The following is a 54519-nucleotide window of genomic DNA, read 5'->3' as shown; positions in this document are numbered from 1 at the left end:
GGCCAGCGTGACCGCCAGCAGCGCCAGCCCGGTCCGCAAGGCAGGAAGCAGGTTCGCAATGCCGATCTGCATCCCCGTTTCCAGCAGCAGCGGCTGGGATGCACTTCCAAGTGCCCGCGCAAACCGGATCGTCTCGGGAGCGGCGCCCCGATGGAACAGGGCGGGACCATCCGGCAATGACAGGGTCAGCGCGACATCGGGCCGCGACCAGAATGTTCCCGCCTCGTCCACCAGCTTCTCGGCATCGATGCCCAGCATCAGCCCATAGCGGGCCGCATCGGTATTCGGGCTGCGCTTGACCATGATGTAATGCTGCGGCCGCTCCGGATGCGGCAGCAACGCGATATGGCCGGTCGAGGCCTGTGCAGACGCGCGAATGGTATCCGCCAGCGCCGGGGCAAGCGGCAGCGTCCCGACCGCCTTGCCCCGCGCATCGAACGGCACAAGCTGAACCTCGTCGATGCGCGGATAGAAACGAGAAATCGTCTGGGCCACCTCAAGGAACAGGCCGTTCTGCTCGGCCTCGCCGGCGACTGCAATCGCCGACAGCGCCGTCAGGTGGGCATCGTGCTGGTCCGCGCGCTGCGAGGCCAGCCGCAGCAGGACCGAGCTTTCCTGTTCCAGTTCCACCATCAACGCGTGGCGCTGAAGGATCGCAACCGCCCCCGCGGTCGCCAGCAGCAGCAGGCAGCCGATCGCGATCAGCTTCAGCGGGCTTTCAAGGATCGGGCGGTTCGGGCCTGTCATGGGTCCATTCTTGCAGGTTTCACGCGTGGCCTAAATGCGGCTCGTCAGGTTTCTGCGCCGTGCATCAATCACGGCCCAGCGGTTGCGAGCGCGCGGCCATCACCCCTCGCATGGCCCCAACCAGTTCCGAGACCGGGCCGGTCTTTTCCCAAGAGTAAAGCGAGACCGAAATCGGCGCCTCCATCCCAAAGGGCGCATATTGCCGCACGCGGTATCGCCCCGCCGCGCTGACCGGAAGCAGGGAAAGGCCCAATCCCGCCTCGACCGCGACCAGGACGTTGTGCAGGTTGCTGCCCGCAAAGGCGACATACCAGCCTAGCCGCTCGCGCTCGGCCCGCTGGAACATCGTGTCGCGGTAAAGACCATCGGGCGGAAAGGCCACCAGCGGCAGCGGATCGGGCCATGTGGCGGGCGCCTCGGCGCTTTCATACCAGGCGACCGGCTCGGGGAAGGATGCGCGGCAATCCGGGCCAGGCCGCGCGTCCTTGACGATCACGATGTCGAACTCGCCACCGCGATAGCGCCGCGTCAGGTCGCGGCTAAGACCGGCCGTCACATCAAGACGGATCTCGCGGTGGCGACGGGCGAAATCGCCGAATGTCTTCGCCATCGCGGCATCGACGATATCCTCGGGCAGGCCGATGCGGATCGAGGCAGAGCCCGCGGGATCTCCAAGCGCGGCCTCGGCCTCGGCCTGCAGGGCCAGAAGCCTGCGGGCATAGCCCAGAAGCCGCTCTCCACTCGCGGTGGGCCGGACGGGGCGCGCCGTCCTCTCGATCAGGGGGGAGCCGACCAGAGTTTCCAGCCGGGCAAGCTGCTGGCTGATCGTCGATTGCGTCATGTGCAGGCGTTCGGCCGCCAGCGTGAAACTGGCCGCATCGACGATGGCAGTGAAAGAACGAAGCAGGCGCGGGTCAAGCATGGCGATTGCAAAGGATGAGGCCGCCCCCATGAGTATTCATGTTTGCGATGAAAGTCATCCTGATATTTAATTTTCAAATGCCAGCCGTCCTGCCTATCTGGGCGAGAACCACTAGACCGGGGGCATTCATGCCGTCACGCCAGTCGAAGCCTTCGATCGGGAAACGCGCCATGCCACGCCGCGCTTTCCTTGTCGGAACCGCCTTCCTGTCGCTGCTTGCGGCCCCCGTCTCTGCGACAGGAAAGACCATGAACGGAACCCGACTGCATCAGGCGGCAGGACAGAACGACGCCGCGGCGATCACCCGGCTTCTGGCGGCAGGCGCCGAGATCGAGGCGCGCGACCGCAACGGTGCGACGCCGCTGCTGGTTGCGACCCACGCCAATGCCGTCGAGGCGGCACGGGTCCTTGTCCAGGCGGGGGCCGACGTCAATGCCGAGGATCTTATCCAGGACAGCCCCTATCTTTACGCCGGGGCGCGCGGGCATCTGGAGATCCTCAAGTTGACGCTGGCACATGGCGCGGACCTGAAAAGCACCAACCGGTTCGGCGGCACCGCCCTGATCCCCGCCTGCGAACGCGGGCATGTGGAAACCGTGCGCACGCTGATCGAGGCCGGCGTCGATGTCGATCACGTCAACAACCTGGCCTGGACGGCCCTGCTTGAGGCGATCATCCTGGGCGATGGCGGGCCCCGTCACCAGCAGATCGTCGACCTGCTGGTCAAGGCGGGTGCCGACGTCAACCTTGCAGATGGCAACGGAGTGACCCCGCTGGGTCATGCTCGCGCCGCCGGCTATGACAAGATCCAACGCATCCTGGTCGCCGCTGGCGCAAGATAGACCCCGATCTGCCTCTTGCATCCAAATATGCAGGTAGGTGCCTGCATATCTTGACATGCAGGTATTTACCTGCATAAATGGTCGCGATACGGATGGAGCGGCCCATGGATGACAACAAGGTCTTCAAGGCGTTGGCCGATCCAAGCCGCAGGAAACTGCTTGATGCCCTTTGCGAACGGAACGGGCAGACGCTTGGCCAGCTATGCGAAACGCTGGACATGCAGCGCCAGTCCGTGACTCAGCATCTTGGACTTCTGGAAGACGCGAATCTGATCAGCACCGCCCGTCGCGGGCGAGAGAAGCTGCATTTCATCAACCCCGTCCCGCTTTACGAGGTCTATGAACGGTGGATCCGCAAGTTCGAGGAAAGCCGTCTCAGCCTTCTCCACGACCTCAAGCACGAACTTGAAAGGAGCAAGCCATGACCGACAAATCCGCCAGTTTCGTTTACGTCACCTATATCCGCACCACCCCGGAAAAGGTGTTCGAGGCGATCACCAGACCCGATCTTGCGCGCCGGTATTGGGGGCACGAAAACGTCTCGGCCGACTGGCAGACCGGCTCTGGCTGGCAGCATGTCCGCGCCGATGCCGCGCGAACCGTGGACCTTGTCGGCAAGGTCATCAGCAGCGATCCGCCCAACAAGCTGGTCATCAGCTGGGCGAATGAAAGCCAGCAGGACGATCCCGACCCATACAGCCGCGTGACCTTCGACATCGAGCCGCAGGACGACATGGTCAAGTTGACCGTCACGCATGACGACCTGCAACCCGGCAGCGGCATGTGCAACGCGGTCGGCAAAGGCTGGCCGCTGGTGCTGTCCAGCATGAAATCCTTTCTGGAGACTGGGCGCGGCTTTGACCTGTGACCACAGGCCGCCCGGCACATCGGAGCAAGATCATGAGCCAGACCACCTATTGCGGCGGCTGCGCCTGTGGCGCCGTCCGCTATGAGGCGACGGGAGCGCCGGTCGCCGAGCTTCACTGCCAGTGTCGCCATTGCCAGATGCGCAGCGGCACCGGCCATTCGTCGTATCTCGTCTTCGCGGGGGTGGACGCGGTCAGGGTGGCAGGACGGTTGCAGGGCTGGAGCGTCGCCGGCGACAGCGGCAACGAAAAGACCCACGCCTTCTGCCCCACCTGCGGCACGCCCGTCCTGCTGACCTTTGTCGCCGCCCCCACAATTACGGCGATCCACCCAGCCAGCCTGGATGCGCCCGAACGGTTCCACCCGACCCTTGTCGCCTATGGCAGCCGGGCGCTTGGCTGGGACCGCCATGATCCGGCGCTGACGGTGCTGGCGAAGGGCCCACCCGCCTGATCCGGCAGGCCGATGCTTCGCGCGTTGCCCGCAGGTGACGGCCGTTGCCCGACGATACACGGCGCAGTTGAGACGACCTCACCCCTGCTGTTAATCCTCGTTCTCATGACAAGAGCGTGTTCGCGCGCCAGGAGGGACCGAGATGACATTTCAAAGCCGGAAGCTGCGGTTCGCGGTATTCCTTGCCCCCGCATTGCTGATGCTGGCGGGCTGCGGGTTTCCCCGCCGCCACAGCGAACAGGAATGCATGGAGCGCGCGATGTATTTCGAATCGAACCGCTCCAGCCGCGATGGCATGATCGCGGTGGGCAGCGTCGTCATGAACCGCGTGCAGTCGGGAAAATATCCCAATACCGTCTGCGGTGTGGTCGCGCAGAAGAACCAGTTCGCGTCCGGGATCATGACGCGCAAGATGAACCCCAGGGAACTGCCGAAGGTGCGCGAGGCCGCACGCTCGGTCCTACGGGGGGAGCGTCACCCGCTGATCGGAAACGCGATGTTCTTCCATCAGGCAGGCTACAGCTTTTCCTATGACAACATGCACTACGTTCTGGTGACGGGCGGCAATGCCTTCTACGAAAAGCGCAAGAATTTCCTGGTGACGCAGCCGGTCCCGCCGCGACCGATCGAGGGCATCACCGGCCGCTGAACGCGGGCCGTCCCGGCTCAGCCGTAGCGGCGCAGGACGTCAAGGCGCGCCCGTGCGGCAGTCAGGATCGGCTCTGCCACGCTGGCGGGGACATCCGCCGCCACGCGTGCCGCCGCATCGTCCAGGACGGCATCTCCGGCGTTCCGGAACCGGGCAAAGGCCTGCTCGATGATCGCGGGTCCAAGCCCCGCCTCGCGCGCGGTCCGCTCGAAATGGCGGGGATGGATCTGGTCGATGCGGTAATGCCGCCTGCTGCCGGTCACGGCCATCGCCATCTGCATCTGCTGGTGGCGGATGTGACCCGCGGCGCGCGCAGGTTCGGCACTGAGGATGTCGTAAAGCGGGGTCATCCTGAACCCGCCCGGCGCGTGGAAGATCGAGAAGTTCTTGGCGTGGCCATCGGTCGCGCCGATCATCCAGAAGAAGATCTGCGCCGCCAGGAAATCCGCGCGGTCCCGCAGGCCGTCGCTGGATCCGGACAGCAGATGCAGGGCCTGGGCGATCCCCGGCCCGCCATCTTGTTCGTATTTCCGGGCCGAGGGAACCCCCAGCGCCTGGCACAGATCCTCTTGCGGCAGACGCAGGCGGCGGCCACGCGACAGGCTGCGGTCGAAACGCTCGACCACCAACGCGTCGATACCGTCGAAATGCTCGATCCGGGTCCGGGGCACGGAAAATCCGAAAGCCTCGGCCAGATTCAGGCACAGCAACTCATTCTCAAGGCTCGAACTCATGTCGATGCCGTTCTGAAGCTGGCCCATCCGGGTCTTGAGGATATGTGTCGTCGCCGTCATGCCCAACGGCAGGCGCCAGCCGCCGTCCCACAGCAGCGCCGTCTTTTCCTGCGCCCCCGCGACCGAGACGCGAAAAGCCTGATCCCGGTCCAGCCCCAGCGGATGACGGCCAAGATCGCGCAGCATCCGGGCGATCTGGTCCGGGACCAGCGCCTCGCTTACGTCGGAAAAGCCCGGGCCGGGATCCTCGCCCTGGGGAAGGAACTGCATCGCACCGACGCAATCGCGCCCGATCGCCGCCAGCAGCGAATGCGGATCGTCGCCACCGGCACCCATGCGTTCCGCCAATGCGCGGCGCAGGTTCATGCTGTCGGGCAGCAGGTTGTCAAACACCGCCAGCACAGCCTGACCGCGCTGCCGCTGATCGGTCAGCGGCAGGGAAAGCGACAGGCGGAAGCGATGCTCCCACTCCAGCCAGTCGGGGTGATAGGTGAAGCTGGTCGCGCCATCCGCTTCCCGCGTCAGGGTGCCGGCGCGCCTGCCATTGACATGGACCGCCAGCGGAACCGACCTTGGCCGACGCCCCATCAGAAGATATCCTCGATCCGCGCACCCGTCGCGCGGGGCACGACCTGCCAATCCAGCTCCAGCGCGGCGAACAGCGACAGGATGGTCGCGGCCGTGGGATTGGTGACGCCATTCTCGATATTCGAGATATGGTGTGCCCGTACGCCCGCCCTGTCTCCCAGTTCGGACTGCGTCAGGCCCTGGGCACGGCGCGCCTCGCGCAGGATCTGCGCCAGATCGTCAAGCGAGCGGGCAAGAGGCATATATACACTCCGGTGTAAATCTCGGACTTTTACACTATGCTGTATATCTACGGAATATACACTTCACTGTAAACAGCCTTCGCCACTGGAGACCCGGACATGTCGACACCCGCCTTGGCGGAGGCGGGTGTCTGGGCCGTGATCGACGGGCGCCGCCTCAGGAGTGGCGGGGACCGTCGTCGCGACCGTGGCCACCACGATCGTCGCCCTTGCGGTCGTCGGCGCCGTGGCGGGCAACCTGAACCGGTGCGGGGATTACGTTCTGGCTGTGGTTCGCACCATCATCGCCCCCTCGTCCGCGACCGCCGCCGCCATCGCGGCCCCCGCCCCCGTGATCGTCCCCGCGATCATGGCCACGGCCGTCGTCACCGCCACGACCGCGTCCGCCATGATCGTCTCCGGCATCATGGTTCGGACCGTCATCGCTGCCACGGCCGCGGCCGCCGTGATCGTCCCCGACGTCATGGTTTGGGCCGTCATCGGCACCGCGACCGCGACGCCCGTGATCGTCTCCGACGTCGTGGTTCGGACCGTCATCCGCGCCGCGGCCCCGCCGGGCCAACTGTTTCGCGGGCATCTTCGCCAGAAAGATCGTCGCAGGCGCAGCCCGGACGCTTGCGGGAGAGGCAGTGGCCGCAAATGGCGCGATGCCGAACAGGGACAGGGCGGCGATCAGGGGAAGGCTGGTCAGGGTCTTCATGAAATGATCCTCCTGGATGGGCGGGCGTAAAACCCGGCTGACCCCATCTGGCATCGCCGCGCGCATCCGCTCCAGCCTGTCCCGACCCATGCGCAGGCCCGTCGGACCTGATGCGCAGGGGGTGACGGGCCAAGGGTCCGAAAATCGCGTCAGACCTTGGTCCGAAAGGCCGATCCCACCTTGGCGGATGCCGTCCGGATCAGCAACAATCCGCCCAAAGCGGAGTGAAAGAATGATCGCCACAACCCAGACCGGACCGGCCCATTGGCGCCGGCGCATTGCGGCGATTCCCCTGCATCACCGCTTTGCGATCGTCGGCAGCATCGTCACGCTTCTGGGCATGGTCGCGGTCGGCAGCCTGGTCAGCGACAGCATCAAGACCAGCGTCGTGCGCAATGCCGCCCTGTCCAGCGCCGTCTATATGGAAAGCTTCATCGCCCCGATGTCGCAGGAATTGACGAACAGCCAGACGCTTTCCCCCGCCAGCATCCAGCGCATGCGCGATTTGCTGGACGAACCCCCGATGTCCGAGCGCGTCTTGTCCACCAAGATCTGGCGCAAGGGCGGGTTGATCGCCTTCAGCAGCGATGCCGACCTGATCGGCAAGGTTCTGGAACCGGGGGAAAAGCTGCGCCGCGCCTGGGCGGGTGAACTCAGCGCCTCGTTCGACGATCTGGACGAGGCTGAAAATGCGCGCGAGCAGATGAAGGGCATCCCTTTGCTTGAGGTCTATAACCCCATTCATTCGATCCTGACGGGCAAGATCATCGCGGTGGCCGAATTCTATCTGGACGGGTCGGAGCTGAAGGCCGACCTGCGCGCGGCGCAGGCCCGCGCCTGGGCAGCCGTCGCCGGGGTGATGGCGCTGACCTTTGCCGCGCTGTTCGGCATCGTCCGCGCGGGCAGTCGCACCATCGACGCCCAGAACCGCGAACTGACGGGGCGGTTGGCGGAACTGGCCCGTGTCTCGACCCAGAACAAGGCGCTGCGGGAACGGGTGCAAGCCGCCTCGCGCGGGGTCAGCGAGACGAACGAACGTTATATGCGCCGCATCAGTGCCGAACTGCATGACGGGCCGGCGCAGGCCCTGGCGCTGACCTCGTTGCGACTGGATGCGCTGATGCGCCGCGCCTCGGTTCCCCCGGACGACCCCGAGGCACGTGGCCTGCGCGCCTCGCTTGACGAGGCGATGGGGGATGTGCGCGACCTGTGCCGCGGGCTGACGCTGCCGACCCTGGAGGGGCGCAGCGTCGCCGAAACGCTGGAGCTGGCAATCAGCGCCCATGAGCGGCGGACCGCGACCACCGTGCAGCGCCGCTTTTCAGGCGATGAGCGGATCGACCGACCCGCCCCACACCCGATCCTGATCTGCGCCTATCGCTTCACACAGGAGGCGTTGATGAACGCCTGGCGTCACGCCAATGACGCGCCCGTCACTGCGTCCTGCGGGCTGTCCCCCGACGGCAGGCTTGAAATCGCGGTCGAAGACGGCGGCCCCGGCTTCGACCCTCGCACCCTGAACGGGCACGGGCTTGGCCTTTCCGGCCTGCGCGAACGCGTCGAAAGCATCGGCGGCGAATTTGACATCCGCACCGCGCCCGGCCAAGGCACCCGCCTGACCATCACCCTGTCGCCAGAGGCCCTCGCATGACAGACAAGATCCAGATCATCGTTGCCGACGACCACCCCCTGCTGCGCGGCGGCGTGGTGCTGTCCCTGCAGGAGCATGGCCATTTCGATGTCCAGGCACAGGTCGGCACCGCTGCCGAGGCCGTCGCCGCGGTCGAGGCCCATCTGCCGGATGTCGCGCTTCTGGACATTTCAATGCCCGGCTCGGGCCTGAACGCCGCGGCCGAGATCGCGCGCCGATTTCCCGCGGTCGGGATCGTGATGCTGACAGTATCGGAATCCGATGACGACCTGATGGCGGCGCTGAAGGCGGGGGCGCGCGGCTATGTCCTGAAAGGCGTTTCGGCCCCCCAGCTGATCGAGGTGCTGCAAAGCGTGGCGGACGGGGCGTCCTATGTCTCGCCTTCGTTGGCGGCGCGGGTGCTGGCAACGATGCAGGCGCGCCCGGCCCCCGACGTGCAGGCCGTCAGCGAGGATCTGACCCAGCGCGAAGCGACGATCCTGCGACTTGTCGCCACCGGTCTCAGCAACAAGGAAATCGCGCGCGAACTTGATCTGCAGGAAAAGACGATCAAGCACTACATGACCAACATCCTGCAGAAGCTGCAGGTCCGAAACCGGGTCGAGGCAGCGCTGAAAGCCCGCGACATGGGGCTTTAGCGCGGCAAGTGACGCGACAGGTCAGTAGCTGATTTCGGCGACCGCGCGCAGTTCATCCGGCGTCGTCGTGCCGAAGCCGAAGAACTCCAGATAGGCCGGGATCTGTTCGAACAGCATGTCGGTGCCGACCTGGAAGCGGCAGCCGCGTTCACGCGCCGCGGCCAGGAAAGGGGTAATCTCGGTCTTCATCACCACTTCGCCGACGAAGGTTTCGGGCGCGATGCGGGACACGTCCATCGGCAGCGGATCCCCTTCGTTCATACCCAAAGGCGATGCGTTGACCACGACTTCGAACCCCGCCGGATCCTTCGAGCCGGTCTGGACCCGCAGTTGCGGATAGGCGCGGCGCAGGCGATCCGCCAAAGCCCCGGCCATTGCGGCATTCGGGTCGAAAAGCGCAAGCTCGGCGACGCCGGCCTTGGCAAGCGATGCCGCGATGGCGGAACCGACGCCACCCGCACCGACGACCAGCACGCGCGCGCCGTCCAGCTTCTGCCCCTTGCGCAGGACGCCGCGCACGAAGCCTTCGCCGTCGAACATGTCGCCTTCCAGCTTGCCATCCGCGCCCAGGCGGACGGCATTGGCCGACCCAGCGACCTGCGCGGTGGTCGAAAGCCGGTCCACCATGCCGACCGTCGCGACCTTGTGGGGCATGGTGATCAGTGCACCGTGGATGTTCGACAAGCGGAAGACCAGCGGCAGGAAGGCCGCGTAGTCCTCGGCCTTGCAGCCCATAGGCATGACGACCGCGTTGATCCCCTGTTGGCGGAACCACGGGTTGTAGATCATCGGCGCCTTGAACGAGTGGGTCGGAAAACCCAGATGCGCGATCAGTTTGGTGTGGCCGTCGATCATGCCGTCACCTGCGGCAGTTCGACCATGCGGCCTGTGCGCGCGCTGGCAGTAATGGCGTCCAGCATCATCGCGATGTCCAGCGACTCTGCCTCGGACGCTCCGGTCCAGCGGTCGGGACCAAACGCCACGGCGTCGGCAAAGGATTCGGCCTCGGCCCGGAAGCCGTTCACACCGGCGGACGGGATGGTCTGGACCTCGGTCAGCATGGCGCCGCCCTGCCACATCTGCATCGGTTCGGCCTCCGCACCGGGGGCATGGTTGCGATAGGTGGTGGTGATGCTGCCGCCGCTGCCACAGATCAGCGCCCGACGCTGATACAGGGCCGAGAAGCTGCAATTCAGCGTCGCAGAAACCCCATTCGGGAACAGCAGCGTCGCGACCATGCCGCGATCGACGCCGGTATCGGACCAGTCGGCCTGCGCGGTGACGGAAACTGGCCGGGTGCCCGCGACGACCCGCAGCATGCTGACGCAATAGCTGCCCAGGTCCAGCAGCGCCCCACCGCCATTCTCGGGCTTCAGGCGAATGTTCGTCGGGTCGCTGAACGGGGCCACGAACGCGGCCGAAATCTGGCGCACCTCGCCGATCTCACCCGCCGCCAGCATCTCGCGCAGACGTGCGGTCTGGGGCTGGGCAAGCCAGGGATATCCCTCGACCAGCAGGCGACCGGCGCTGCGTGCCGCATCGAACATGCCCGCAACTTCATCCGCATTCATCGCCAGGGGTTTTTCACACAGAACGTGCTTGCCCGCCTGCAGCGCACGGATCGCCCATTCCGCATGCATATTGTTCGGCAGCGGGATATAGACGGCATCGATTGCGGGATCGGCCAGCAGCGCCTCATAGCTGCCATGAGACCGCGGGATGCCGTTTTCGGCGGCATAGGCTGCGGCCCGATCGTCGCTGCGGCTGGCGACGGCAGCAACCGTCACCTTGTCCGAACCGGCGACCGCGGCGGTGAACTGGCGCCCGATATTGGCGGCCCCCAGAAGGCCAAGGCGCAGGGATTGGGTTTGCGTCATCGCATCGTCCTTAGTGATGGGCCAGGATTTCGCCCAGGAAGGCGCGAGTCCGCGCATGGCCCGGATTGTGGAAGAAGGTTTCGGGGTCGTTTTCCTCGACGATCTCGCCATCGGCCATGAAGATCACGCGGTCGGCGACCTGCCGGGCAAAGCCCATTTCATGCGTCACGCAGATCATGGTCATGCCGTCGCGCGCCAGCCCGATCATGGTATCAAGCACCTCCTTGACCATTTCGGGGTCCAGCGCGCTGGTCGGTTCGTCGAAAAGCATGGCTTTCGGCTCCATGCACAGCGCGCGTGCAATGGCCACGCGCTGCTGCTGGCCGCCTGAAAGCTGCGCCGGATACTTGTCCGCCTGGTTCCCGATGCGGACGCGCTCAAGATACTTGCGCGCCGTCGCTTCGGCCTCGGCCTTGCTGGCCTTGCGCACGCGCATGGGGGCAAGCATGCAGTTTTCCAGCACCGTCTTGTGCGGGAACAGGTTGAACTGCTGGAAGACCATTCCGACTTCGCGACGGACGGTGTCGACGGCTTTCTGGCTGTCGGTCAGCGCAGTGCCATCGACAACGATCCGGCCGGACTTGATAGTTTCCAGATGGTTGATGCAGCGGATCAGGGTGGACTTGCCCGACCCCGACGGCCCGCACAGCACGATCTTTTCGCCCCGCCGCACGGTCAGGTTGATATTCTTCAGCGCGTGGAAACCAGCATACCATTTTTCGACGTTTTCCATGCGGATCAGGGCGTCTTCCATCGGAACCTCCTACAGGGTGACGCGACCGCCACTGGCGGCGGAACGCTTGACGGCTTCAATCACGCGCAGAGTCTCAAGCCCTTCGCGGCCCGAGACCAACGGCGGCTCCTGCCCCCGGATGACGCGTGCGAACTGGGTGACCTGGCGGGCCAGCGGATCTTCGTTCGGGATACCGGGACGCTGCAGGTCGAAGGGGGAATACCAGCTGCGCGCACCCTGCGCCGTGCGCAGGTCCAGCGACGGCAGGGCCAATGAACCATGCGTGCCCCCAATCAGATAGCAATGCTCTTCCGAGCGGGGATAGGCCGGGTTCTCGCCGGTCGTCATCTCCCAGCTCCAGGGGGCGACGGTGCTGTCGCAGACCGAGGCGGTGGCCAGCGCACCTGAGGCGAATTCCAGCAGGATGACGGCCGTTTCCTCGACCGCGTTGCCGCGCACCGCGTTCGATTCCCGTGCCGTCACCGCAACCACGTCGCCCAGCAGATAGCGCAAGTTGTCGACGTCATGGATCAGGTTCAGGAAGACCGGGCCCGCGCCCTTTTCGCGCCGCCAGGCGACGTCGAAGTAATCGTCGGGCTTGTGCAGCCAGAACATCGCGTTCGCCACGATCGGGGTGCCGATGGCGCCGCTGTCGATAATTTCGCGCGCTTTTTGCATCAGCAGGTTGTGGCGGCGGTGATGCCCCGTCAGCAGCACGACTCCCGCAGCTTCTGCAGCCGAAACTAGACGCTCGGCATCGGCGACACTGTCGCAAAGCGGCTTCTCGACAAGGGCGGGGATGCCCGCCGCAATGCAGTCGAGGCCGTTCTGCATGTGGATCTGGTTCGGGGTCGCGACAATCACGCCTTCGGGGCGGGCCTTCTGCAGGGCATCGTCCAGATCGCGCGCCCAGATGCTGCCGAATTCGCGGGCCACCGCCTCACCCGCGGGGGTCGGATCGATGACACAGACCAGCTCGGCTTCGTCAGAGGCGTGGACATGCATCGCATGGCGCTTGCCGATCAGGCCAGCGCCCATGACGGCAAGGCGGACGGGCGCGGTCACGCCGCGGCCCCTGCGATCAGACTGGCCACGCGGCGCAGGCCAAGAAGATAGCCTTCGGTCCCGCAGCCGGCGATGACGCCATCGGCTCGCAGGCTGACATAGGAATGGTGGCGGAAGCTTTCACGCTTGTGGACGTTCGAGATATGAACCTCGATCACTGGTCCTTCAAAGGTGTTCAGCGCATCAAGGATCGCGACCGAGGTATGGGTGAAGGCGGCGGGATTGATGACAATGCCGGCCCCGGTCCCACGCGCCTCGTGGATCCAGTCGATGATCTGGCCTTCGTGGTTCGATTGCAGGAAGCGGATGCCGACGCCCAGGGCTTCGCCCAGCTCCGAGCAGGATTTCTCGACATCGGCCAGCGTCGTGTGGCCATAGATATGGGGCTGGCGCTTGCCGAGAAGGTTCAGGTTCGGGCCATTCAGGATATAGACGGTATTCGGCATCTGCTTTTCTTTCAGGTGAGGCCGGGGCGAGCGGGCCCGCCCCGGCGGTCAGTCATTTCTGGACGGTGAACTGCACGCCCTCGATCGAGGCCGGCAGTTCCGGCGGGTCCATGTGCATCCACTTGTTGTAGATCGCCTTGAACTCGTCGGTCTTCATGAACTCGGTCAGGAAGCCGTTCACCGACTCGTTCCAGTCGGCTTCGCCAAGCCGCGTGCCGACGCCGTTGTAAAGCGCAGTCAGCGGCAGCTTGTTCTCGAACTTGCCGGGGGCAGCTTGCTCGATCCGGGTGATGTAGAACTGGTTGCCACCAACGCCCTCGACCTGGCCCGACAGCAGCGCCTGAATCGTCGCGGCGTCGTCGTCAAAGCGACGGATCTCGGTTCCTTCGGGGGCCAGCGCAGTCAGGGCGGTGTCCTGTGCAGCCGCGCGCGGCACACCGAAGACATGGCCCTTGAGGCTTTCCGGCGTCGACATGTCCACGTCCTTGGGACCGACAACCGAAATCTGGTTGGCGGCATAGGGCACGGAATATTGCATGGATTTCGCGCGCTCTGCGGTGATGCCCATGGTCGCGAACAGCACATCGACCTTGTCCGTGGTCAGCGCCGGAATCCGGTTCGCGACGGCCAGCGGCACGAATTCTGCCTTGACGCCCAGGAACTTGGCGAAGGCATTGCCCATGTCCGCGTCATAGCCATCCGCCGCGCCGGACGAGTTGATGCAGCCCCAGGGGCAGTTGTCGCCCTGGATGCCGATGCGGATCGTTCCCGCGGCCTTGGTGTCTTCGACGGTGCGCGCCTGCGCGCCTTGCGCGAACAGCCCGGCCAGCGCCAGCCCGGCGACCAGCGCCACGCGCGACAGCCCGGATGCGTATTGTGCCAACATGGTTATCTCCTCCTCAGTTGGTCGGTAACAAGGCGGATTTCTGCGCCCGCCCTTTGGTAAATCAACGCGGCGCCTCGGCCAGCCGCCGTTCCATGCGGCGGCCCCAATGCGACAGGGGCCAGCACATGGCAAAGTAAAGGGCGCCCACCAGGCCAAAGACGAAAAGCGGCTGATAGGTCTGGTTCGAAATGATCTGCCCCGCCCGCGTCAGCTCGATGAAGCCGACGATCGCGGCAAGCGACGTGCCCTTGAGCAACTGCACCAGGAAACCGATGGTCGCGGGCAACGAGATCTTCAGCGCCTGCGGCAGCACGATGTCGAACATGCGGGCGCGGTAATGCATCCCAAGCGCGTGGGCCGCCTCGGACTGCCCCTTCGGGATGGCCTGGATCGCGCCGCGCCAGATCTCGCCCAGGAAGGCGCTGGCATGGGCGGTCAACGCGATGGCGACTGCGGCCCAGGCGCTGACATTCAGGCCGAACAGCGGCAGGCCGAAGAAGACGACAAACAACTGCATCAGCAGCGGGGTGCCCTGGAACAGGGCAATCCATGCCATTGCCAGCACGCGCACAAGCCGGTTCTGCGCAACCCGCGCAAGGGCCACGATCAGGCCGAAGAGGATGCCCCCTACGAAACCGATGGCAGTCAGGAACAGGGTCCATTTCAGGCCCTGCGCCAGGAAGGTGATCTCGTTGATTCCAAGATGCGGCATGATCCCCCCTTTCAGCGCGTCGGATAGGCGAAGGCACGACTGCCGATGAACGCCAGCAGGGCCATGATGACCCAGGACAGCAGCAGGTAAATGGCCGTGACGGTGAAATAGACCTCGAAGCTGCGGAAGGTGTCGCCGTCGATGCGCTGCGCCACCTGCGTCAGCTCGAACGCGGAAATCGAGGTGCAGATCGAAGTCGTCAGCGTCAGCAGGATGAACTGGCTGCAAAGCGAGGGATAGATCGCGCGCAGCGCGGGTTTCAGCACGATCGTGCGGAAGACCTCGCCCGGATGCAGGCCAAGGGCCAACCCGGCCTCGGTCTGGCCCTTCGGGATGCTTTCGACGCCGCCGCGGATGATCTCGATCGCATAGGCGCCGCCATTCAGCCCCAGCGCAACGATCGCGGTGACGGTCGGGTTCAGCCGGATCCCGGCCAGCGGCAGCGCGAAGAAGATGAAGAAGATCTGGACCAGGAAGGGCGTGTTGCGGATCAGCTCGACAAATCCCACCACCACGGCCGAACCGAAACGGTTGCCCGATCGACGGATGGTGACGCCCGCAATGCCGATGACCATGGCCAGCGCCATCCCGGCCAGCGCCAGGCCCAGCGTGGACAGCGTGCCGCGCAAAAGCTCGGGCCAGCGCTCAAGGATCACGCTGAAATCAAGCGCGTTCATCTTCTTTTCCTCCCTCGCGCCCCCTTCCCTTGGGGACGTTCTTCGCGGCAATCCCCCGGCAAGCGGGTTCCGGCCAATCCTTCCGCATGATGCTTACGGCGAATTGCGCGTAACGCAAATTGCCAAATCGTTCATAGATTTAACATCATGTTAATACCAGCCCACGGGCGCAAACTTCGGACGAGCGCGACCGTATTCTGCCCCTCCGCAGCGCGAAGTTCGACCGAAATCGGGTTGCGCGATGCTGCTGACGAGTCATGACCGCACCGAACCCGGATCACCCCCAGCTTGGCACACCGTGGTATTCGCTGCATTACACCTGTGTCATGGAACCGGGCGAGGCAAAGCTGCCCCGCGCCCCATCAAGTGAGGCTAGATGCTGACCGAGACCGAACGCCGCGCCGCGGCCGATGCAATCCTGGATGCCGAACGCTCTCGGGTGCCGATGGTGCAGCCATCGAAGCAATGGCCGGGCATGGAAATCGAGGATGCCTATCGCATCCAGGACCTTTGGGCCGAGGCACGGATCGCGGCTGGTGCCCGGGTGGTGGGGCACAAGATCGGCCTGACATCGCGCGCGATGCAGCTTGCCTCAAAGATGACCGAGCCGGATTACGGACGCATCCTTGACGACGCGCTTTTCAACGACGGCGCGCGCATACCGGCCGGGCGCTTCATCAAGCCCCGGATCGAGGTCGAGCTGGCCTTTGTCATGGGCGAGGATCTGTCGGGAACCGGCACCCTTGTCCATGACGTGCTGCGGGCGACAGAATTCGTGGTGCCCGCTCTTGAAATCATCGACTATCGGACGGAACTGCCGCGCGCCATCACCGATACCATCGCCGACAATGCCGCATTCGGCGCGATCGTGCTGGGTGGGCGGCCGGTCAGGCCCTTCGATGTCGACCTGCCCCGCGTCGGGGCCACGCTGGCGCAGAACGGCATCATCGAGGATACGGGCCTTGCCGCCGCGATCATGGGCCATCCCGCCGCGGGCGTCGCTTGGCTTGTCAACAAGCTTGCCGCAGTGGGTGGCGGTCTGAAAAAAGGCCATATCGTGCTTGGCGGTTCCTTTACCCGGCCGCTAGACATCACCTCGGGCGACGTGATCCAGGCGGATTACGGTCCGCTGGGCGCCATCGGCGTCAGTTTCGCATGAGGGAGAGCAGAATGGATATGCCGGTTAACCGTTTCAAGCGCGGCCTTGCCGAAGGCCGCAGCCAGATCGGGCTTTGGTGCACATTGCCGGGTGGCTATGCTGCGGAATGCATGGCAGGGTCCGGCTATGACTGGTTGCTGTTCGATACCGAACACAGCCCAAGCGACCCGCTGACCGTGCTGGAGCAGTTGCAGGCCGCAGCACCCTATCCGGTATCGGCGGTGGTGCGACCGGCGGCGAATGACCCCGTGCTGATCAAGCGGTTTCTTGACGCGGGGGCGCAAAGCCTGCTGATCCCGATGGTGAACTCGGCCGCCGAGGCGCGCGCCGCGGTGTCCGCCACCCGCTATCCTCCCGAAGGCATCCGGGGGGTGTCGTCCCTGACGCGCGCCACCCGTTTCGGCCGCATCGCCGATTACGCCACGCGCTGCGCCGATGAACTGTGCCTGCTGGTCCAGATCGAAACGCGCGAAGCGCTGGACCATATTGAGGAGATCGCGGCGGTCGATGGCGTCGACGGCATCTTCGTCGGCCCCGCCGATCTTGCCGCCAGCCTTGGCCATCCCGGCACCTCGGGCCATCCCGAGGTCGTCGCGCGCATCGAGGACGCCATTGCCCGTATCCGCGCTGCTGGCAAGCCGGCGGGCATCCTGACCCCCGACACGGATTTTGCCGCGCGCTGCATCGAACTTGGCACGACCTTCACCGCCGTGGGCGTCGATGTCGGGATCCTCGCGCGCGAGACCGAGGCGCTGCTGGCGAAATTCCGGACGTAACCTGCGGGGCCGTGCCAGCACCAAGGCACGGCCCTGCCCTAGACGCTGCTCAGCATGATGCTGGTCTCGCTGTTCAAGACACCGTCGATCAGGCGGATCTCGCGCAGGACCATGTCGAAATCGGAAAGCGAGCTGGCCCGGATCTCTGCAATGAGATCCCAGTTTCCGTTGGTGGTGTGCAGGGCCTGAATTGCGGGAATCCCGCGCATCTTGCGGATGACCTGGGTGGTCGATCGCCCCACCACTTCGACCAGCATGATCGCGCGGACCATGTCCACGTCGTAATCCTGCCGCACCCGCACCGTGAACCCCAAAAGCGCGCCGGAATCCAGAAGCCGGTCCAAACGGTTCTGGACCGTCCCGCGCGATACCCCCAGCGCCTCGGCGATCTTGTTCAGGGGTGCGCGCCCGTCGACGCGCAGGTGACCGACGATCCCACGGTCCAGATCGTCAAAGATATGTTTCGCTTCGTTCTGTCGGATCATGTGAAAACTTGTAAAATGGTTAGCATATTGATCATAAAATCGTAGAATTTTGCAAGTCGATTGTATTTTTTTGGATATTCGACCGCCCTAACCTGTTCGATACTTCGTTCCTGCTGACAGGTGGCCCATGCCCGCATCCCCTCCCTCTGATCTGGCTTTCGTGCCCTTCGTAAGCGTCCAGAACATGATGCGGCTGATCCATCATCGCGGCATCGAGAACGCCCTGCGTGAACTGGCCGAGTATATCGAGGAAGATTTCCGCCGCTGGCCCAGCTTCAACAAGACACCTCGCGTGGCCAGCCATTCGGCCGACGGCGTGATCGAACTGATGCCGACCTCGGACGGGGAAAGCTACGGCTTCAAATACGTCAACGGCCATCCCAAGAACACCGCCGAAGGATTGCAGACCGTGACCGCCTTCGGCGTTCTGGCCGAGGTGTCATCGGGCTATCCGGTCCTGCTGTCGGAAATGACGCTGCTGACCGCGCTGCGCACCGCCGCGACTTCGGCCATGGTCGCGCGGCGGCTTGCGCCCGGCGGCGCCCGCTGCATGGCGATGATCGGCAATGGCGCGCAGGCCGAATTCCAGGCCTTGGCCATGAAGGCAATCGTCGGCATCGACGAGGTCCGCCTTTACGACATCGACCCTGCTGCGACCCGCAAGGCCCAACGAAACCTGGCATCGACCGGGCTGACCGTCACCGCCTGCGCCTCGGCCCAAGAGGCGATCCTGGGCGCGCAGATCATCACCACCTGCACCGCCGACAAGCAATATGCGACGATCCTGACCGACAACATGGTCGGGGCGGGCGTCCATATCAACGCGATCGGCGGCGACTGCCCCGGCAAGACCGAACTGCATCCGGGCATCCTGGCGCGTTCGGAGGTCTTCGTGGAATATCCGCCCCAGACCCGGATCGAGGGCGAGATTCAGCAGATGCCCGAGGATTTCCCGGTGACCGAGTTCTGGGAAGTCCTTGTCGGGACCGCCAAGGGCCGGACCTCGGACCAGCAGATCACGCTGTTCGACAGCGTCGGCTTTGCCGTCGAGGATTTCAGCGCGTTGCGCTGCCTGCGCGACTGGTTGAAGGGCACCAGCTATTTCGAACGGCTGGACATGATCGCCGACCCCGACGATCCCCGCGATCTGTTCGGAATGCTGCAACGCGCCGCCCCGTCCGAGGACGCGGCATGATCCCGGCCCGATCGAGGTCCATCCAGGCCCCCGCGGCCGTCGTCATGGTCCGGCCCCACAACTTCACCGTCAATACCGAGACGGCGGCGGACAATACCTTTCAGCGCATGGACGAGGACAGCGGCGGCCTGAAGTCCCGCGCCTATGACGAGATTTCGCGCGCGGTCGATGCGCTGCGCAGCCACGGCGTCACCGTGCACCTGTTCGAGGACGAAGGCACCGACACGCCGGATTCGGTCTTTCCGAACAACTGGTTCTCGACCCATGGCGGCGGCCATGTCGCGGTTTACCCGATGAAGGCCGTCAGTCGCCGTCGCGAACGGCGCTGGGACGTAATCGAGATGCTGAAGCGCGAATACCGCGTTCAGGACGTGATCGATTATTCCGGGCTGGAAATGGACGGGCTGTTCCTAGAAGGAACGGGCGCGATGGTGCTCGATCATATCGACCGCGTCGCCTATGCCGTCCGCTCGGACCGGACCGACCCCATCGCGCTGGAACGGTTCTGCACCCATTTCAATTTCGAGCCAATGGTGTTTGACGCCCGTGATGAAAATGGTGTTCCGATCTATCACACCAATGTCCTGATGTGCGTGGCCACCGATGCAGCACTGGTCGGGCTGTCGATGATCGACGACCGCGTCCGGCGCGAAGAGATCGTATCCCGGCTGGAGGCGTCCGGGCGTGACATCGTCGAACTGGATGCACGGCAAGTGTCCCATTTCGCGGGCAATGCCATCGAGTTACAAGGCAGCTCGGGTCGGGTGCTGGCCCTGTCCCGCACCGCCCATGACGTCTTGCGACCCGAGCAGGTCGCCCAGATCGAACGCGGTTGTCGCCTGCTGCCGCTGGACATCCCGACCATCGAACGCGCGGGCGGATCGGTCCGCTGCACCATCGCGGGCGTGCACCTGCTGCCGCGCGGGGGATTGCGCAGCCCCGACATTCCCGCTAGGCAACCCGCCGTCGCGCGACAATGACGATCAGCCGGGACTCTCTGTCGCCACGCCGTCCGCGATCAATGGAACAATCAGCCAAGCAATTGGAAAAACTCATGTCTAATCCCGCTGTCTATCGCTTCAACTCGGTCATCGTGCGCGAACCGGCGCGCTCGGTCGTGAACGGCCTGCGCGCCGACGATCGCGGCGATCCGACCTATGAAGGCGTGGTCGCCGAACACACCGCCTATATCCAGGCGATGCGCGATGCCGGCGTCGAGGTGACCGTCCTGCCCGCGCTTGAGGAATTCCCGGATTCGATCTTCGTCGAAGATCCGGCGCTGGTCTTCCCGGAAGGCGCCATCGTGCTGCGCCCCGGAACCGAAACCCGACTGGGCGAGGCCGAAGTGACGGCGCCCGTTCTGCGCGACATGTTCGAGACCGTGATCGATCTGCCCGAGACCGGCTTTGCCGATGGCGGCGACATCCTGACCACTCCGAAGGCCGTGATGATCGGCCTGTCCGCCCGCACCAACCAGGCCGGTGCCGAGGCCCTGCAGGCCTGCCTGGCCCAGCTTGGCCGCAAATCCGAAATCGTGACGACGCCCGAAGGCGTCCTGCATTTCAAAACCGACTGTTCTCTGCTGGACGACGAGACGATGCTGGTCACGGCGCGTCTGGCGGCCTCGGGCGTGTTTGCCGGCTTCAAGACCATCATCGTCCCCGAGGGCGAGGAAGCTGCGGCCAACGCGCTGCGCGTCAATGACGTCGTCATGGTCGGCTCGGACTTCCCGCGCACCATCGAGACGCTGGAAAAGGCCGGCTACAATGTCGTTCCGATGAAGACGACCGAGATCGGCAAGGTGGATGCGGGCTTGTCCTGCATGTCCCTGCGTTGGTTCGATCCCCGCCGCTAATCAACAAGACGAACAGGGAAACCCAGATGAAACGCATCCTTCTTTCGGCCGCCTGCGCCCTTTGCGCGACGATCGCACATGCCGACGGCGCGCTGCGCCTGGGCATGACGCCCGAACCCTACATGCCCTTCACCTCGGTCGACGCGGGCGGGCAATGGACCGGGCTTGAGGCCGACCTGACGCGCGCCGTCTGCGCCAAGATCCCCGAGGGCTGCGAGTTCAAGCAGATGGCTTGGGACGGGCTGATCCCGTCGCTGAAGGAAAACAAGGTCGACTTCATCATCGGGGCCTTCTCGGTCACGGATGAACGCAAGCAGGTCGTCGATTTCAGCACGCCCTATTACACCGAAGGCACCAGCTTCGTCGGCATGAAGGACGACGATGTCGAACCGAAGCTGATCGATGCGGCAGACGGCTCGGGCAAGGTTCTTTCCGAGGAAGGCATCGAAAGCGGCATCATCGGCGTCCAAAGCTCCAGCGTGCAGGCGAATTATGTCGCGGCCTATCTGCCCAATGTAGAGGCCAAGGCCTATGACACCGCCGACAACTCGGTCGCGGACCTGATCGCGGGCCGCGTCGATTACCTGCTGGTGCCCGACATGTTCATCGACGGCTTCCTGAAAAGCGACGACGGCGCCGAGTTCGAGGTCAAGCTGGAAGTTCCCACAAACCCGAAGCTGGGTCAGGGCGTCGCCTATGCCGTGCGCAAGGGCGATGCCGCCACGCTGGACAAGGTGAACAAGGCGCTGGCCGAAATGCAGGCCGACGGTTCGCTGCAGAAGATGGTCGACAAGTGGATCTTCGGCCGCGAATGAGCCATCCGGGCGAAGCGCCAGTCGCTTCGCCCCACTAAAATCGGAAGCGGGGACGGATGGACTGGTTACGACTGCTCGCCTGGGGCGCGGACGGCTGGGGGGACGAGTTCGCGCATGGGCTTCTGCTCACGCTGGAAATCTCGGCGGTCTCGTATCTGCTTGCGGTGGTGCTGGGACTGCTTGGCGCGGCGGGCAAGCTGTCGGGCAACCGCGTCTGCCGCTGGCTGGCCGAGGGTTATACCACCGTCGTGCGGTCGCTGCCCGAACTGCTGGTGATCCTGCTGCTGTATTTCTCGGTCTCTACCGGAATCGAAAAGCTTCTGCGCCATTTCGGACTGGTCGGACCGAATTTCGAGTTCAACCCGTTTCTGGCTGCAGTCATCGCGCTAGCCTTTGTCTGCGGCGCCTTCATGACCGAGGTGATGCGGGCCGCGCTGCTGGCGGTGCCCAAGGGCCAGATCGAGGCCGCGGTTGCGATCGGGATGCCGCGCGCCAAAATGTTCCGGCGGATCGTGCTGCCCCAGATGATGCGTCACGCCATTCCGGGGATGAGCAACCTGTGGCTGTCGATTACCAAGGAAAGTGCCATCGTCAGCGTTCTGGGTGCCTTCAGCGAATTGCTTTACACAGGCTACCGCGCCGCCGCCGCAACCAAGGAATATGTCTTCTTCTATTCCCTGACCGCGGCACTGTTCCTTGCGATCTCGCTGGTCTCGGTCTTTGCCATCTCGCTTCTTGAAAAGCGCCTGAGCCGGGGGCACCACTGATGGGTTCGCTGTCGACCGTGCTGGGCTTTCTGCCCGACCTTCTGCGCGCCCTGCCCCTGACGCTGATGTTGACCGTCGTGGCCGGGATCTGCGGGCTGGTTCTGGGAACGCTGGTTGCGCTTGGCCGCCTGTCCGCGTGGAGGATCATCGCGTGGCCGTGCCGCGCCTTCAGCTTTGCATTTCGCGGAACGCCCCTGCTGGTCCAGCTTTACCTGATCTACTACGGGCTGGGCGAGATCCTGCCCGGAACCTGGGTGCGCCACAGCTTCCTGTGGCCCTATCTGCGCGACGGGCTGTGGTATGCGATCCTTGTCCTGACGCTGAACCAGGCGGCCTATAACTCCGAGGTGATCCGGGGCGCGATCCGTTCGGTCCCGGCCGGCCAGGTCGAGGCCGCGCTTGCCATCGGCATGTCGTCGCGTCGCGTCTTGCGCCGCATCACCCTGCCGCAGGCGCTGCGCCACGCCCTGCCGGTCCTGACCAGCGATACCATCATCCTGCTGAAATCGACCTCGCTTGCCTCGACCATCACCATCATGGAGGTCATGGGCACCGCGCGCGCACTGCAACGCCAGTCACTGCTGATCTTCGAGCCGCTGATCGCGGCCGGCCTCCTCTATTTCGCCGTCGTCTTCACCCTGACCCGCCTGATGAACGTCGCCGAGCGGCGCCTGACCGCGTTCCGGGCGCGCTGATGCCGCCGCGCCAGTCCAAGGAAATCCCATGACCGAGATTGCCCTTTCCGTCAAAGACATCCGCAAGAGCTTTGGCAATGTCGAGGTGCTCAAGGGCATCAGCTTCGAGGCGCGCCGGGGCGAAGTCATCTCGCTGATCGGGCAAAGCGGTTCGGGAAAAAGCACGCTTCTGCGCTGCATCAACCGGCTGGAGGAACCCGGCGGCGGTGAAATCACGCTTGAGGGCGAAACGCTGCGGACGATCACCGATCGCCACGGCAATGTCCGGGTCGCCGACAAACGCCAGCTGGAACGGATGCGGATGCGGCTGGGCATGGTGTTCCAGAACTTCAACCTGTGGTCGCACATGACCATTCTGGAGAACATCATCGAAGGCCCCCGCCAGATCCTTGGCAAAAGCCGCGACGAGGCGATTGCCGAGGCCGAGGCGCTTTTGGACAAGGTCGGGATCCGCGCCAAGCGTGACCAGTATCCCTCTCAGCTTTCGGGCGGCCAGCAACAGCGCGCCGCCATTGCGCGGGCGCTGGCGATGAACCCCTCGGTCATGCTGTTCGACGAACCCACCTCGGCGCTGGATCCCGAACTGGTGCAGGAAGTCGTGCAGGTGATCCGCGCCCTTGCGGCCGAACATCGGACCATGGTGATGGTGACACATGAAATGAGCCTTGCCCGCGATATTTCCAGCCAGGTCATCTTTCTTCATCAGGGCCGGATCGAGGAACAGGGCCCTCCGGCGGAGGTCATGGGCAACCCACGCTCGGCCCGGTTGCGCCAGTTCCTGCGGATGGAGGATCAGCAATGAACCCCGCACTGACCGATTTCCTGCCCGAACTGGTCCAGATCCGGCATCGCCTGCACGCCAACCCCGAACTCGGGCTGGAAGAGCACCAGACCTCGGAACTGGTGGCGGGCTACCTGGCGGAATGGGGTTTCCAGGTCACCCGCGGGCTTGGTAGCACCGGCGTCGTTGGAACCTTGCGGCGTGGGAATGGTCCCGGCGCCATTGGGCTTCGCGCCGACATGGACGCGTTGCCGATGGACGAGGAAACCGGCCTTGCCTATGCCAGCAAGAATCCCGGCCGGATGCATGCCTGCGGACATGACGGCCATACCGCGATGCTTCTGGGTGCGGCCTGGTTGCTGGCGCATGACCCCGAATTCTCGGGCACCGCACACCTGATCTTTCAGCCGGCCGAAGAAAATGAGGGCGGCGCCCAGATGATGGTCCGCGATGGCCTGTTCCGGGAATTTCCCTGCGACCGCGTCTATGCGCTGCACAACTATCCGGGTCTTCAGACCGGCAAGTTCGCGGTGCGGCGAGGCGCGATGTCTGCCTCGATCGACGCGGCGACGGTCACCATCCACGGCAAGGGCGGGCATGGCGCCTTTCCCGAGGATACGATCGACCCCATCGTCATCGCCAGCAGCATCGTCATGGCCCTGCAGACCGTCGTCGCGCGCAACGTCAGCCCGCATGACCGCGCCGTCGTCACCGTGGGCGCGATCCATTCCGGCACCGTCTGCAACATCATCCCCGACAGCGCCCGGCTGGAAATCTCGATGCGGGCCACCGATCCCGCCTTGCGCACCGCCCTGCGGGACAAGGTGGTGGCAATCTGCGAGGGTCAGGCCGCCAGCTTTGGCGCAAGCGTCGAATTCGCGTGGCAGACGGGCTATCCTTCGGTCATCAACGACGACGCTTCGGTCCAGTCGGTGCGCGAGGCCGCCATTGCAGCCTTTGGCCCGGACGCGGTCGAGGAATTGCGCGTGCCGATGATGGGCAGCGAGGATTTCTCGTTCTTTCTGGACGAGGTTCCGGGCGCCTATGCCTTCATCGGGAATGGCGATTCCACCGGGCTGCACACGACGACCTATGACTTCAACGACAAGATCCTGCCCATCGGCGCGACCCTCCTGCACCGGCTGGTGCGGGACCACGCCGCAAGACCGGTCCCGGCGGAAACCTGATCTCCGGCGCACGGCAAGTCTGGCCCAGTGAAGGCCGCCAGGCTCGCGATCTTCGCGCGCGGGACCGAACACCCCGCGCGGGCCGGGATCACAGAACCTGGCTCAGGAAGTTCCGCGTACGCGGGTCGCTGGCATTGGTGAAGAATTCAGCCGGCGCTCCGTGTTCGACGATGACACCCTTGTCCGTGAAATAGATGTGGTCGGCGACCTCTCGGGCGAAGCCCATCTCATGCGTGACAAGGATGCAGGTCATGCCTTCGGCGGCCAGATCCTTGATGGTGACCAGCACCTCCTTGACCGTTTCGGGGTCCAGCGCCGCCGTCACCTCGTCGAACAGCATCACGTCGGGCCGCATTGCCAGCGAGCGGGCAATGGCGACGCGCTGTTGCTGACCACCCGAAAGCTCACCGGGGTAATGGCTTTCCTTGCCCTCAAGGCGGACCTTCTTCAGCAGGGCGCGGGCACGGGTTTCGACCTCGGCCGGGTTTTCCTTCAGCACCTTGATGGGCGCCATCATGACATTCTGCAGTGCAGTCTTGTGCGGGAACAGGTTGTATTGCTGGAACACCATCCCGACCTTGCGGCGCAGCGCCAGCTTGTCCAGCCGCGCGTCATGGACCTCCTGCCCCTCGACCGCGATCGAGCCTGACTGGATGTCGTTCAGCGCGTTGATGCAGCGGATCAGGGTCGACTTGCCCGATCCCGACGGGCCGATGATGCAGATCACCTCGCCCTTCATGATGTCCATGCTGATGCCCTTGAGCACCTCGACGGGACCATAGGACTTGTGGACGTCTCGGATCCGGACGATGGGCTGGTCGGGGGTCCATTGGGTCATGGGAACACCTTTCAGTTCTTGACCGTGAAGCGACGCTCAAGCCGCATGGTCAGGCGCGCGATCGGGTAGCAATAGGCAAGGAACAACAGCAGCGCGAAGCCATAGAAGGGCATCAGCAGCTCGGGGCCGTTGCCCTCGGCCTCCATCGCCTGCCGGGTCAGGTTGATGATCTCGTCGACGCCCAGAAGCGAGCAAAGCGGGGTCGACATGGTCAGGATCGCATACCAGTTCATCCAGGGCGGCAGCATCCGCTTGACGCATTGCGGCAGGATGATCTGCCAGATGGTCTGGCGGCGGGTGAAGCCAAGGGATTCGGCAGCCTCCCACTGGGCTGTGGGGACGGATTGGACCGCGCCGCGCACGACCTCGGCGATATTGGCCGAGACGGGGAAGGCCAGACCGATCACTGTCTTGACCCAGCCGGACAGAGGAATCGTCACGCCAAGAATGGTGAACTGGAACGGCACCGCCAGCAGGATGATGAACAGCAAAACCAGCCAGGGCGCGTTGCGGAAGAACGAGACATAGGCCTGGATCACCCAGCGCAGGGCACGGTTCCGCGCGATCAGCCCCAGCCCCGCCAAGGCCCCGACCAGCGTGCCAAGCCCCATGGCAAGGGCCGAGATCAGCACGTTGAACAGGAAGCCCTGCTTGAACAGGAAGGGCATCCAGCGCACCAGCTTTTCGAAAGCGGATGCCGCAGCCGGCGCCCCGGACTGCGCCAGCACCGCCGCGGGGAACAGCATTGCCGCCAGCACCAGCCATTTGCCGGGGATCGCGCCCAGCCAGCGCGCCATGAAGAACTGGTCATAGGCCGGGCCGCGCGGGCGGAACGGCAGCAGGACGGGCATCGCACCCGCGACCTGCGCCATCGGGACGGGAGTATTACGCGCCATAGCCGGGGATCCTCAGTCTACGCTCCCACCGGCCCATGCCCAGGGACAGGAAGCCCACTAGGCCAAGGTAGCAGACCAGCAGCAGCAGCATCGTCGGGTTCTGGGCCGAGGGGTAGTCGTTCCAGATCGAGACGGATTGGTAAAGAAGCTCGGGCACCGCGATCGCGAATGCCTGGTTGGTCGTCTTCACGAGGTTGATCAGGTTCGCCGAAAGCGAGGGCATGGAAATGCGCAGCGCCAGCGGAAAGACCACGTTCGTATAGGTTTGCAGCCGGGTCATGCCAAGCGACTCGGCCGCCTCACGGGTGGAATGGGGCACTGCCTCGACCCCGGCGCGGAAGATCTCGATGTTGAAGGCGCCGGCGAAGAAGGACAGCGAGATGATGGCCCAGCCCACATTCGAGATGATCGGCACCTCAAGCCAGCCGTCCGGACTGTAGCTGGGCGTGAACTGTCCCAGCGCGAAATAGAAGAACAGCAGCTGCAGGATCGGCGGCGTATTGCGGAAGAACTGCACATAGGCCGAAACCGCGCCACGCAGGAGGCGGCTTTTCGCCCCCTGCGCCCAGGCACCAAGGATGCCGATGACGACGGAAAATACCAGGCAGAACAGGCTGAGCTTGATGGTCATCCACAATCCGGTCAGGACGCGGTCCATCTGGTGCGCATCATAAAGCCAGACGAAGTTCCAGCGCGGAGATGAGGCAGCAAGCTCCCGGAAGAAATCCTGAATTCCCGTCATCATCTTGTCCCGGACTTACTGCGCCAGCGGATCGGCCATCCGCTCGTGCATCTCGGCCAGGAAGGGGCTGGGACGGACGCCCCATTTCTTTTCCAGCTCGATCAGCGTGCCGTCGCGATGCCAGGCATATTGCAGTCCCGAGACCATCTCGCCCAGGGCGCAGCTCTCGTCCTCCTTGGCGACTGCCATGCCCCAGGGGGCAAAGTCTTCGACCGGCAGCGACATCTCGAAGTCGTCCCAGCCCCCGGCCGCGAAATCTGCACCGATGGTGGTGTCGTCATAGATGAAGGCCACGCATTTCTTGTCGCGCAGCGCCTGCTTGGCTTCGGCAGCATTGCCGAAGGCAACGATGGTCGCGCCGTATTTCTTCTCGATGTTCTGCAGATAGAACGAGCCCTGCACACCGCAGGCGGGCTTGCCGCGCAGGTCGTCCCATTTGGTCATTCCGACGGCCTTGGGCGTCAGGGCAGCGGTCCCCGAGGCATAGTAGTTCGGGCCCTTGATGCCAACGATCTCGCGGCGGTCGGGCATGTCGGTCATGGTCGCGATCAGCAGGTCGATCTGGCCCTGCTGCAGGAACTGCATCCGGTTCGACGCGATCACGGGAACCAGTTCCAGACTGACGCCCAGCGTATCGGCGACCTTCTGCGCCATGTCGACTTCAAGCCCGATGATCTTGCCATCGGTGTCCCGATAGCCCCAGGGCTTGTAGTCGGCCTTGACGCCGACGGTCAGCTTGCCGCGTTCCTGCACGCGCTTCAGCCCGGCATTCGTGCAGGCATCGCCAGCGGCGGCGGCAATGGGCGTCAGGGCCACGACGGCAGCCAGAAACCCGGTAATCGCTTTTTTCATGGATACAACTCCCCGTTCATTCGTGGCACGATTAGCAGGGCCGATCACCGCAGCGTGAGAGTCAAAAACCTTGCCCTGCGAGGGCAACTTTTCGTTCCGGCGTGGCCCGCGCGCCCGAACAGACCGAGGAACAGGATTTGGACGGCAGCGCAGGATCGAGCCGCACCCCCACGCGGATCGGACGCAGACAGTTCGTGCTGACGGCCGCGATGTGGCCGGCCTTGTCGGCCCCTGCGATCGCTCGCGGGACCGATCCGGCCTGGCGGATGGTCGCGATGGATTACTTCCCGCCCTATAACTATGTCTCCGGGGGCCGGTTCATGGGCATCGATGTCGACATCATGGCCGAGGCCGCGCGAGACATGGGTGTGCGGATCGAATTCGTGCCCCTGCCCTGGCGACGGTCGCTGATGGCGTTCCAGTCGGGCGAAGTCGATGGGATGTTCCAGCTTGCCCCGACGGCGCAGCGGTTCCGCGACTGGCAGATGGTTGGCCCGATGCGCTCGACGCGCGTTGTTCTTGCCACGCTGGCTGGGTCGGGTGTGCAGGATTTCACCGGTATTGCCGATCTGCGGGGCCGGGTAATCGGGACGGTCAACGGCTTTACCTATACGCCCGAGTTCAATACCGCTCCGCATTTCACGCGCGAAGGCTCGGTCGACGACGAAACCAGCCTGCGCAAGCTGCTGCTGGGCCGAGTGGAGCTGATCGTCGGCGGGCAACCGAACATCCTGCATGCTGCCGACAAGCTGGGCATGCGCGACGCGATCCGCATTCTGCCGACGCCACTGGATGTGCAGCCGCGCTATACCGGATTCCTGCGCGAACCGGCCCGGCTTGAAAAGGCGGCGCTGCTGCAGGACAGCCTTGCCCGGATGCAGATGGATGGCCGGATCGATGCCATCCTGCACCGGAACCTGGCCCAGTGAAAATGGCACGGCAGGGGCAGGGGATCGCAAGGCGGATCGCGCTTGCGGGCGTCATCATCAGCACGGCTTCGGGCATCGGGCTGGGCGGCGCCAGCGCAATCGGCGAATTCCGGCGCAGCTTCGATCTGGCGCTGCATAATACCGACCGCGTGCTTCAGGCGGCAGCACCACAGCTTGAGCGGACCTATTGGGACATTGACCTGATCGGGTCGCAATCGATCCTGGACCGGCTGGCCGAGGATCCGCTGATCCAGTCCCTTTCCGTCCGGGATCTGGTCCTTTCCCCCGAGCAGATGCAGCGCGCCCAGATGCCCCGGCTTGGCGCGGCCTCGGACGGAACGCAGCGTCTGGAATGGCCCGTGCGCTGGCTGGTACCGCAGGCCTGGCTGTCGGACCGGCGCGAGGTCCAACTGGTCGCGCCCCGCAGCGGGCAACCGATCGCGCAATTGCAGGTCACGCTATCCTTTGTCCGGCTTTACGATGACCTGTGGCGGCGCGCGCTTGGGATCATCGGCACGACTGTCCTGCAGGCGCTGCTGATCGCGGCGATCATGTTCGGGTTGACGCGGCGTCTGGTCATCACGCCCCTGAACGCGCTGAGCCGCGCCGCGCTGGCGCTGCGCGACGGCGGCAAGTTCGAACTGGCGGAGCGCTCGGCGCGGCATTTCTCGACCCGACGCGAGGACGAGATCGCAAGCCTTGCCCGCGACTTCGCCCTGACCGTCGACCGGATGGAACATTACCGCGACAACCTGCGCGACGAGGTTGAGCAACGCACGGCCGAGCTTGTCGTGGCCCGCAACGACGCGCTGGCCGCGTCGCGGGCAAAGTCGGCCTTCCTCGCGAATATGAGCCACGAGTTGCGCACCCCCCTGAATGCGATCACCGGGCTTTCGGAATTGATGCTGGCCGAGCGCCTGCCCGCAGCCTCGCGCCGGCATCTGGTCGACATGCAAAGCGCCGCGCGCCAGCTTCTGGGCAGCATCGACAACGTGCTGGATCTGTCCAAGCTGGAAGCCGGCCAGATGGTATTCGAGACCGTCCGCTTTCCGATCGAAGAAGTCTTCGACGAAGTCCTGGCCCAAACCCGTGCGCTGATCGGGTCGCGCCCCGTCGCGTTGGAGGGTGAGATCACGCCGGATGTTCCCGACCTTGTCTGGGGCGACCGGCAGAAGCTGACCCAGATCCTGCTGAACCTCGCCAGCAATGCCGTGAAGTTCACGCAAAGGGGCCGCATCCGGCTGCGCATGTGGCGACGCGGGCCGGTCCTGCGCCTTGCGGTGATGGACAGCGGCAAGGGTATCGCCCCCGGCGATCAGGAGATGATCTTCGCGCCTTTCTCGCAGGCCGACGATTCCACGTCGCGCCGGGTGTCGGGGACCGGGCTTGGACTGTCCATTGCGCGCCAGATGGCCGAAGGCATGGGCGGCAGCCTGACGCTGCGCAGCCGTCCCGGTCGCGGCAGCCTGTTCGTCCTGAACCTGCCGCTGCGCGGTGAGGTGCGGGACCCCTCCCCTGCCCTACCCAGGCCCCGTCTGGATCTATCTTCTGCCCGCGCACGACGGCGCCTGCGTCGGATGCTTGCACGCCTGCCCCTTGAGCCGGTTGAAAGCGACATCACGATCCGTGCCGCCGGGGACGGTTTCCTGCTGACCCGCCCTGACGGCTCTGAAGAGGCACTGCCGCAGGTGCTGACCCATCGCGAATTGAGCGACGCAGTGCAGCAGCTGCAGGCGGGTCCCGCGCTGGAGCCGGTCGAGGCCCTGGCTCTTCGCGAAAGGCGGGTGCTTCTGATCGAGGATCGCGAGATCAACCGCACCGTCATTGAATCTCTGCTGCGGCGCGCCCATGCGCGGGTTGCCAGCGCCCCCGACGGACGCAGTGCCCTCGCGGTTCTGGCGATGCAGCGCCCCGACGTGATCCTGACCGACCTGCACATGCCCGACCTGGACGGTCTGGCCACCCTGCGTGAAATGAGGGCACGCGGTTTCGGTGATATTCCGGTCGTGGCGTCCAGCGCGGATGTCTCGACCGAGACGCGGCTTGCCTGCCGCGAGGCGGGCTTTGCCGATTTTCTGCCGAAGCCGGTCACCGGTGCGGCGCTGACTGTCTGCCTGTCGACAGTTCTTGAACAGGCGGTGCCGGTACTCGACCACGGAATGCTGGACCGGAACACGGCGGGTGACGACAACCTGAAAGACCATTGGCTTGCCATGCTGCCAGCCGAGATCGAGAGCTGGCGCAAGCTTCTCGCGGGCGCCCTGCCCCTGCCCGAGGCCCTGCACGCAATCCGGGGGTCCGCCGCGCAGCTGGGCGCGGCCGAACTGCATGCCGTCTGCGCAGAGGAACCGGTTGACCGACGGCGCATCACCGCCGCACTGGATCGGCTGGAAGCCGGCGTCCCGCAGGTCGTGCATCATATGCCCGCGACTCTGGTCGAAGACCCCGCCCAGCTTTGCGCCGAATGTGTCGAGGCGCTGGGACGCAACGACATGCGCGGGTTCGACCTGCTTGACGCGCTGTTGCCGCATCTGCCCCAGCCGTTGGGCAAACGGCTGGCGGGCTGTGCCGAGCGGCTGGATTTCCGTCGGGCCACGGCCTTGCTGCAGGATCAGCCGATGTAATCCGCGATCTCGCGTTGCATCCGCGTCAGTAGGGCCTCGGCGCGTTCCAGCCGGTCGGCCCGACGCTCAAGCAGGGCTTCCAGCGCTGCGGTTGTCTTGCGCAGGTCCAGTTGCACCTCGATCCGGGCGAGCAGGACGGCGGGGGCAAAGGGGCGGGCAATATAGTCGCAGGCCCCCGCCGCAAAACCTTCGGTCTCGTCTTGCGGCGTGTCCAGATTGGTCAGGAAGATCACCGGCAGCCGGGCATGCTGCGGATCGGCCTTGAGCCTGCGGCAAAGCGCGTAGCCATCCATACCGGTCATGTGTACGTCAAGCAGGGCCAGATCGGCCCGACCCCCGGCAGCCAGCCAGTCCAGCGCATCCGGTGCATTCGTATGGGCCACCACCTCATAGCGCCCGCGCAGGACGTCATGCAGCCTGCGGATGTTGGCGGGCAGGTCGTCCACGACAAGGATGCAGGCTGCGTCCCCGTCATCCAGCGCCGGATCGGTCGCCGCATGAACGGTCGGCATTTCGCCACTGATCGCGCGGGATGCCTGTGCCAGGCTGTCCAGATGCAATGAGACCGCCTCATGATAATGCCGGCCCCAGTCCCGCAGCGCGGTGTTGTTCGCATTCCGCTCGAACAGGGACAGTCCCAGATGCGACTCCAGCGCGCGGATCTGGCGGCTGACAGCCTCTCGAGTCACGTTCAACTCGCGCGCGGCATCTGAAAAGCTGCCCAGTCGCCCGGCAGCTTCAAAGACCAGCAGGCTGGTCAGGGGCGGAAGGTCGTTCTTGAGTGTCATCGCCAGATTCAGCCTCCGCGACCTCTATAGCAGCGCGCGGACAGGATGGGCAGACGCGGGCTGATATTACTTTCCTCCCGTCCTTTGTAGACGCCGATCGATTCGAAGTTTCCGCAACATTCTTCGTATTCGCGGATTACTCGGCCGTGGTTCTGGATCGTCGCGCAATGGTCTTAGGCTAGTCTCGGCGCGCCACGATCTGCACGCGACGCAGACCCGAAAACTCCAGCCCCGCGATATCCTGAATGGCGTGCAGATGATGTGTCAGCACATACTGTGCCACAAAGGGTGAAGATGCTGTCAGCGTCAGAAGGCCGTGTTCATAGCCCTCATATGTCAGATGCGAGAACCAGTTCTGGTGAAGACCCGGAGACAGTTCGGCAAGACGCTCCATGCTGCGCGTCCACGGCCGCGTCACGCTGTCGTCGCCCCCTCGTGCACGGAAGTCGATGCGCACGACCTTTTCGTCTGCAGAGCCGGTTCCAGCCTGTCTGCCGGTCATCCGCTCGGAATAATCGGGGCCGACCTTTTCCCAAAGAGGGGCGCTCAGTCGATGGATCTCGACCTGGTTCAACCGGTATGCAGCCACCCTGCCCCGCCTACCCGGTCGCAATTGTAGCAGGATCGAGGCATCGGTCAGCTTCTTGATCTCGCGTTTGACGGTCCGTTCGTCAACCGACCACATCCGGGCCAGATCGCGTTGTCCGACGCTGAATTCATCAAGTTTCCAGTTATACCTTGCCGTGACGACGGCGATGAGACGTAACATCGAGGTCTGGTGCCCCGGTGTGCCGGCCAGCCCGGCGACGGCCAATGCCGTCAACAGGTCATACTTCTGCGATCCGGCCTGCGGCCCGGTATATCGCTTCAGATCCATCCCACGTCCCCACCGCTCGACAATCGGCTTCTGCGACCGATTCCATCCTGCAATCAGATTGGGCGAAATTCCCGTCGTTTGTCAACGAAAACCAAATTACGGGAAAATGTCAGCCAATCCCAGAATTCAAGAAAAACAGGTTATAATGGATAAGGGGGACAGACTGATGTCACTATAAATGGCTCCGTTTGTCACCTTAAACCATGTGAGCGACCATTCCCTGTCACCGAAATACGGCAATCCTCGCTAACCAATCCCGTTTTTCCCCGAATCGCGGCGAAATCGCGACTTTTACAATCTCTGCGATTTGCGTTTCCGGGTTTTCGCGTTATTCATTTGGTAGCGACATAAAACACGAGCAGTGAATATGCGAGACCATTCTGACCTTCAGTCGATGAACGAACGCAGCCTTGCGCAGCAGGCGGCGGTGCGGCGGGCGACATTCTCTCCGTCGGAAAAGAAGACGCTTAGGCCCTTTTCGATCTGGGAGATCAGCCAGTTCATGTTCGATGTGCCGGCCGACACCCTGCGCAAGCGGCTGGCGGACGATCCCTCGCTCCCCCAAGGCGTGGTGGAGGAGGATGGCAGGCAGCGCTGGTTCTCGCTTGCCGAGATCAACGAATTGCGGCGCAGGCTGAGGTTCAGGGGCAAGTCCCTGCTGCCGAAGCGACCGCCAGGACGCGCGGTCCGCGTGGCAGTGTCGAACTTCAAGGGCGGCGTCGGCAAGACCGTGGTTGCCCACCATCTTGCCAATGCCGCGGCCCTGGACGGATATCGCGTGCTTGCCATCGATTTCGACCCGCAAGCGACGCTGACCCATTCGATGGGACTGGTCGAGATCAAGGAGTGGAACACGGTCTGGGGCATCATGTGCCGCGACCTGTGCCGCGAGGCCGACCGCATTGTCGCGGCCTATGACGATCCCGCGGATTGCCCCTACCCTTCCTCGGACGAGCTACCGCAGGACGTGCAGTCGATCGGATCTCAACGCGCGCAGGACTTCATCCAGAAGACCGCCTGGCCCACGATCGACATCATCCCAAGCTGCGCCAATGCGGCATTCGTCGAATTCGCCAGCGCCCAGTATCGTGCGTTGCACAAGGCCTGGAGCTTCTTCGGCTGCATTTCGCGCTATCTGGATGAACTGCCGGAGGATCAATATGACATCATCATCTTCGATTGCCCCCCAGCGATCGGCTATCAGTCGCTGAACGCGGCATTCGCGGCGGATATCCTGTATGTCCCCTCGGGCCCCGGCTATTGGGAATACGACTCGACGACCAGCTATCTGGGCCAGCTGGGTGATGCGCTTGAGGATATCTCGACAGGCTTTTCCGCGATCGCCGAGGATGCCGGGATCCGCCTCCCGAAGCGTTTCGACGATATCCGTCTGCTGATGACCCGGTTCGAGGCGTCGAATTCGCTGCATGTCGCGATGATGGATGCGTTCCAGAACGTGTTTGGCGCCGATGTCTGCCGAAACGCGATCGAGATGACGCGGGCTGTCGAACAGTCTGGGCGGTTCCAGCAATCGGTCTATGAGCAGGACTATCGCCAGATGACGCGCGAGACCTGGAAGCGCGCAAGGCAAAGCTTCGACGCGGCATATTCCGAGTTCCGGGATACCGTGCTGCGGGCGTGGGAGAAGCGTGGTTCGGCCGAGGGAGGTGAAGAATGAGCGGCAAGAACAAGTTCGGGTTTGACCCAGTCGATGCGGCGCAGTTGAAGCCCCGCATGCGCGAGGTCGGACCTATGGGGGCCGCCGTGCGGGAGGCCGCGGGCAACCTTGCCGAAAGCACGGAAAGCCTGGTCGAACAGCGGCGTCAGAATGCGGCAGACGCCAAGTCGTTCCGTGCCGCGCAGGATCAGGGCCGCCTGCTGGAGCTGCTTCCGGTCGATGACATCCGTACCGACGAGTTGCCGCGGGACCGCCTGGACCTGTCTCTGGTTGCCAGCTCGGACGAGATGGAAGAGCTGAAAGCATCCATCCGCGAACGGGGCCAGAAAGAGCCCATCGAAGTGTTCATCTCCGGCGCGGCCTTTCAGCTGAAGAAGGGTTGGCGCAGGCTGACCGCGTTGAAGCAACTTTGGGCCGAAACCGGGGATGAGCGCTTTTCCAAGGTCGTGGCGCGAATTTCGAAAGAGCGCAGCAGCCGCATCGATCTTTACATCGACATGGTCGAAGAGAACGTGATCCGCGAGGATCTGAGCTTTGCCGAAATGGCCCAGGTCGCGATTGCCGCAGCCGAGGACCTGAACACCGACGGGCAGGGTGCCGATGCGCTGGTCGGGCGGCTTTACGCGTCGCTCCACAAGATGAAGCGGTCCTATATCCGCAGCTTCGTTTTTCTGTTGCAGCGGCTGGAGGGGGCGCTGCCTTTCCCAAAGGCCATTTCGCGGAACCAGGGTTCCGAGGTCGCGCGGAAACTTCAGGCCTCGCCCGACAGGGTCGACGATCTGCGGGCGCAGTTGGAGGGAGTGTCCACTGCGGAGGAACAAGCCGCGGTGCTTGATGGCTTCCTGAAGGACACGGTCGATCCGAACACGGTGGCCAGACCCGGACGCACCGCAAAAGGCGTGAAGTATGAGTTCCGCGTGGGCGCGGCCAAGGTCACTGCCCGCAAGGGTGAGTGCCGGATCCTGTCGGAGGTCGACTTTTCCGCCATCGACCGCAAGCGCCTGCAGGGAGCGATCGAGGCATTTCAGCGCGCTCTTGCGGAATAACGAGGCGAGTATTTCGGACGAAGGAAAGGGTAACCCGCGGGTTACCCTTTTTTGTTTGGGGAGGACGGCTGCAGAGGTGTAACCCGTGGGTTACTCGGCAACGTGCAACCGCGGGTGCGGCCGGTCCACGGCAAACCGAGATGCGGGGGAGGCGAGCGCTGGCGTTGAGATTTTCCCGACGCTTCGTTGAATGGCGATCAAACATTGCGGGTCGAAGGCATAGGGCGGCCTCCGATACCTGGGGTTGGACGGCGCAGAAGGGAGGGGGCGAGTGCCCGATCACAGAGTGTAGAAAGGGCGAATGGGCATTCTAGATAGCGCTCAGAAAATTGGGCGAGGTCACTCGCCTGTCCGTAGAGCGAATTCATCAAGGGCGATCATTGGATACCTGCGCCAACGTTCTATCGGCGAGGGAACCCCAATAGGAACCCGGCCCAGATATCGGACGCGACGTCAGCCTTTCCGCGCGGAAACTTGTGTGTTGGATGATCTTGCCGGCCAGTAGATCAGGCGCGGACCAATATCCTTTACTAATCCGCAAGTTATATATTAAATGCGGATATGACGCAGGAACAGCAAGACTGGCGCGGGCTGGCAAGTTGGCAGGATGCGCCATGCAAGACCCAATTGACGACCCGGCGCGCCCCCCTATGATCCATTGGAAGCTCTGGGGGAAAACAGCCTAATGGATCTGATGAATACGCTGTCAACGATGGCGGATCGCATCCGCGCGTTCCCTTGGTCGGAAACGGAATTGGGGCCTGTCGAAGGCTGGCCACCGTCCTTGTGCGCCGCAGTGGAGTTGATGCTGCCCGCTCAGGCGCAAATCGTGATCTTCGCGGGCGCGGATTATGTCGCGCTTTACAATGATGCCTATGCCCCGACCATCGGGCAGAAGCATCCCCATGCACTGGGCCGCCCGGCGCGCGAATACTGGGCGGAACTCTGGTCCGATCTTGAACCGCTTCTCGCCCATGTCCGGCAGACCGGGGAAACGGTGTCGGCCAAGGATCGGCCCTTCTATATCCATCGCGACATCCTGCCAGAGACCGTCTATTTCGACATTTCCTATTCCGCGATCCGTGACCCGGCCGGAAAGGTCCATTCCGTGTTCTGCATCGTCAGTGAAACGACCGAGCGGGTGCGCGCCTTTGCGACCGAAAGCAGGTTGGCGGCGATCGTGTCCTCATCCGACGATGCGATCCTCGGGACGGATACCGCGCAATGCATCACCGATTGGAACCACGGCGCCGAGCAGCTTTACGGCTATCGCGCCGAGGAGGTGATCGGCCGCTCCGTCACCATCCTTGTCCCCGCGCATCGCCCGCATGAGGAAGAGGAGATCATGGAGAAGATCCTTGCCGGAGAGCGGGTGGAACCGCACGAGACGCAAAGGGTCTGCAAGGATGGCACGCTGAAGGACGTGTCGCTGACGGTCTCGCCCATTCGGGACGAATGCGGTCAGGTCGTCGGCGCCTCAAAGATTGCCCGCGACATTTCCGGCCGGAAAGAGGCCGAGCGTCTGCAGCGCGTCCTGATGGGAGAGTTGAAGCATCGCGTCAAGAATATCCTGGCGAATGTTCAGGCCATTGCCCGGCAGACCTTTCGCGAGGTGGACCCGACCGCCGCTACGGTCTTCAGCAAGCGGTTGCAATCTCTGGCTACGGCTCATGACCTGCTGACCCAGGAAAGCTGGGAGGGCGCGCGGATATCGACGGTGGTGGCGAAAATCCTCAGCGTCTATGATCCCGGCCGGTTCAGCATGCAGGGAACGGATTTCACCATCCCGCCCCGTGTCGTGGTGGCGATTTCGTTGGCGCTTCATGAACTGGCGACCAATGCCGTGAAGTATGGCGCTTTGAAGGCGCCCGAAGGGCGCGTCGAGATTTCCTGGAACAGGACAAGTGAAGAGCAGGCCGGCTTCGAGCTTCGCTGGATTGAACGCGGCGGACCGGCAGTTACGCCGCCCGCCGCCGAAGGTTTCGGTTCGGTCCTGATCCGTGATGTCTTGGCCGCCGAACTGGGAGGCGAGGTCGAGTTGCATTACGACCCCGAGGGGCTGACCTGTATCGTCCGCGCACCGGGGGAGGCCGAGTGGGAAAGCTAGGCGGCCCCAAAGGCCATAGCTGAAACCAAGGCCCGGGTGGGGCAGGGGGCGGACCCCGGTGGTTGCCCTGTCCGATGAAGAACCTATTCCGAAATGCGGGCTAAACAGGTCGTACCGGACCTGATAGCACAGACAGATGATCCCAGCACTGGCCATCTTGCTGTCCTTCCAACTCGTCGGCGAGGTTGTCGCACGCGGGCTGGGACTGCCTTTACCCGGCCCCGTAATCGGGCTTCTGGCGCTGGTCGTCAGTTGCAGCCTGCGCCCGCCGCTTGCCGAGCGCCTGCGGCCGGTGGTGCAGGGCCTGCTGGGCAACCTGTCACTGTTTTTCGTGCCCGCCGGAGTCGGCGTCATCGCCCATGTGGGAGAGTTCCGGAGCGATGGGCTTGCCATCGCAATTGCCTTGACTGTGTCGACCGCATTGGCGATCGGCGTGGGGGCGATCGTCTTCAGGCTGGTTGCAAGGGGGGGCGACGAATGACCACGCCTGCGCTGATCTGGTCCTATCTGTCACAAGAGCCGCTGCTTTGGCTAACGGCCACCCTGATCGCCTATTGGCTGGGCGATCGCTTCTTTCGCGCGACCGGGCGGCAAAGCTGGGCCAATCCCGTGCTGTTCGCGGTAATCTTGCTGGCACTTGTGCTGCTCGTGACGGGAACCACCTATCAGACCTATTTTGAGGGCGCACAGTTCGTGCATTTCATGCTTGGCCCCGCCACGGTCGCCTTGGGGATGCCGCTTTACGAGAACCTGCACCGCGTTCGGCGTGCAGCGTTGCCACTGATCGCGGCGCTGGTCGCGGGATCGGTCACGGCGGTCCTGTCCGTGCTGCTGATTGCCCGGGGCTTCGGGCTGTCCCCGGTCATGCTGGCCAGCCTTGCGCCCAAATCCACGACCGCCCCCGTCGCCATCGGCATTGCCGAGAACCTGGGGGGTGAGCCGACGATCACCGCCGTTCTGGTGCTGCTGACAGGTATGTTCGGGGCGATCATCGCGACGCCGCTTTTGAACCTGCTAAGGATCCGGGATTGGCGGGCGCGGGGCCTTGCGGTCGGTGTCGCGGCGCATGGCATCGGGACGGCGCGGGCCTTTCAGGTAAACGAGACGGCGGGTGCCTTTGCCAGCATCGGCATGGGGCTGAATGCCGTGCTGACCGCGATCATTGCACCGCTGCTTCTACACCTGTTCCGCTGAGCGCGGGCCGTGCCTTGTTCCTGTCACTCCGCCCTGAACTTGCGATATCGATCAGGCGGTCGGGCCGGTGAACGATGACCGTCCTATGCCCGCTTGAGCTAATGATCCCTTGTGATCGCAGCCAGCTCATCTCGCGGCTGAACGACCAGCGGGTGATGCCAAGATGGTTGGCAACCATGCCCTGGGTGGCCGGGAAGGTGATCCGAACCGGCCCGGCATTGCCTTTGACCGCCCCGTCTTGCTGTTCGCACAGATGGACCAGGTAAAGGGTCAGCTTCTGCCGGGCATCGGGACCGGACAACCAGGCGATCATTTCGCGCGAGGCATCGATCTCCTTGATTAGGATGTCGCGAAGCTGTGCTTCCATCGCGGGCATTGCCTGCATCGAGTTCTCGAAGTCTTGCTGGTCGAAGGCGCAGACCCTGACATCCGTCTCGGCCCGGAAGCAATAGGGGACGGGTTGGCCGCCGGTTCGGCCAAAGAAATTGCCCTCTGTCAGGAACCGTACGATCCTTTCATCCCCATTCGGCAAGGCGAATCCGACCGAGACGGTGCCCTCGACAACAATGCCTGTGAAATGGGGGCGATCGCCAGGGCGGAAGATGGTCTCGCCCGCGGAATATTCCCGTTTGCCCTTTAGCTGGCTGATGCTACGCAACTCGGTCAGTTCGCAACCGCCGCACAGGGTTTTCTGCCGCGCACGGCAGTAAAGGCAGGCGGCCAGTTGAACCTCTGAGGCGTCCATCGGGATCGTCCGATCGTGCTTCATTGTGAATCCTTTCGTCATGGATTCTGTCAGGACCCGCGACCCCCAACCAAGATGCAGTCGACGCTGGCAGACAGGACAGTCCGTGGAAATTTCGCAGGATAGGCAGTCGGTGCAATGAAATGCGCAAACCGGGTTTCCCGATACCTAGATCCGGTGCCGTGCTGCGGCAACGGCGCTATCGGGAATGTGTGAATCAGCAACGCTGATGCCGACGTCGCGCGCTTAACTCAAGGTAATATATTGAAATTATGAAATAAAAATTACATCTGTGCCTGGCGGAAAGCGCGCAAAGCGGCCAAGCCAAGGGACCGTGACGCAGCGGCAAGTCCACGTGCAAGAAATGCGGCCCGCGCCGGGGGCGGGGCCGCTTCCTCATGTCGCAATGGCTGCGGTTTGCCCTTAGTTCAGGTCATCGCCGCGGCGCAGGGCGGGCAGGCCGACGCCCGATGCGTCAAAGCCGCCATCCGCGGCCAATGTCTGTCCGGAAACGAAACTCGCCTTGTCCGAGCACAGGAACACCACAGCCTCGGCGATCTCGCGCGCCTCGCCATAGCGGTTCAGCGGGATCGCGTCGTAATAGGCCGAGATGATCTCGGGCGCGTGGACGGCCATCGCCAGCTTGGTGCGGACAGGGCCGGGGGCCACGCAGTTGACGCGGATGCCCTGTTCGCCCAGTTCCGCCGCGAATTGCTTCGTCAGGTGGATCACCGCAGCTTTCGATGTGCCATAGGCCACCCGCAGCGTCGATGCCCGCAGACCCGAGATCGAGGCGATGTTCACGACCGCGCCCTTGGTCTTGGCCAGTTCCTCGGTGCAGGCTTGCGTGCACAGGAAGACACCATCAAGGTTGGTGGCCATGACTTCGCGCCACGCCTGAAAGCTGGTCTTGCCCACGCGCGAGAACAGCGCGACGCCCGCGTTGTTGACCAGCGCATCGATACGGCCGAAGGCGGCAACGGTTTGCGCGACCATGCGCTCGACCTGTTCCGGATCCGAGATGTCGGCTTCGACCGCCAGCACGTTTTCCATTTTCGAGGCGACGGCGCGCAACTCCTCGACATCGCGATCGACCATCGCGACGCGCCATCCCTGTTCAAGGAAGATTTCGGTGGCGGCAAGGCCGATGCCGCGGCATCCGCCGGTGACGATGGCGACTTTATTCATGGGGTCGTTTCCTCAGGTTCAATGATCAGTTCAAGCGTCACGCCAACGGGGTTGTCTCCCCGCGTCAGCGTGCCAGTCGCGATGCTGCCGTCGATATCGACGACATCGATGCGGATGCGGGCGCGGCCATCGACCAACCGGGCGTCGTCAAAGCGCAATTCGGTCGCAAGGCAGTCCAAGCTGTGGCCTTCGGCAAAGCGGACATGGTCGATGCTGCCGACGGCATGCAGTCGGGCGTCGCGGATACCGTGGGTCGCGGCGATCTGTTCGATTGCGGTCACCACGTCCTCTCCGGGCAGGATGCGGACGAAAAGGCCCGCGCCAGCCTCGCCACCCTGCGGGGTGAACAGGGTAAAGGCGGTTTCGTGGTCGGGCAGCGCCTCGAACCAGGTTCCGGCAGAGCCAAGCCCTGTCACCTCGACATCCGCCGCGATGATTGCCTCCATGGGCAGCAGATGGCCCATCCATGTCTGGCCGTCCGAGGACCAGATGCCGTGGCAATGCAGGAAGGTCGCGCCGTCCCGGATGCCGACCGAAGCGGTCGAGTTGCGGATGGTCCAGACCCCTTCCGGGGCGTGGGTGTCGGAATACCAGGCGGCGTGTTGGCCGTCCTTGGACAAGGCCGGCAGAACGAAGCGCATCGGCTCGCACGTAACACGGTCAAGGCAAAGCGTGCCGCCCTTGCAGTCGTGGGATGCGAAAAGCGCAGCGACCGCCTGCATGACGGTCTGTCCGGCGGGCAGGGTGCCGGATACGGGTTTCAGTTGCGCGGCGCACACCTGTGCCCGCTGCGCAGCGCGGGGGCCGGGATGGTTCATGCGAGCGGTCACGCGTTGGCCTTTTCACCGATCAGGCCACGGGCCTCGAGTTCTTCGCGGATCATCTTCTTGGTGATCTTGCCATAGGCCGATTTCGGCAGGGCGTCCCAGAACAGCACCCTCTTTGGCATCTTGTAGCGCGACAACTTGCCGTCCAGAAACGCCAGCACCTCGTCTTCGCCGACCGCGCCCGAGGCGACGCAAATGGCCCAGCCGATTTCACCCCACAGGGGGTCGGGAACACCCAGAACGGCGACTTCGCCGATGGCGGGATGGGTCAGAAGCTTTTCTTCGATCTCGCGCGGATAGACGTTGGAACCGCCCGAGATATACATGTCGGATTCCCGACCCGTGATGAACAGATAGCCCTGTTCGTCCATATGGCCCAGATCCCCGGTGCGGAACCAGCCGTCGCGAAAGGATTTCGCGTTGGCCTCGGGGTTCTGGTAATAGCCTGCAAAGACTGCCGGGCCGATGCAGCAGATCTCGCCCGTTTGGCCGGGGGGCAGGTCGACGCCCCTGTCGTCCTGAATCTGAATCTCGATCCCGGTGCGGGCATGGCCGCAGGTGCCGATGCGGGTGGTCGGGCCATCCTCTGCCTCGTGCAGATGGGCGGGCAGGACGGTGATGTTGCCCGTACATTCGCCAAGCCCAAAATACTGGACGATCACCTTGCCCAGGGTGCGCAGCGCCTTTTGCTGGTCAACGCGATACATGGGCGCGCCCGCATAGATGATATAGCGCAACGACGACAGATCGGCCGCCGCGGTCGATGGGTGTTCGACCAGCAGTTTCAGGATCGTCGGCACCGTGAACATGGTCGAGACGCGCCATTCCCGGACCAGATCCCAGACCTGCGCGACGTCGAAACGCTCGGTCGGCAGCAGCACCGTTTTCACGCCGCGCGCGATCTGGGTCAACTGGTGGACGCCCGCACCATGGGACAGCGGCGCGACGACCAGCGACGCGTCATCCGAGGTCAGCCCTGGCATCAGGTCGGCAAGGTGGTTGGTCACGACAAAGGCCATCTGTCCATGCGTCAGGACCGAGGCCTTGGGGCGGCCTGTAGTGCCCGAGGTGAAGAAGAACCAGCACGGATCGTCGCGCAGTACCGGGGCCACCGCCGGGCGCTGTCCCAGGGACTCGGCCGTAATCTGCTGGACCGAGGGCGCGAAATCCGACTCTCCAAAGGACAGGATCGTCGTGAGTTCGGGACACCCGGCCTTGCAGGCTCGCGCATGTTCGGGAAAGGCTGCATTGCAGATCATCAGCCGCGCGCCCGAGGATTGGGTCAGATAGACGACCTCCTCGGGGGTCTGGCGGAAGTTGGCGGGCACCCAGACGCCGCCGGCGCGCCAGACCGCGAACATCGCCTGCATCATCTCAAGGCAGTTCTGCGACTGGCACATGACCCGGTCGCCCTTGTTCAGGCCGAAACGGGTCTGCAGGGCGTGGGCCAGCGCATCCGTCCGCGCCTCGAACTCGGCCCAGGTCCAGCGGATGTCGCCCATGACAAGGGCAATCGCGTCCGGCTCGCGCCGGGCGATCTGGGTCAGGAAGGTGGCAAGGTTCATCACGCGGGTCGAGACGGGCGCGACTCCGCCCTTGGGATCGGTCATTTGCGGCGCTCCAGGATCGAGCAATAGCTGGCGACGGCGGCACCGCCCATGTTGAACACGCCGCCAAGTTCGGCGCCGGCAAGCTGCATCTCGCCCGCCTCTCCCATCAGCTGCATGGCGACCATGACATGCTGGGAAACCCCGGTCGCGCCGATGGGATGGCCCCGCGATTTCAGCCCGCCCGAGGGGTTCACCGGCAGGGCGCCGCCAAAGCGGGTCACACCGTCGCGGATGACGCGCCAGCCCTGTCCGCGGGGGGCGAGTCCCATCGCCTCGTATTCGATCATCTCGGCGGTGGTGAAGCAGTCATGAGTCTCGACCAGGTCAAGGTCCATGATCCCCAGTCCCGACTGTTCCAACGCTTGCCGCCAGGCCCGGTGCGGTCCGTCGAAGGCGATGGGGTCGCGCCGCGACAGCGCAAGGTAATCTCCTGCCTGCGCCCGCGCCCGAAAGCTGATCGCGCGCTGCAAGCCTTCGGCCACCTCGGGCGCGGCAAGGACGATTGCAGCGGCCCCGTCTGACACCAGCGAGCAATCGGTGCGCCGCAGCGGTCCCGCGACCAAAGGGTTCTTGTCCGAGGGCGTATTGCAGAATGCGAGGTCGAAGGGCTTGCGCATATGGGCATAGGGATTGCGCATCCCGTTCTCGTGGTTTTTGGCCGCGATCATTGCCAGTTCTTCCGAGCGATCACCGTAGCGCTGGAAATAGGTCTCGGTGATGCGGCCGAAGACACCTGCGAAGCCGCCGGGCGTGTCGCCCTCTTCCTCGACATAGCTGGCCGACAGAAGAATGTCGCCGATCTGGTCGCCGGGCGTCGCCGTCATCTTCTCGGCCCCGATCACCAGCGCGACCTTGCCCCGGCCCGATGCGATGAAATCCGCAGCCGCATAAACCGCGGCCGAGCCGGTGGCGCAGGCGTTCTCGGTCCGCATGAACGGAATGCCGGCCAGTTCGGGCGTGCCCATCGCCACCAGCGCGCCCTGGAAATCCTGCCGCGTGAAGCCGTTGTTGTAGACGCCGGTGAATATGCCGTCGACATCGCCTGCACCGACCCCGGCGTGGTCCAGTGCGGGAAGCGCGACCTCCCGCATCAGGGCCATTGTATCGGGGGCTTCGGACTTGCCGAATTTGCCATGCGCCCAGCCTACGATCAGGGGGTCGGTCATGCTGAACTCCTTTTCGGATCGGATTCCGGTTTGCGGCCAAGCGCGGCCAGTCGTGTTTCGATCTGCTGCACCTCTGTGCGCAGGGACGCGATCAGGTGCGGGCGACGGTCGGCCTGCATCCTGTTTTCAATCGCGGCAATGGACAGCGCCCCGGCGGGACGGCCATCGGGCCAGCGGAACGCAACGCCAAGGCCCCATGACCCCGGCACGATCCGGCCCTGATTGAAGGCAAAGCCCTGCGCGCGGGCCTGAACCTCGTCGGCGGCAAGGGCGGGGGCAAGGTCTCCGACCAGATGGTCGACGCGACGCCGCAGTGCCTCGGCCACAATTGGGGGCAGGGCTGCAAGGATTGCCAGCGCGCCCGCGCCCACCCCCGCCGGTTTGCGGTCACCCCGCATCAGGGCATAGGTGCGGACAGGAAAGCTGCCCTCGATCCGCTCAAGGCACAGGGAGTGGTCGTCCTGCGGCACCGTCAAAAGAACGGTGTCCCCCGTCTCCTCGGCAAGCCGCAGCATCGAGGGCCGGGCATGGTGCAGGATGCCGTGGCGCTCGGCTGCGAAGCTGCCCAGAAGATAGGTCTCGGGGCCCAGGTGATAGCGGCGCGACAGCGGGTCCTGATCGACAAGCCGTGCCGCGGCCAGCGCCAGCAGCAGTCGCCGGGCGGTCGGCCGGGTCACCCCGGCCTGATCCGCCAGCCACGCGAGCCCCAGCCCCTCGCTGCCGCCCCTGCCGACCAACGACAGCAGCGAGAGCGCGCGCATGACCGCCTGCGAACCCGATCCCCCGGTAAGGGCAGTCGGTGACAGCGCGATATGAGGGCCGGGGGTCATTGCGCGGGATCAGACGAGCTTGCGCCCGATCGCGGTCTCAAGGATTTCCCACGCCTCGTCGCCATAGGTCTTCTTCCACTCGGCATAGAAGCCCGCTTCGCGCAGCTTGTCCTCGAAGGGTTTCGGATCGACGTCGTTGAAGACGAAGCCTTCCTTCTCAAGATCGCCCTTCAGCGAGGCATTCAACTCCATGACGTCCTTGCGCTGCTCGACGGCCGAGGCGTTGAAGTTCTTGGCAACGATCTGCTGGGCGTCCTCGGGCAGGGCGGCCCAGGCGCGGCGGTTGCCCAGCAGCCAGAAGCCGTCCCACATGTGGTTGGTCATCGACAGGTATTTCTGGACCTCCCACATCTTTGCGACCTTCATGATAGCCAGCGGATTTTCCTGCCCGTCGACAATGCCGGTCTGGAGAGCGGTATAGACCTCGGCGAAGTTGATCGAGGCGGGGGCCGCGCCGAAGCCCGAGAACATCGAGGTCCAGAGCGGGCTGACCGGAACGCGGATCTTGAAGCCCTCGAAATCCTTGGGCGTCACGATCGGCTGCTTCGAGGACGTGGTCTGGCGGTAGCCGTTGTCCCAGATCTTTTCCATGACGACCAGCCCGGCCTGTTCGATCTGGCCGCGGGCATAGGCGCCAAGGTCGCCGTCCATCGCCTTCCAGACCGCATCGTAATCGGGGAAGGCAAAACCGATGCCGTTGATCGAGGCGTTCGGCACCAGCGTCGACAGGATGATCGGCGAAAGCTGGAAGAACTCGACCCCGCCCGAGCGCAGCTGGCCCAGCACGTCGGTATCCGCGCCAAGCTGGTTCGACGGGAAGATCTGGATGTCGACGCTTCCCGAGGTCTCTTCGGCGATGCGCTTTACCGCTTCCTGCAGGCGGATGTTGCTGGGGTGCTCAAGCGGCTGGTTGTTCGCGATCTTGTAGCTGAATTCGGCCGCGCGGGCAGCGCCCGGACGGATGAAGGGGGCGGCAAGTACGCCTGCAGTTGCGCCAAGCAGGACAGAGCGACGAGTAATGATCATGGGTTCCTCCTCCCAAAGGGTTCCAGTCGTTTCGTTTTGTTGTCGGTTTTCAAAGAAGCGCGGTCGAGAACCACGGCACTGCCGCGATGGCCAGAAGTCCGATCAGAAGCGCGGCAAGATATGGCCAGATCTTGATCATCACCTGTTCGGCCGGGACGTTCGCGATCTTGCAGGCGATATAGAAGCCGATGCCGATTGGCGGGGCCATCAGCCCGATGTTCATCGCGGTGACGATCACCATCGCGTAATGGATGTCGTGGATGCCCAGCCCGCGGGCGATCGGGAACATGATCGGCGCCAGCAGGACGATTGCGGGCAGCCCTTCAAGCACGCAGCCCAGCACCAGAAAGATCACCATCGACGCCAGCATGAACACGATCCACCCGCCCGGCAGGCCGGTGACAAGGTTCATCAGGTCGCGGGCAAAGCCCGATTGCGTCAGCCCCCAGGCCATGGACGAGGCCGCGCCCAGGATCAGCAGGATCGCGCCCGACATTGCCGCCGTCTCGACCAGCATCTTGCCCGTTGCCTTCAGCGGGATGCCGCCATACAGGATCGCGCCGATGATATAGGCGTAAAGCACCGCGATGGTCGACACCTCGGTCGCGGTGGCGACGCCGCCACCCACCAGGCTGCGGATCATGAAGGGCAGGACCAGTGCAGGTGCCGCGATCACTGCCGCTTTCAGGATCATCGGCAGGGTGGCGCGACGCACGCCGCTCATGTCCTCCTTGCGCGCCTTCCAGCGGGCCAGCAGCGCCAGGACGACCAGCAGCACCATCGCGATGGCAAAGCCGGAGGTGAACAGCCCGGCGATCGACACGCCCGCGACCGAACCCAGCACGATCAGCACGATCGAGGGCGGCACGGTATCGGCCATTGCCGCGCCGGTTGCCAGCAGGGCGGTCATTTCGGGCGCAGAATGGCCGCGGCGGCGCATTTCCGGGAACAGCGCGGGTGCAACGGTGGCCATGTCCGAGACCTTGGAACCCGAGATGCCCGAAACGAGGAACATCGAGCCAAGCAACACATAGCTCATCCCTGCCTTCACATGCCCGAAGAGCGAAGCAAGGAAGTTCACGATGGCTTTGCCCATCCCGGTGGCGTCAAGGATGCAGCCCAGCAGCACGAAGACCGGCACCGACAGCAGGATCAGCGAGGACATGCCCTCGTCGATCCGGCCCACCATCACGAAGACGGGGGCGCTGGTGGCGAAGGTCAGATAGGACAGCGTACCAAGCGCGAAGCAGAAGGCGATCGGCACCCCGATCCCCAGCAGGATGACGACGAACAGGCCCAGAAAGATCGGAAGGTTCCAGTTCCCGATTCCCAGAAGGGCCGGGCGGATCTGGAAGAAAAGCGCTGTCACAAGCGCGGTGATCAGGATCGTGCCCAGGATTGTGCCCCAGTCGCGGGTGCGAAGCACCGCGATCAGCGTCAGCACTGCCATCAACGCTATGCCTGTTGGCAGAGCGGCGGCGCGCCAGGACATTGGCAGCCCAAGCGCGGGCGAGGTGACGAAGCTTTCCTCATAGGCATATTCGACGGCCACCGGCAGCAAGCGCAGCAGCAGCAGGCAGACCAGCACCTGTCCGGCTGTCTCGGCAATGCGGGCGATCCGTTCCGGCAAAAGGGGCAGGAAGACCGTCAGCCTCATATGCTCGTGACGGTCGACGGCCAGCGCGGCACCCAGCATCGCCATCCAGATGAAACTGATCGAGGCGACCTCGTCCCCCCAGATCAGCGGCGTGGCCAGCACATAGCGGAAAAAGACGTTCGCCAGCACCGTGACGATCATGACCAGCAGAAGCCCGGCCGCGAGAATTTCGATAGGGCGCATCCAGCGCTCGGCCCGCTTGGGCTGGGCCAAGGACTCGATACCGCCCAGAGCCAGCTCGGAGTCTGGCTGAAGCTCGGTGACTTGCATTTCTTCCTCCCTCGTCGCGCGGCTCTCCCCAGCCTTGCCTTAGTTCCATGATATGGACGTGTGGCTGCGCAATCGGGCCGATCTTGGAGGCAGAACTTACCGGATGCCAAGATGGAAAATCGACTTGTTCGACATTTTTTGCGGATTCAATCAGATGGAATTCCATATTATGAAATAGAATGTGCGAAATGCCGCGCGACAGTGTGGAACAGAGAGGGCGAAGGCGCATCTGCTGCGGCCAGCCCAGCTATAAAGTCTCCAGAAAGCCGCGCGCCCTCTGGACACCGTGCGAGGCCGGTGCCCTTGGCATTCGGACCAACTCGCCTTATCACGCGGGCAATCGTTCGGACCCGGTGCAAATCCGGGTGGCTCTTCCGGCCGCCGATCCGCCGGATAACGTCTCATAAACGCGCCTTTCATCATGAACAGCTCACGGCACTATCTGCGCCAGTGGCAGGAAAAACCTGTCCGGGAAGTCCTCGCCGGTGCAGTCGCAACCTTCGCGCTCATCCCCGAGGTCATCGCCTTCTCCTTTACCGCCGGGGTCGATCCCCAGGTCGGACTTTTCGCGTCTTTCGTCATCAGCATCGTGATTGCGGTCTTTGGCGGACGGCCCGCCATGATCTCGGCCGCGGCGGGTTCGGTGGCGCTGGTTGCCGCCCCGCTGGTCCGGGAACATGGGGTGGAATACCTCTTCGCCGCAGGGCTGCTTGCCGGGGCGATGCAGCTGGTCTTCGGTCTTTTGCGGCTGAGTTCGCTGATGCGCTATGTCTCAAGCTCGGTTCGGACCGGGTTTGTCAACGCCTTGGCGATCCTGATCTTCTCGGCGCAATTGCCGCATATCCTGAACGCGGGGGCGATGGGTTACGGTGTCATCGCGGCAGGGCTTGCGATCATCTATCTTGCGCCTCGCCTGACGACCCGCATTCCCGCGCCGCTGATCTGCGTGGTGGTGCTGACCGCACTGTGCGTCGCGCTGGATATCGACGTGGCACGGGTCGCGGACCTTGGCAAATTGCCCCAAGGCCTGCCGATCCTTGCATTGCCCGAGGTGCCGTTCGACCTTGGGTTGCTTCGGGTAATTTTGCTGCCCGCGCTGGCCATCGCCATGGTCGGGCTTCTGGAATCGCTGATGACAGCCAGTGTCGTCGACGACCAGACCGCCACCCCGTCGGACAAGGATGCCGAGGCGCGCGGGCTGGGCCTTGCCAATATCGCCGCAAGCCTGTTCGGCGGCATCGCGGGCTGCGGCATGATCGGGCAGACCGTCTCGAACGTGAAATATGGCGGACGGGGACGGCTTTCGACGCTGGCGGCGGGGGGTATCCTGTTGCTGCTGATGGTGGCGATGAAGGATATCGTCTCGCAGGTGCCGGTGGGCGCGCTGGTCGCGATCATGATCATGGTGTCGATCGACACGCTTGACTGGGCGTCGCTTCGGCGGCTGCGGGGCAATCCGGGTCTGTCGAACGTGGTGATGCTGGCCACCGTTGCCGTGACCGTGATCAGCCACAACCTGTCGCTGGGCGTGCTGGTCGGCGTGCTGCTGAGCGGGATCTTCTTCGCGGCCAAGGTGGCGGGGATGCAGCGCGTGACCCGGCAGGGCGACACCTATGTGGTCGAGGGGCAGGTGTTCTTCGCCTCGTCCGACGCCTTCATTGACGCTTTCGATCCGCGCGACCATGAAGAGCCGGTGACAATCGACCTGACGCGCGCAACCCTGTGGGACATTACCGCCGCCGCGGCGCTGGACAAGGTGACGGGCCGGTTTGCCCAGCATGGGTTGCCGGTCCATGTCGTCGGCATGGCCGGGGGGCTTCCGCGCTGAACCGGCTGGCCGCCTGCGCGGAGCAGGCGGCCGGCCATGGTCCTAGCCCGCGATCTTCCAGATCCGCCGCGCGTTCTTGTGGAAAATCGCGGCGCGCTCGTCCGGGGTGCAGCCGCTGAGCAGATCGTGGCTGGCGCAGACCCATTCGGCAAGGTTCGACTGAAGCGTGCAGACCGGGCTGTCGGACCCCCAGACCATGCGATCCGGGCCGAAGCTGTCCAGCACATGATCGACCCAGGGGCGCAGGGTCTTCAACGTCCAGTTGCCGCCGGTATAGGCCGTGATGCCTGACAGCTTCAGACTGACATTCGGCCGCCGCGCCAGATCCGAGATTGCTGCCGCCCACTCCGTGAAGGCGCCACCCGCGATGTCGGGCACGCCGCAATGATCAAGCACCAACTCTGTGTCCGGGGCGGTATCCGCAAGGGCCGCGCCAAGGGGCAGCTGCCGCGCCAGCAGGCACATGTCGAAAGGCAGGCCGGCCTGTCCGAGACGCCGGATATTTTCGCGAAACACCGACGTTTGCGAGACGTCGTCGGGGACGACATGCAGCACGCGGCGGACACCCTTGACCACGGCAGGGTCGATGCGTTCCAACCATGCCGCGAAATCCGCGTTTTCGGGGCGCGCGGCGCTGATCGCACCGCGCAGCAGGCTGCCGGGCCGCGCCATGAGTTCTGCGATGAAGGCGGTTTCGGCGTCGATATCGGTCTGGGCGACATCAACCTCCATGTGCAGGACATCGGTGATGCCGATGCGGCGGGCGGTCGCCTCATATTCCGCATAGGTCCAGTCCCGGTCCAGCGCCGGTGCCTCGGCGAGCCAGGGATAGGACAGCCTGTCGCGATCCACGAGATGAAGGTGGGTGTCGAAGATCATGGTGGCCTCCTGCCAAGCGCACTGACAGTCCGGTCTTACTTGACTCTTGAACAGCTGTCACGTTTAACCATGAAATGAAGTTCGAGATATGAAATCCGCCTCGTCAGGCGGACATCGCCGACTTCAAACGGGGGGGAGAGATTATGAAATCATGGGTTGCCGGCTCGGTGCTGGCGCTTTCCGCGGGCCTTGGTCTTGCCACGACCGCCCTGGCCCAGAACGAATTCGACGGCGTCACGATCGAGGCCAAGCTGATTGGCGGCCAGCAATACGAGGCACTTTATGCCCGTATCGCCGACTGGGAGGCTGCGACCGGGGCCAAGGTCAAGATCATCAGCCAGAAGAACCATTTCGAACTGGACAAGGAATACAAGGCCGATATCGCCGCAGGCACGACCAACTGGTGCGTCGGATCGAACCATTCGTCGTTCGCCCCGCAATATCCAAACCTGTTCACCGACCTCGCGCCGCTGTTGCCCCCCGAGACGGTGGCCGGCTTCGTTCCGGCGAACATTTCGGCCGCGACCATCGAGGGCAAGCTGGTGATGCTGCCGCGCGCCCAGTTCGACGTCTCGGCGCTGTATTACCAGAAGTCACTTTACGCCGATCCGGCCAAGGCCGAGGCCTTCAAGGCCAAGTTCGGCTATGATCTGGCCCCTCCGGAAACCTGGGACCAGTTCCGCGATCAGGCGATCTTCTTTGCTGCGCCGCCGAATTTCTACGGTACGCAATATGCCGGCAAGGACGAGGCGATCAATGGCCGCTTCTATGAACTGGTCGTCGCCAATGGCGGCAAGATGTTCAACGACGACTGGACGCCCGCCTTCAATTCGGATGCCGGGAAGCAGGCGTTGCAGTGGTTCGTCGATCTTTACAAGGCGGGTGCGGTGCCGCCCGGCACGACCAACTATCTGTGGGACGATCTTGGCAATGGCTTTGCCTCGGGTACGGTGGCGCTGAACCTGGACTGGCCGGGCTGGTCGGGCTTCTTCAATGATCCGGCCAATTCCAAGGTTGCGGGCAATGTCGGTGTGGCCCCCGCGCCCAAGGGCTCGGCCGGCGTGCGCACCGGCTGGTCGGGCTTTCACGGCTTCTCGGTCACCGAGAACTGCGCGAACAAGGAGGCCGCAGCCTCACTTGTCGACTTCCTGACCAATGAGGAAAGCCAGAAGCTGGAATCGGCAGCCGGCTCGTTGCCGACGCGCACGGCGGTCTGGGATGCCATCACCGCGGCCGCCAAGGATGATCCGTACAAGTCCGAAGTTCTGGCCGCCTTCCAGGAGACCGCCAAGACCGCTTTCCCGGTACCGCCGACCCCTTACTGGATCGAGGCCGGGAACCTGATCTTCCCCGAATTGCAGGCCGCAATCCTTGGTGACAAGACCGTCGATCAGGCGCTTGAAGACGCATCCGGCGCGGTCGAGGACCTGATGCGCGAAAACGGCGTCATCTGAACCGGCTGGCCGGACGGACGGCGTGCCGTCCGGCCTTTCTTCAAGACACCCGCGCCCTGCATGGGTGCCAATATCCGGATAGCCCATGACCCGCGCAAAGTTGCCGCCATGGCTGGTTCTATTGCTGCCTGCATTCATCATCATCCTTGGGGTGGTGATGATCCCATTGCTGCTTTCGCTTTATTCCAGCTTCACGCCCTATCACCTGACCCGGCCCGAGACGCTGTGGAAATGGATCGGGACTTACAATTACAGCAAGGCTGCGACCGACCCGAATTTCTGGCGCGCGTTTGGCCGCACCGTGGCGCTGCTGACCATCGCACTGAATGCCGAGATGCTGCTTGGCCTTGGCCTGGCGCTGATGGTGGCGCGGGTGACGCGCGGCCAGCGGCTGCTGCGCACCGCCATGATGTTCCCGATGATGTTTTCGCCGATCCTTGTCGGCTTCCAGTTCAAGTTCATCTTCAACGACAATGTCGGACTGGTGAATAACGCCCTGCAGTCGCTGGGCCTGACCGACGTGGCGATCCCGTGGCTGGTCGACGGGAACCTGGCGCTGTTTGCGATCATCGTGGCAGAGGTATGGACCTCGACCTCGGTCTTCGCGATCCTGATCCTGGCCGGGCTGTTCGCGCTGCCGCAGGACCCGCTTGAGGCCGCCAAGGTCGATGGCTGCACGCCCTGGCAAAGCTTTCGCTATGTGACGCTGCCGTTCCTGATGCCCTTCATCTATATCGCTATGGCGATCCGGTCGCTGGACGTGGCGCGGGCCTATGACATCGTGCAGGTGATGACGAATGGCGGGCCGGCACGACGGACCGAGCTGCTGTGGACCCTCATCGGACGCACCGGCTATGTCGATGCCCGCATGGGTTACGCCAATGCCATGGGCTATATCGCGATCCTGCTGTCGATCGCCTTCACTGTATATTTCTTCCTGAAGCTGCAATCCGCGCGGCGCGAGCTTGGGATGGGGGATTGATCCATGGCATCGGCTGCCCAACACCGCCTGCGCAAGCGCCTGCTGAAGACCGGCCATTTCATCGGTCTGTTCCTGGCGATGAGCATCATCTGCATTCCCGGCCTGTGGGTCGTCCTGAATAGCTTTCGCCCCACGGTCGAGATCATGGCAAAGCCGCCGGTCTGGATTCCCCAAAGCCTCAGCCTTGACCATTACCGCGCCATGTTCGGTGGCGCGGGCGAGGGGGGAATTCCGGTCCTGACCTATTTCAGGAACTCGCTGATCATCTCGGTCACCTCGACACTGATCGCGCTTCTGGTCGGGATGGCGGGGGGCTATGCCTTTGCCCGCTACAAGTTCAAG

57 protein-coding genes and 1 other annotated feature (2 of these 58 cut by a window edge) are annotated in these 54519 nt (G+C 64.0%); of the genes, 29 read left to right on the top strand and 28 right to left on the bottom strand.

Going from position 1 to position 54519, the window contains the following annotated elements; translation table 11 throughout:
- Together ACO2Q4_RS06325 and ACO2Q4_RS06320 are read right to left on the bottom strand one after the other, a co-directional pair.
- A protein-coding gene (locus ACO2Q4_RS06325; protein ID WP_423318117.1) for a sensor histidine kinase crosses the window boundary here: on the bottom strand, positions 1-747 show its 5' end (the start). Its footprint begins 786 nt before the window's first position; 747 of the gene's 1533 nt are visible here — the first part of the coding sequence; the start codon lies at positions 745-747; its stop codon lies off the left edge, out of view.
- Between the two features lie 64 nt (positions 748-811).
- Complete coding sequence (locus ACO2Q4_RS06320; RefSeq protein WP_423318115.1) at positions 812-1699, bottom strand: LysR family transcriptional regulator; 888 nt, start codon at positions 1697-1699, stop codon at positions 812-814.
- A gap of 140 nt (positions 1700-1839) precedes the next feature.
- Between ACO2Q4_RS06320 and ACO2Q4_RS06315 the strand changes: the two genes are divergently transcribed.
- The 5 genes from ACO2Q4_RS06315 (at position 1840) to ACO2Q4_RS06295 (ending at position 4480) form a co-directional block, all read left to right on the top strand.
- The gene (locus tag ACO2Q4_RS06315; protein WP_423318113.1) at positions 1840-2511 is read left to right on the top strand and encodes an ankyrin repeat domain-containing protein; all 672 of its coding nucleotides are present in this window, start codon (positions 1840-1842) and stop codon (positions 2509-2511) included.
- Between the two features lie 104 nt (positions 2512-2615).
- A complete protein-coding gene (locus ACO2Q4_RS06310) occupies positions 2616-2936 on the top strand; it encodes an ArsR/SmtB family transcription factor (protein ID WP_311757833.1) in 321 nt (106 codons plus the stop codon).
- The gene (locus ACO2Q4_RS06305) at positions 2933-3379 is read left to right on the top strand and encodes an SRPBCC family protein (RefSeq protein WP_423318111.1); all 447 of its coding nucleotides are present in this window, start codon (positions 2933-2935) and stop codon (positions 3377-3379) included. The genes ACO2Q4_RS06310 and ACO2Q4_RS06305 overlap by 4 nt, the downstream gene beginning before the upstream one ends.
- 32 nt (positions 3380-3411) lie before the next feature.
- Positions 3412-3831 carry a GFA family protein gene (locus tag ACO2Q4_RS06300; protein ID WP_423318109.1) on the top strand — a complete coding sequence of 140 codons (420 nt, stop codon included), beginning with the start codon at positions 3412-3414 and terminating at the stop codon, positions 3829-3831.
- Between the two features lie 142 nt (positions 3832-3973).
- A complete protein-coding gene (locus ACO2Q4_RS06295) occupies positions 3974-4480 on the top strand; it encodes a cell wall hydrolase (protein ID WP_311757830.1) in 507 nt (168 codons plus the stop codon).
- Between the two features lie 17 nt (positions 4481-4497).
- Here the strand turns inward: ACO2Q4_RS06295 and ACO2Q4_RS06290 are convergent, their stop codons facing one another.
- Positions 4498-5802, bottom strand: a complete 1305-nt coding sequence (locus tag ACO2Q4_RS06290; protein ID WP_423318108.1) for a HipA domain-containing protein — start codon at positions 5800-5802, stop codon at positions 4498-4500.
- The gene (locus tag ACO2Q4_RS06285; RefSeq protein WP_395134679.1) at positions 5802-6044 is read right to left on the bottom strand and encodes a helix-turn-helix domain-containing protein; all 243 of its coding nucleotides are present in this window, start codon (positions 6042-6044) and stop codon (positions 5802-5804) included. Before ACO2Q4_RS06285 ends, ACO2Q4_RS06290 begins: the two co-directional genes overlap by 1 nt.
- Before the next feature lie 163 nt (positions 6045-6207).
- On the opposite strand from ACO2Q4_RS06285, the gene ACO2Q4_RS06280 reads away from it, so the two are divergent.
- From ACO2Q4_RS06280 to ACO2Q4_RS06270, 3 genes are all read left to right on the top strand, one after another.
- A complete protein-coding gene (locus tag ACO2Q4_RS06280) occupies positions 6208-6774 on the top strand; it encodes a hypothetical protein (RefSeq protein WP_423318106.1) in 567 nt (188 codons plus the stop codon).
- 202 nt (positions 6775-6976) lie between these two features.
- Positions 6977-8395, top strand: a complete 1419-nt coding sequence (locus tag ACO2Q4_RS06275; protein ID WP_311757826.1) for a sensor histidine kinase — start codon at positions 6977-6979, stop codon at positions 8393-8395.
- Positions 8392-9033 carry a response regulator transcription factor gene (locus ACO2Q4_RS06270; protein WP_311757825.1) on the top strand — a complete coding sequence of 214 codons (642 nt, stop codon included), beginning with the start codon at positions 8392-8394 and terminating at the stop codon, positions 9031-9033. Before ACO2Q4_RS06275 ends, ACO2Q4_RS06270 begins: the two co-directional genes overlap by 4 nt.
- A gap of 21 nt (positions 9034-9054) precedes the next feature.
- Here ACO2Q4_RS06270 and ACO2Q4_RS06265 read toward each other — a convergent pair whose 3' ends face one another.
- The 8 genes from ACO2Q4_RS06265 to ACO2Q4_RS06230 form a co-directional block, all read right to left on the bottom strand.
- A complete protein-coding gene (locus ACO2Q4_RS06265) occupies positions 9055-9888 on the bottom strand; it encodes a shikimate dehydrogenase family protein (RefSeq protein ID WP_423318103.1) in 834 nt (277 codons plus the stop codon).
- A complete protein-coding gene (locus ACO2Q4_RS06260; protein ID WP_423318100.1) occupies positions 9885-10910 on the bottom strand; it encodes a Gfo/Idh/MocA family protein in 1026 nt (341 codons plus the stop codon). Before ACO2Q4_RS06260 ends, ACO2Q4_RS06265 begins: the two co-directional genes overlap by 4 nt.
- Positions 10911-10920: 10 nt before the next feature.
- A complete protein-coding gene (locus ACO2Q4_RS06255) occupies positions 10921-11664 on the bottom strand; it encodes an amino acid ABC transporter ATP-binding protein (RefSeq protein ID WP_423318097.1) in 744 nt (247 codons plus the stop codon).
- Positions 11665-11673: 9 nt separating this feature from the next.
- Positions 11674-12708 (bottom strand): Gfo/Idh/MocA family protein, encoded by a 1035-nt coding sequence (locus ACO2Q4_RS06250; protein ID WP_423318095.1) that lies wholly within the window; start codon positions 12706-12708, stop codon positions 11674-11676.
- Positions 12705-13154: a type II 3-dehydroquinate dehydratase gene (gene aroQ, locus ACO2Q4_RS06245; protein ID WP_423318093.1), complete on the bottom strand. Its 450-nt coding sequence runs from the start codon at positions 13152-13154 to the stop codon at positions 12705-12707. The genes ACO2Q4_RS06250 and aroQ overlap by 4 nt, the downstream gene beginning before the upstream one ends.
- 52 nt (positions 13155-13206) lie before the next feature.
- On the bottom strand, positions 13207-14040 hold the full coding sequence (locus tag ACO2Q4_RS06240) for a transporter substrate-binding domain-containing protein (protein ID WP_311758146.1): 834 nt from the start codon (positions 14038-14040) through the stop codon (positions 13207-13209).
- A 61-nt stretch (positions 14041-14101) separates the two neighbouring features.
- On the bottom strand, positions 14102-14752 hold the full coding sequence (locus tag ACO2Q4_RS06235; protein ID WP_423318090.1) for an amino acid ABC transporter permease: 651 nt from the start codon (positions 14750-14752) through the stop codon (positions 14102-14104).
- An 11-nt stretch (positions 14753-14763) separates the two neighbouring features.
- Positions 14764-15429: an amino acid ABC transporter permease gene (locus tag ACO2Q4_RS06230; RefSeq protein WP_311758144.1), complete on the bottom strand. Its 666-nt coding sequence runs from the start codon at positions 15427-15429 to the stop codon at positions 14764-14766.
- A 376-nt stretch (positions 15430-15805) separates the two neighbouring features.
- Between ACO2Q4_RS06230 and ACO2Q4_RS06225 the strand changes: the two genes are divergently transcribed.
- Both ACO2Q4_RS06225 and ACO2Q4_RS06220 read left to right on the top strand, forming a co-directional pair.
- Entirely contained in the window at positions 15806-16588 is a 783-nt protein-coding gene (locus tag ACO2Q4_RS06225; protein ID WP_395135402.1) for a 2-oxo-hepta-3-ene-1,7-dioic acid hydratase, read from the top strand.
- An 11-nt stretch (positions 16589-16599) separates the two neighbouring features.
- On the top strand, positions 16600-17364 hold the full coding sequence (locus tag ACO2Q4_RS06220) for an aldolase/citrate lyase family protein (protein WP_423318087.1): 765 nt from the start codon (positions 16600-16602) through the stop codon (positions 17362-17364).
- A 38-nt stretch (positions 17365-17402) separates the two neighbouring features.
- Here the strand turns inward: ACO2Q4_RS06220 and ACO2Q4_RS06215 are convergent, their stop codons facing one another.
- Complete coding sequence (locus tag ACO2Q4_RS06215; RefSeq protein WP_311758140.1) at positions 17403-17849, bottom strand: Lrp/AsnC family transcriptional regulator; 447 nt, start codon at positions 17847-17849, stop codon at positions 17403-17405.
- Positions 17850-17976: 127 nt separating this feature from the next.
- Here ACO2Q4_RS06215 and ACO2Q4_RS06210 point away from each other — a divergent pair, with 127 nt between their 5' ends.
- The 8 genes from ACO2Q4_RS06210 (at position 17977) to ACO2Q4_RS06175 (ending at position 25144) form a co-directional block, all read left to right on the top strand.
- Entirely contained in the window at positions 17977-19044 is a 1068-nt protein-coding gene (locus ACO2Q4_RS06210) for an ornithine cyclodeaminase (RefSeq protein ID WP_423318083.1), read from the top strand.
- Positions 19041-20024, top strand: coding sequence for a citrulline utilization hydrolase CtlX (ctlX, locus tag ACO2Q4_RS06205; RefSeq protein ID WP_423318081.1), 984 nt, complete (start codon positions 19041-19043; stop codon positions 20022-20024). The genes ACO2Q4_RS06210 and ctlX overlap by 4 nt, the downstream gene beginning before the upstream one ends.
- Before the next feature lie 74 nt (positions 20025-20098).
- Positions 20099-20899: a dimethylarginine dimethylaminohydrolase family protein gene (locus ACO2Q4_RS06200; RefSeq protein ID WP_423318080.1), complete on the top strand. Its 801-nt coding sequence runs from the start codon at positions 20099-20101 to the stop codon at positions 20897-20899.
- Positions 20900-20925: 26 nt separating this feature from the next.
- The gene (locus ACO2Q4_RS06195; RefSeq protein WP_311758136.1) at positions 20926-21714 is read left to right on the top strand and encodes a transporter substrate-binding domain-containing protein; all 789 of its coding nucleotides are present in this window, start codon (positions 20926-20928) and stop codon (positions 21712-21714) included.
- A gap of 56 nt (positions 21715-21770) precedes the next feature.
- Complete coding sequence (locus tag ACO2Q4_RS06190) at positions 21771-22481, top strand: ABC transporter permease (RefSeq protein ID WP_311758135.1); 711 nt, start codon at positions 21771-21773, stop codon at positions 22479-22481.
- Positions 22481-23176: an ABC transporter permease gene (locus ACO2Q4_RS06185; protein WP_423318077.1), complete on the top strand. Its 696-nt coding sequence runs from the start codon at positions 22481-22483 to the stop codon at positions 23174-23176. Before ACO2Q4_RS06190 ends, ACO2Q4_RS06185 begins: the two co-directional genes overlap by 1 nt.
- Positions 23177-23204: 28 nt before the next feature.
- Positions 23205-23978 (top strand): ABC transporter ATP-binding protein, encoded by a 774-nt coding sequence (locus ACO2Q4_RS06180; protein ID WP_423318075.1) that lies wholly within the window; start codon positions 23205-23207, stop codon positions 23976-23978.
- Entirely contained in the window at positions 23975-25144 is a 1170-nt protein-coding gene (locus tag ACO2Q4_RS06175; protein WP_423318073.1) for a M20 aminoacylase family protein, read from the top strand. Before ACO2Q4_RS06180 ends, ACO2Q4_RS06175 begins: the two co-directional genes overlap by 4 nt.
- Before the next feature lie 88 nt (positions 25145-25232).
- Here ACO2Q4_RS06175 and ACO2Q4_RS06170 read toward each other — a convergent pair whose 3' ends face one another.
- Genes ACO2Q4_RS06170 through ACO2Q4_RS06155 form a run of 4 tightly spaced genes read right to left on the bottom strand, consistent with a single transcriptional unit; the run spans position 25233 to position 28472 of the window.
- Positions 25233-25982, bottom strand: coding sequence for an amino acid ABC transporter ATP-binding protein (locus ACO2Q4_RS06170; RefSeq protein ID WP_423318071.1), 750 nt, complete (start codon positions 25980-25982; stop codon positions 25233-25235).
- A gap of 11 nt (positions 25983-25993) precedes the next feature.
- Positions 25994-26878, bottom strand: coding sequence for an amino acid ABC transporter permease (locus ACO2Q4_RS06165; RefSeq protein WP_311758130.1), 885 nt, complete (start codon positions 26876-26878; stop codon positions 25994-25996).
- Positions 26868-27620, bottom strand: a complete 753-nt coding sequence (locus tag ACO2Q4_RS06160; protein ID WP_395135390.1) for an amino acid ABC transporter permease — start codon at positions 27618-27620, stop codon at positions 26868-26870. The genes ACO2Q4_RS06165 and ACO2Q4_RS06160 overlap by 11 nt, the downstream gene beginning before the upstream one ends.
- Positions 27621-27635: 15 nt before the next feature.
- A complete protein-coding gene (locus ACO2Q4_RS06155) occupies positions 27636-28472 on the bottom strand; it encodes a transporter substrate-binding domain-containing protein (RefSeq protein ID WP_423318068.1) in 837 nt (278 codons plus the stop codon).
- Positions 28473-28609: 137 nt separating this feature from the next.
- Here ACO2Q4_RS06155 and ACO2Q4_RS06150 point away from each other — a divergent pair, with 137 nt between their 5' ends.
- Both ACO2Q4_RS06150 and ACO2Q4_RS06145 read left to right on the top strand, forming a co-directional pair.
- Positions 28610-29401 carry a substrate-binding periplasmic protein gene (locus ACO2Q4_RS06150; protein WP_423318066.1) on the top strand — a complete coding sequence of 264 codons (792 nt, stop codon included), beginning with the start codon at positions 28610-28612 and terminating at the stop codon, positions 29399-29401.
- Positions 29402-29403: 2 nt separating this feature from the next.
- A complete protein-coding gene (locus tag ACO2Q4_RS06145; protein ID WP_423318329.1) occupies positions 29404-32025 on the top strand; it encodes an ATP-binding protein in 2622 nt (873 codons plus the stop codon).
- On the opposite strand, the gene ACO2Q4_RS06140 is transcribed toward ACO2Q4_RS06145, so the two are convergent.
- Complete coding sequence (locus ACO2Q4_RS06140; RefSeq protein ID WP_395135387.1) at positions 32013-32813, bottom strand: response regulator; 801 nt, start codon at positions 32811-32813, stop codon at positions 32013-32015. The genes ACO2Q4_RS06145 and ACO2Q4_RS06140 overlap by 13 nt on opposite strands.
- A 178-nt stretch (positions 32814-32991) precedes the next feature.
- The gene (locus ACO2Q4_RS06135) at positions 32992-33690 is read right to left on the bottom strand and encodes a hypothetical protein (RefSeq protein WP_423318064.1); all 699 of its coding nucleotides are present in this window, start codon (positions 33688-33690) and stop codon (positions 32992-32994) included.
- Positions 33691-34057: 367 nt separating this feature from the next.
- On the opposite strand from ACO2Q4_RS06135, the gene ACO2Q4_RS06130 reads away from it, so the two are divergent.
- The 5 genes from ACO2Q4_RS06130 (at position 34058) to ACO2Q4_RS06110 (ending at position 39715) form a co-directional block, all read left to right on the top strand.
- Entirely contained in the window at positions 34058-35368 is a 1311-nt protein-coding gene (locus tag ACO2Q4_RS06130) for an AAA family ATPase (RefSeq protein WP_423318062.1), read from the top strand.
- The gene (locus tag ACO2Q4_RS06125; RefSeq protein WP_423318060.1) at positions 35365-36414 is read left to right on the top strand and encodes a ParB N-terminal domain-containing protein; all 1050 of its coding nucleotides are present in this window, start codon (positions 35365-35367) and stop codon (positions 36412-36414) included. Before ACO2Q4_RS06130 ends, ACO2Q4_RS06125 begins: the two co-directional genes overlap by 4 nt.
- Before the next feature lie 805 nt (positions 36415-37219).
- On the top strand, positions 37220-38521 hold the full coding sequence (locus ACO2Q4_RS06120) for a PAS domain S-box protein (RefSeq protein ID WP_423318059.1): 1302 nt from the start codon (positions 37220-37222) through the stop codon (positions 38519-38521).
- A 136-nt stretch (positions 38522-38657) separates the two neighbouring features.
- Positions 38658-39002 carry a CidA/LrgA family protein gene (locus ACO2Q4_RS06115; protein WP_311758120.1) on the top strand — a complete coding sequence of 115 codons (345 nt, stop codon included), beginning with the start codon at positions 38658-38660 and terminating at the stop codon, positions 39000-39002.
- Positions 38999-39715, top strand: a complete 717-nt coding sequence (locus ACO2Q4_RS06110; protein WP_311758119.1) for an LrgB family protein — start codon at positions 38999-39001, stop codon at positions 39713-39715. Before ACO2Q4_RS06115 ends, ACO2Q4_RS06110 begins: the two co-directional genes overlap by 4 nt.
- On the opposite strand, the gene ACO2Q4_RS06105 is transcribed toward ACO2Q4_RS06110, so the two are convergent.
- The 8 genes from ACO2Q4_RS06105 to ACO2Q4_RS06070 all read right to left on the bottom strand — a co-directional run bounded on the left by ACO2Q4_RS06105 (position 39681) and on the right by ACO2Q4_RS06070 (position 49034).
- Positions 39681-40484: a Crp/Fnr family transcriptional regulator gene (locus tag ACO2Q4_RS06105; protein ID WP_423318057.1), complete on the bottom strand. Its 804-nt coding sequence runs from the start codon at positions 40482-40484 to the stop codon at positions 39681-39683. The genes ACO2Q4_RS06110 and ACO2Q4_RS06105 overlap by 35 nt on opposite strands.
- A gap of 399 nt (positions 40485-40883) precedes the next feature.
- Complete coding sequence (locus ACO2Q4_RS06100) at positions 40884-41648, bottom strand: SDR family NAD(P)-dependent oxidoreductase (RefSeq protein ID WP_395135375.1); 765 nt, start codon at positions 41646-41648, stop codon at positions 40884-40886.
- Positions 41645-42478, bottom strand: a complete 834-nt coding sequence (locus tag ACO2Q4_RS06095) for a PCC domain-containing protein (protein ID WP_423318056.1) — start codon at positions 42476-42478, stop codon at positions 41645-41647. The genes ACO2Q4_RS06100 and ACO2Q4_RS06095 overlap by 4 nt, the downstream gene beginning before the upstream one ends.
- A complete protein-coding gene (locus ACO2Q4_RS06090; protein ID WP_423318054.1) occupies positions 42475-44085 on the bottom strand; it encodes an acyl-CoA synthetase in 1611 nt (536 codons plus the stop codon). The genes ACO2Q4_RS06095 and ACO2Q4_RS06090 overlap by 4 nt, the downstream gene beginning before the upstream one ends.
- A complete protein-coding gene (locus ACO2Q4_RS06085) occupies positions 44082-45251 on the bottom strand; it encodes an acetyl-CoA acetyltransferase (RefSeq protein WP_423318052.1) in 1170 nt (389 codons plus the stop codon). The genes ACO2Q4_RS06090 and ACO2Q4_RS06085 overlap by 4 nt, the downstream gene beginning before the upstream one ends.
- Positions 45248-46081 carry an IclR family transcriptional regulator gene (locus ACO2Q4_RS06080; protein WP_423318051.1) on the bottom strand — a complete coding sequence of 278 codons (834 nt, stop codon included), beginning with the start codon at positions 46079-46081 and terminating at the stop codon, positions 45248-45250. The genes ACO2Q4_RS06085 and ACO2Q4_RS06080 overlap by 4 nt, the downstream gene beginning before the upstream one ends.
- Before the next feature lie 9 nt (positions 46082-46090).
- Entirely contained in the window at positions 46091-47107 is a 1017-nt protein-coding gene (locus ACO2Q4_RS06075; RefSeq protein ID WP_395135370.1) for a TRAP transporter substrate-binding protein, read from the bottom strand.
- Positions 47108-47156: 49 nt separating this feature from the next.
- On the bottom strand, positions 47157-49034 hold the full coding sequence (locus ACO2Q4_RS06070) for a TRAP transporter large permease subunit (RefSeq protein ID WP_311758111.1): 1878 nt from the start codon (positions 49032-49034) through the stop codon (positions 47157-47159).
- A 343-nt stretch (positions 49035-49377) separates the two neighbouring features.
- Positions 49378-49433 (top strand) — a sequence feature (sul1 is cis-regulatory element that is thought to sense ions involved in sulfur or methionine metabolism; They are found in Alphaproteobacteria).
- Between the two features lie 22 nt (positions 49434-49455).
- Between ACO2Q4_RS06070 and ACO2Q4_RS06065 the strand changes: the two genes are divergently transcribed.
- On the top strand, positions 49456-50862 hold the full coding sequence (locus ACO2Q4_RS06065) for a SulP family inorganic anion transporter (protein WP_423318048.1): 1407 nt from the start codon (positions 49456-49458) through the stop codon (positions 50860-50862).
- A gap of 42 nt (positions 50863-50904) precedes the next feature.
- Here ACO2Q4_RS06065 and ACO2Q4_RS06060 read toward each other — a convergent pair whose 3' ends face one another.
- Entirely contained in the window at positions 50905-51741 is an 837-nt protein-coding gene (locus tag ACO2Q4_RS06060; RefSeq protein ID WP_423318046.1) for an amidohydrolase family protein, read from the bottom strand.
- Positions 51742-51884: 143 nt separating this feature from the next.
- Between ACO2Q4_RS06060 and ACO2Q4_RS06055 the strand changes: the two genes are divergently transcribed.
- The 3 genes from ACO2Q4_RS06055 to ACO2Q4_RS06045 form a co-directional block, all read left to right on the top strand.
- Entirely contained in the window at positions 51885-53195 is a 1311-nt protein-coding gene (locus tag ACO2Q4_RS06055; RefSeq protein ID WP_423318044.1) for an ABC transporter substrate-binding protein, read from the top strand.
- An 85-nt stretch (positions 53196-53280) separates the two neighbouring features.
- On the top strand, positions 53281-54177 hold the full coding sequence (locus ACO2Q4_RS06050; RefSeq protein ID WP_311758107.1) for a carbohydrate ABC transporter permease: 897 nt from the start codon (positions 53281-53283) through the stop codon (positions 54175-54177).
- A 3-nt stretch (positions 54178-54180) separates the two neighbouring features.
- On the top strand, positions 54181-54519 hold the 5' end (the start) of the coding sequence (locus ACO2Q4_RS06045) for a carbohydrate ABC transporter permease (RefSeq protein WP_423318041.1). Its footprint extends 528 nt past the window's final position; 339 of the gene's 867 nt are visible here — the first part of the coding sequence; it begins with the start codon at positions 54181-54183; its stop codon lies off the right edge, out of view.

The organism is Paracoccus sp. KR1-242 (assembly GCF_049446195.1).
Taxonomy (GTDB): Bacteria; Pseudomonadota; Alphaproteobacteria; order Rhodobacterales; family Rhodobacteraceae; genus Paracoccus; species Paracoccus broussonetiae.
This window is presented reverse-complemented; position numbering and strand designations above follow the sequence as displayed.

What these genes read in the sequence shown, in the direction of transcription:
- ACO2Q4_RS06320 (WP_423318115.1), bottom strand. Translation starts at nt 1,699, where the DNA reads ATGGGGGCGGCCTCATCCTTTGCAATCGCCATGCTTGACCCGCGCCTG.
- ACO2Q4_RS06315 (WP_423318113.1), top strand. Translation starts at nt 1,840, where the DNA reads ATGCCACGCCGCGCTTTCCTTGTCGGAACCGCCTTCCTGTCGCTGCTT.
- ACO2Q4_RS06310 (WP_311757833.1), top strand. Translation starts at nt 2,616, where the DNA reads ATGGATGACAACAAGGTCTTCAAGGCGTTGGCCGATCCAAGCCGCAGG.
- ACO2Q4_RS06305 (WP_423318111.1), top strand. Translation starts at nt 2,933, where the DNA reads ATGACCGACAAATCCGCCAGTTTCGTTTACGTCACCTATATCCGCACC.
- ACO2Q4_RS06300 (WP_423318109.1), top strand. Translation starts at nt 3,412, where the DNA reads ATGAGCCAGACCACCTATTGCGGCGGCTGCGCCTGTGGCGCCGTCCGC.
- ACO2Q4_RS06295 (WP_311757830.1), top strand. Translation starts at nt 3,974, where the DNA reads ATGACATTTCAAAGCCGGAAGCTGCGGTTCGCGGTATTCCTTGCCCCC.
- ACO2Q4_RS06290 (WP_423318108.1), bottom strand. Translation starts at nt 5,802, where the DNA reads ATGGGGCGTCGGCCAAGGTCGGTTCCGCTGGCGGTCCATGTCAATGGC.
- ACO2Q4_RS06285 (WP_395134679.1), bottom strand. Translation starts at nt 6,044, where the DNA reads ATGCCTCTTGCCCGCTCGCTTGACGATCTGGCGCAGATCCTGCGCGAG.
- ACO2Q4_RS06275 (WP_311757826.1), top strand. Translation starts at nt 6,977, where the DNA reads ATGATCGCCACAACCCAGACCGGACCGGCCCATTGGCGCCGGCGCATT.
- ACO2Q4_RS06270 (WP_311757825.1), top strand. Translation starts at nt 8,392, where the DNA reads ATGACAGACAAGATCCAGATCATCGTTGCCGACGACCACCCCCTGCTG.
- ACO2Q4_RS06265 (WP_423318103.1), bottom strand. Translation starts at nt 9,888, where the DNA reads ATGATCGACGGCCACACCAAACTGATCGCGCATCTGGGTTTTCCGACC.
- ACO2Q4_RS06260 (WP_423318100.1), bottom strand. Translation starts at nt 10,910, where the DNA reads ATGACGCAAACCCAATCCCTGCGCCTTGGCCTTCTGGGGGCCGCCAAT.
- ACO2Q4_RS06255 (WP_423318097.1), bottom strand. Translation starts at nt 11,664, where the DNA reads ATGGAAGACGCCCTGATCCGCATGGAAAACGTCGAAAAATGGTATGCT.
- aroQ (WP_423318093.1), bottom strand. Translation starts at nt 13,154, where the DNA reads ATGCCGAATACCGTCTATATCCTGAATGGCCCGAACCTGAACCTTCTC.
- ACO2Q4_RS06240 (WP_311758146.1), bottom strand. Translation starts at nt 14,040, where the DNA reads ATGTTGGCACAATACGCATCCGGGCTGTCGCGCGTGGCGCTGGTCGCC.
- ACO2Q4_RS06235 (WP_423318090.1), bottom strand. Translation starts at nt 14,752, where the DNA reads ATGCCGCATCTTGGAATCAACGAGATCACCTTCCTGGCGCAGGGCCTG.
- ACO2Q4_RS06230 (WP_311758144.1), bottom strand. Translation starts at nt 15,429, where the DNA reads ATGAACGCGCTTGATTTCAGCGTGATCCTTGAGCGCTGGCCCGAGCTT.
- ACO2Q4_RS06225 (WP_395135402.1), top strand. Translation starts at nt 15,806, where the DNA reads ATGCTGACCGAGACCGAACGCCGCGCCGCGGCCGATGCAATCCTGGAT.
- ACO2Q4_RS06220 (WP_423318087.1), top strand. Translation starts at nt 16,600, where the DNA reads ATGGATATGCCGGTTAACCGTTTCAAGCGCGGCCTTGCCGAAGGCCGC.
- ACO2Q4_RS06215 (WP_311758140.1), bottom strand. Translation starts at nt 17,849, where the DNA reads ATGATCCGACAGAACGAAGCGAAACATATCTTTGACGATCTGGACCGT.
- ACO2Q4_RS06210 (WP_423318083.1), top strand. Translation starts at nt 17,977, where the DNA reads ATGCCCGCATCCCCTCCCTCTGATCTGGCTTTCGTGCCCTTCGTAAGC.
- ctlX (WP_423318081.1), top strand. Translation starts at nt 19,041, where the DNA reads ATGATCCCGGCCCGATCGAGGTCCATCCAGGCCCCCGCGGCCGTCGTC.
- ACO2Q4_RS06200 (WP_423318080.1), top strand. Translation starts at nt 20,099, where the DNA reads ATGTCTAATCCCGCTGTCTATCGCTTCAACTCGGTCATCGTGCGCGAA.
- ACO2Q4_RS06195 (WP_311758136.1), top strand. Translation starts at nt 20,926, where the DNA reads ATGAAACGCATCCTTCTTTCGGCCGCCTGCGCCCTTTGCGCGACGATC.
- ACO2Q4_RS06190 (WP_311758135.1), top strand. Translation starts at nt 21,771, where the DNA reads ATGGACTGGTTACGACTGCTCGCCTGGGGCGCGGACGGCTGGGGGGAC.
- ACO2Q4_RS06185 (WP_423318077.1), top strand. Translation starts at nt 22,481, where the DNA reads ATGGGTTCGCTGTCGACCGTGCTGGGCTTTCTGCCCGACCTTCTGCGC.
- ACO2Q4_RS06180 (WP_423318075.1), top strand. Translation starts at nt 23,205, where the DNA reads ATGACCGAGATTGCCCTTTCCGTCAAAGACATCCGCAAGAGCTTTGGC.
- ACO2Q4_RS06175 (WP_423318073.1), top strand. Translation starts at nt 23,975, where the DNA reads ATGAACCCCGCACTGACCGATTTCCTGCCCGAACTGGTCCAGATCCGG.
- ACO2Q4_RS06170 (WP_423318071.1), bottom strand. Translation starts at nt 25,982, where the DNA reads ATGACCCAATGGACCCCCGACCAGCCCATCGTCCGGATCCGAGACGTC.
- ACO2Q4_RS06165 (WP_311758130.1), bottom strand. Translation starts at nt 26,878, where the DNA reads ATGGCGCGTAATACTCCCGTCCCGATGGCGCAGGTCGCGGGTGCGATG.
- ACO2Q4_RS06160 (WP_395135390.1), bottom strand. Translation starts at nt 27,620, where the DNA reads ATGACGGGAATTCAGGATTTCTTCCGGGAGCTTGCTGCCTCATCTCCG.
- ACO2Q4_RS06155 (WP_423318068.1), bottom strand. Translation starts at nt 28,472, where the DNA reads ATGAAAAAAGCGATTACCGGGTTTCTGGCTGCCGTCGTGGCCCTGACG.
- ACO2Q4_RS06145 (WP_423318329.1), top strand. Translation starts at nt 29,404, where the DNA reads ATGGCACGGCAGGGGCAGGGGATCGCAAGGCGGATCGCGCTTGCGGGC.
- ACO2Q4_RS06140 (WP_395135387.1), bottom strand. Translation starts at nt 32,813, where the DNA reads ATGACACTCAAGAACGACCTTCCGCCCCTGACCAGCCTGCTGGTCTTT.
- ACO2Q4_RS06135 (WP_423318064.1), bottom strand. Translation starts at nt 33,690, where the DNA reads ATGGATCTGAAGCGATATACCGGGCCGCAGGCCGGATCGCAGAAGTAT.
- ACO2Q4_RS06130 (WP_423318062.1), top strand. Translation starts at nt 34,058, where the DNA reads ATGCGAGACCATTCTGACCTTCAGTCGATGAACGAACGCAGCCTTGCG.
- ACO2Q4_RS06125 (WP_423318060.1), top strand. Translation starts at nt 35,365, where the DNA reads ATGAGCGGCAAGAACAAGTTCGGGTTTGACCCAGTCGATGCGGCGCAG.
- ACO2Q4_RS06120 (WP_423318059.1), top strand. Translation starts at nt 37,220, where the DNA reads ATGCTGCCCGCTCAGGCGCAAATCGTGATCTTCGCGGGCGCGGATTAT.
- ACO2Q4_RS06115 (WP_311758120.1), top strand. Translation starts at nt 38,658, where the DNA reads ATGATCCCAGCACTGGCCATCTTGCTGTCCTTCCAACTCGTCGGCGAG.
- ACO2Q4_RS06110 (WP_311758119.1), top strand. Translation starts at nt 38,999, where the DNA reads ATGACCACGCCTGCGCTGATCTGGTCCTATCTGTCACAAGAGCCGCTG.
- ACO2Q4_RS06105 (WP_423318057.1), bottom strand. Translation starts at nt 40,484, where the DNA reads ATGAAGCACGATCGGACGATCCCGATGGACGCCTCAGAGGTTCAACTG.
- ACO2Q4_RS06100 (WP_395135375.1), bottom strand. Translation starts at nt 41,648, where the DNA reads ATGAATAAAGTCGCCATCGTCACCGGCGGATGCCGCGGCATCGGCCTT.
- ACO2Q4_RS06090 (WP_423318054.1), bottom strand. Translation starts at nt 44,085, where the DNA reads ATGACCGATCCCAAGGGCGGAGTCGCGCCCGTCTCGACCCGCGTGATG.
- ACO2Q4_RS06085 (WP_423318052.1), bottom strand. Translation starts at nt 45,251, where the DNA reads ATGACCGACCCCCTGATCGTAGGCTGGGCGCATGGCAAATTCGGCAAG.
- ACO2Q4_RS06080 (WP_423318051.1), bottom strand. Translation starts at nt 46,081, where the DNA reads ATGACCCCCGGCCCTCATATCGCGCTGTCACCGACTGCCCTTACCGGG.
- ACO2Q4_RS06075 (WP_395135370.1), bottom strand. Translation starts at nt 47,107, where the DNA reads ATGATCATTACTCGTCGCTCTGTCCTGCTTGGCGCAACTGCAGGCGTA.
- ACO2Q4_RS06070 (WP_311758111.1), bottom strand. Translation starts at nt 49,034, where the DNA reads ATGCAAGTCACCGAGCTTCAGCCAGACTCCGAGCTGGCTCTGGGCGGT.
- ACO2Q4_RS06065 (WP_423318048.1), top strand. Translation starts at nt 49,456, where the DNA reads ATGAACAGCTCACGGCACTATCTGCGCCAGTGGCAGGAAAAACCTGTC.
- ACO2Q4_RS06060 (WP_423318046.1), bottom strand. Translation starts at nt 51,741, where the DNA reads ATGATCTTCGACACCCACCTTCATCTCGTGGATCGCGACAGGCTGTCC.
- ACO2Q4_RS06055 (WP_423318044.1), top strand. Translation starts at nt 51,885, where the DNA reads ATGAAATCATGGGTTGCCGGCTCGGTGCTGGCGCTTTCCGCGGGCCTT.
- ACO2Q4_RS06050 (WP_311758107.1), top strand. Translation starts at nt 53,281, where the DNA reads ATGACCCGCGCAAAGTTGCCGCCATGGCTGGTTCTATTGCTGCCTGCA.